The following is a 44,358-nucleotide window of genomic DNA, read 5'->3' as shown; positions in this document are numbered from 1 at the left end:
CCTGCCTGAAGATGAAAGCGAAACTTGTAGCGGTCGCCGCGGTAGGTGGACAACACATATTCCACCGGTTCGCCCTCACTGTCCACGGTGAGCCGCTGCATGCGCATCACAGCCGCGGGCGGCGTCAACTCGAGCAGCCGCACCTCGTCGACGTCCGCCACCGCCGCCTCCAGCACCTGCTCCGCCTCCGTCAGCGCCACGCCGTATTCCTGTCCCAGCACCATATAGAGCGACTCCACGGCGAAATCATGGGAGAGCAGCCCAGAAAACCGCGCGAAAGGAAGGTGCGCGGTCTCGATCGCCAGCGGCGTGTCGTTGGAGAGACGCAGCCGCGTCAGGCGGATCACTTCGCCCCCGGGCGTCATGCGGAGGGCGGCGGCCACCTCCGGCGTCGCCTCGACCACCTGCGCTTCGAGCACGCGGCTGCTCGGTTTGCCCCCGCGCGCAGTGACGTCCTGGCTGAAGCCGGTCAACCGGCGCAATTGCTGATCGATCTTTGGCTCGGCGACGAAGGTGCCTTTGCCCACGCGGGTGTAGAGCAGGCCGTCACGCACCAGCGCTTGCAGTGCCTGCCGTACGGTCATGCGGCTGACGCCGTATTGCTCGGACAGCTCTCGCTCTGAAGGCAGCCGTTGATGCGGCTCGAACTCGCCGGCGCGGATGGCGACGGTCAGGCGCTCTTTGATCTGCTGGTAGAGTGGGTCAGGCGCCTCGCGCTGCAGTTGCATAAAAATCGTATAGACTGGTATAGACCAAATAGCTGCGCAAAATGTTTATAACATATTCGGCGAAAATTTTCAAGCCCCCAATTTCGAGAATTTTTCAAGTTCAGGGGATTGCCACGGTGGAAGCGCCCGTATGCATTATCACTGGGGCATACGACTTATAATGAATGCGGATTAACGAAGACGTTCCGCCAGAAGGTGCAGATCCCCTTCATCCGGCAGCCCGACTTGCACGATCTCTCCGTCTACAACAATGGTCGGCACTGCCCTTACACCGTAGTGCGCCGCCAGTTTGCAACAGCTCCCATCACGGCATTCAGAAGAGCGGTGCACGATCAACGATAGGGACGGGAAGCGCTCTTGTAACAACGCAATTGTTCGGTCGCACAATCTGCAGTCGGCGCTGAAAACTTCCACCTTCATGTTTTTACCCCTTGATCAGACTATTCAAACTCGCGCTCCATCGCATCAAGCAGTGGGCATTCGCTGGTTGGGCCATCGTTGACGCATGCAGCCGCCAGCGCAGCCAAAGCGGCGCGGATGCGCCGTAGGTCGGCAATTTTGGCGTCGATCTCCGCCAGCTTCGCCTCCGCCTGGGCGCGCACCTGCTCACACGTCGCCGTCTCATCGATGCGCAACGCCAGCAGGCCGCCGATTTCGCGCAGCGTGAAGCCGAGCTGTTGCGCTCGTTTGATGAAACGCACGCGGCCGACGGTCTCAGGCGGATAGGCGCGATAGCCGCTCTCGCTGCGTCCCGGGTCGGCGAGCAACCCGCACCGTTCGTAGAAACGAATCGTCTCAATGTTGACGCCAGCCGCCTGGGCGACCTGGCCAATGCGAAGTTTGCTCAAGTCATCTCCTTTCGGTGCATGCATAAATCCATCATAAACCCTGCAGTTTAGTACAGAGTCAAGAGTCAAATTTTAAAACTTCCCATATCAGAGTTGTGCAATTGACGACATATTCCTGTATGGCCCGAAATTTCTTCTCACCTCAATTTCTTGTCCCCAAGTGACATCTCGCCCAGTGCAGGCGCACCCCCACGCCGACCAGGACCAGGATCGCCATCAGCGTGAAGAGCCAGGGCAGCGCACCCGGCCAGAGCAAAAATAGGCAGTAAAACAGGATGGTCTCAGCGCCGCCGATCACCGTCGCCGGCATGGCGACGGTGGTCAGTTCGCCTCGCATGCGGGCGCCCAGGGCGCGCTTTTCCAAAATAGCCGAAAGATACATCCAGGACGCAGCGTTGACGTAGAAGCTCGCCAGCAGCAGCGCCAGCGCCAGCGCATTGGTCGGGCTTTGATTGCACCAGTAGAGGCAGATCGGGATGGCGGCGTACACCACAAAATCGGACACGATGTCGAGATAGCCGCCGAAATCGCTTTGCCGCGCGTGGGCGCGCGCCACCATGCCATCCAGGCCGTCCAGAAAGCGATTCGCCAGCCATAGGCCGAGCGCCGCCCACTGCCACTGAAAGGCTGCAGCGCAGGCGGCGAGCAGCCCGACGAGGAGCGCCGCCATCGTGATGAGATTGGGCGAGACGCCATAAAAATGAACGGCCAGGGGTCTGAGCAAGTCATCTTTGTAGACGCGCAGCGTGTGATCCAACATGAAAACGTCCGACTCCTTTTCTGGGGGCTTGTGCTGGTAGGGCGTCGGTGCGCCCATCGGCGTGCGCTGGCGCCTTTCACGCAGCGCGAAACGCTTCCGCCCCTGCATCTCCGACGATCGCAGAACAGCGTACGCGGACACTGGGCGCAACGATGTAATATCCTGCACACAAGCCTGAAATCGGGCTGCGACAGGGCAGCCCTCGCCCCCCAACCCCCTCTCCCAAGACTGGGAGAGGGGGAGAAACGAGCGCCGCAGCAGCCCTGAATTCTCTGGATTCACCGTAGGTGCGGCTCGCAGCCGCACATCCCAGACACACCCAGAAGTCAGGGGACAAGGCCCTCACCCCCCATCCCCCCTCTCCCAAGGCTGGGAGAGGGGGAGAAGGGCGCGCTGTCGCTGCGCCTACGCGTTCTCAGGATAATTTGTTAAAGCCCGCGGAATTTGCGGAAAGATTGGATGAGACAATTTTCTTTTGGGTGAGGGATGCGCTACGGAAAGTAGACGTCGCGCATCACTTTCGCCACAGTCGGAGGGTGGAGCAGCATGTTGGCGTAGTTGGCGTTGGCCATCGGGCAGGCGCATTCTTTGCGCTTGATGCTGCCGCGCAACTGCGCCATCGCCTGGCTCCGCCAAAGGGGGGCGATGTCATAATTAGTCTCGCGCAAGTTGCCGACCGATTCGGCGCGAATGCAACAGCTCCACAGGTCGCCGTTGGGCGCAATGTGGGCGCTCGCCCAGCCTGCATAGCAGGGGATGACCTGGTCGCGTTCGCGCAGGACGCGCTTGGCAAGCTGGTAATATTGCGCGCGAAACGCCTGGGTGAAGCGGGCGATGCCTTTGGCCGGGGCCTGGCGCGCCTGCTGGCTGAGAAAATCGGCGATCTCGTCGTAGTCGTCCGGCAACGGCGTGATGCCCCACCCCACGGTGTCCAGTTCGACGCGCTCCTCGGCCACCTCGGTGATGTAGGAGTCCGGCTCTAGAAATTTCAACCCTTCCTGAATCTCGCGGAAACGATGGACGTTGAAGCGGCTGATCACGGTGTGCACGGTGAGCACCAGATTTTTGTGCTCTTTTTGCAGCTCCTTGAGGCGGAGCCAGGTCTGCATAGCGAGCTTCCAGTTGCCTTCCACCCCGCGGATGTCGTCGTGCTCCTCGCCGACGCCGTCCAGGCTGAGGTTGACGCCGATGCTGCTCTTCGGGCACTCGCGGCACATGCGCGCCACTTTCTCGGCGATGCGTTCGGTCAACATGCCGTTGGTGGGGATGGTGATCACCTCCGGCCGGCAGTGGCGATAGGCGCTAATCACCAGGTCGTCAAGGTCGGGGCGCAGAAATGGCTCGCCGCCGGTGAACGTCATGTAGAAAGGCGCTTTCCCCAGGCTGGCGAAGATTCTGTCCCACTCCTCCAACGAGAGATCGTCGTTGGGCTTGCGCCACACATCGCAGGTGCGACATTTGGAGTTGCAGCGAAACGAAACGCTGATCACGATCGAGAAGGGTTTGACCGACGGCCAGCCAAAGGTGCGAAAGGCCCAGTACAAGGGCAGCTTGGGAATCAATCCGAGCATAGAGAGCATCCTGTCGCAAACTTACATTGCGTCAGACGAATCAACAGCCCGCCCTTTGACTTCAGGGCGGGCTGTCGGATGAACACTTGTTTCTCGATGCAAGGCGTCAATCCGCCGCTGCAGCCGCCTTCTGCGCCGGCGCCTCTTGATCTTTCGAGCCGATGAAGAAGCGCTTGATCTGCGCAAAGGTGTTGGGCAGATTGGTCCAGTTTTCCTTGAACATCATTTTTTCCAGCACGCGCTCCGGGCGATAGAGGTAGAAGCGGCGGTATGCTTCGCGCCATTTTTTCACAACCAGGTCGGGATCGTAGCCTTCGTTCATCGTGAAGCGCGCCTTCTGCTCGTGAATGGCGAAGTCGCCCCAGTTGTCGGCGAAGACCTGGCCGCCCTCCTTGATCATGTCGTACATCACGGTGCCGGGGAAGGGCGCCGCCAGCATGAAGTTGGCCAGCTTCGGGTCCAGCTCCAGCGCAAGCTGGATCGTCTTCTCCATCGTCTCCTCGTTGTCGCCGGGCATGCCGAAGATGAAAAAGCCCATCGTCTGGAGGCCGGCGGCCTTGGCGTTGGCGAACGCCTCGCGCACCTGGTCGAGCGTCTGGCCTTTGCGGATGACGTTGCGCAGCATGTTCTCATCGCCGTTCTCGACGCCGAAGCCGACGCGCTTGCAGCCGGCCGCCTTCATAAGCTGGAAGAGCTCCAGATCGGTGTGGTTGACCTTCATGCCGTGCACCGTGACCCAGGGCACCGTGTTCAGCCCTTCCTCGATCAGGCGGCGGCAAAGCTCCTTAGCGCGCGGCAGCTTGAGGTTCCAGATGTCGTCGGTGACGCCGATCTCCGTGGCGCCCAGCCCTTTGACCAGCCACTTCCACTCCTGCACCACGCTTTCGACCGAGCGCGCCCGCCAGGTGTCGCCGGTCACCGGCTTGGAGCAGAAGGTGCACTTATACGGGCAGCCGCGGCTGGTGAGGATCGTGAAGCTGCGCGCATGCGGGTCCAGACCGTCGGTGAGCGGCTGCAGGTTGGTGTATTTGTCGATCTTGAAAAGATCGTGCGCAGGGAAGGGCAGCGCATCCAGGTCTGGAATCATTGGACTTTCCGGGCTGGCGACGATCTCCCCTTTGCGCTTGAAGTGAATGCCCGGAATGACGCCCGGCTCGCGGCCTGCATCCAACGCCTCGATCAGCTCCAGAAAGCTATATTCGGCCTCGCCTTTGAAGACATAATCGACATAGGCGTCGTGCGGCGGCTGCAACGACTCGAGCGGCATAATGGTGAGATGCGGGCCGCCCAATACGGTGATCAGGCCGCGCTTTTTGGCAAGCTGCGCCATGGCCCAGGCGTCGGGCATCAGCGGCGTGGTGGCGGTAATGCCGATTAATCGATACGGGCGCCCCTCGGCCTCGGCTTTGTCCAGGTAGTAGTCGACGCCCACATCTTCGATCGAGGCGTCGTAGATCATCACCTCATGGCCGGCCTCACGCAGGACGGCGGCCAGGTAGCCCAGCCCTAGCGGAATGTGTTTGCGCACGCTCCAGACTTTGGCTTCGGGACTTGCAAGAATGACGCGCATGGTTCAGATTGCCCCTTCCGCCTCGACGGCTCGCCGCAAAGCGGTCTTCTCCTTCTTCGGGATGAAAGTGTTCATGGCGATGCGCACGTTGCGCGGCAGGTTGAGCCAGAAGTCCTTGGTCTTGATGCGGCGCAGGATGGGCGAAGGCCGCAGATAGAATTGTCGATACGCCTTGCGATACATCTCTTCGACCAGCTCGGCGGTCATTTCGCCCATCTCGTAGCGCGCCTTCTGCTCGAAGAAAACGTAGTCCTCCCAGTCGTTGATCAGGAAGCGCCCCTGCCGTTTGACCATTTCGTAGACTTTGGTGCCGGGGTAGGGCGTCATCATCGAGAAGTTGGCGATGACCGGGTCAAGCTCGATGGCGAAGTCGATGGTGCGCTGCATGGTCTCGCGCGTTTCACCGGGGAGGCCGATGATCATGAAGGCGATCGTCTCCAGGCCGACCTCTTTGGCGTTTTTAAACGCCTGGCGAATCGTGTCGTGGTCGATCTTCTTGTCGATAGAGCGCAAAATCTCCGGGTCGCCGCTTTCGACGCCAAAGGCGGTGCGCTTCAGCCCTGCTTTCTTCAGGAGCGCCAGCAACTCCTTGCTGGCCAGGTTGGCACGGATGCCGTTGACGAAGATCCACGGAACATGGTTGAGTTTATGCTCGATCAACAGATGCGCCAGCTCTTCCAGCCGCTTAACGCGGATGTTGGCGCTGTCGTCGAGCACGCCGATCTCCTGCGCGCCGAGGTCTTCGACGAGGTGACGCCACTCCGCCAGCACATTTTCCGGGCTGCGGCTGCGCCATTTGATCGGCATGATGCTCTGGCTGCAGAAGGTGCAGCGATAGGGGCAGCCGCGGCTGGTGAGGATGCTGAAACTGCGCGCGCCGTCAACATGGTCGGTGGCGGGCTGCAGATTGGTGTAACGATCCATCTTGAAGAGGTGATAGGCCGGCCAGGGGAGGCTGTCCAGGTCGGCGATGGGCGTGCGATCCGGGTTGTTGTGGATGCGGCCGTCGCTCGTCTTGTAGGTGATGCCCAGGCAGTCGTTGAAAATTTCGTTTTCCGGATGCATGAAAGCCTGGGTGGAGTAATACGGCTGGTCTTTGAGATACGCCTCCAACCGGTTGGAGATGTCGATCCAGGTCTCTTCGCCCTCGCCGCGCACGACGATGTCCACGTAGGGCTTTTCGCAACTCTCCTCCGGCAACACGCTGACGTGCGGCCCGCCTAGCACGATCAGACAGTCGTGCACTTCCTTGATGGCGCGCGCCGTGCGCCAGGCTTGCTTGACCTGCGGCGTGTTGGCGGTGATGCCGACCAGGTCGGGCTTGAACTCCTGCACGAACTCGGAGACCGGCTTGCTCTCGACGTCGGCGTCGAAGATCACCACCTCGTCTCCGCGGCGTTCGCTCATGGCAGCCAGATAGGCCAGGCCCAGGTGCGGCGTCGTCCGCGTGTCGATCGGGAGTCGAAATCTTGGATTGATCAGTGCTACTCGCACGTTGTTCCTCCTTCAATCAGGATGGTTGTCTAACAAAGACGGTGCGCATTCTAACACGGCGACGGCGCAGCGTCCAAATTTTATGAAAGAGTTTAGAAAAATTATGCGTTCCGTGTTCGAGCGATGCTTTTTTGCATCACTGCTTCCCGATCGTACAGGTCGCGAATGCTGACGTCGGTGATGGCGTGGACGCCGGTGATCTCCGGAAAATGTTCCTTGAGGAGTCGCTGGATGCCCAGCTTCATCGTCAGCAGACTGATCGGGCAATCGATGCAAGCGCCCAGCATTTTAAGATGCGCCACGCCGTTTTCGTCCACTTTCAACACCTCGACGTCGCCGCCATCCATGTGAAGGTTTGGTCGATATTCGTCCAGAACCTGTTGAATGCGCTGTTCGAGCGATGTTTCTATAAATAAACTCATAACCGATCCTTCCGATGCTCCCATCCCTACAAGGCGGCTCTGGTTCTTGCAAGAAAATCCAACGTTTCAGCCTGTTCACAACCAGCCCTGTACACGGGATGAGAGTATGTCGCTAAACTGCTACTGGATATATTCATCCAACGGTCGCCGTCCGGCGAAGCCGGCGTTGAGTTCATGCCAGTAGCCGATCTCCTCTTCGCCGTACTGCCAGCAAAGAAAAATCTCACGGCCGTTGCGCAGGCCGACAAAGTCCACCAGGCCGGCGTCGATGTCTTTGATCACGGCGCCGAGCGCCATAATCCCCCGGACGCCCTCCTCCAGCCGCATGGCGTGCACCGCCAACTCGCCCAGCAGTTTGTTGCCGCCGTTCAACGCCGCCTGCTCGATTGCCGGCAATGCGTCGGGACGCAGGCGCAAAATTTCACGCCGGGCGGACTGCACCTGCTCCATCAATTTCTTCACTTGCGGCAGCGTCGCCTGCGCTTCTTCTAACGTGAAATAGCGCGCCTTCATTGGGAATGCCTGGATATGCGCTGCAAAGAGAGTCCTGCAGAACGGAGCTGCAACCAGGTTGGCAGAGTGCATTGTGCGTTCGCAGGACGCTCGCTTAAAAGAAAATGCGCAGCGGTGAAACGGAGAATCTCAATCCCAACCGCTGCGCATCTCCTGTCTGCGCATCAATGATGACCGCAGCTCTGCGGCATCTCTTCGCCGGTGTGGCTGCGCGCGGTGCGGAAGCTGCTGCCGCAGCCACAGGAGCTCACGGCCTGAGGGTTGTCGATGTGGAAGCCGCCGCCCATCAGGTTGTCGACGTAGTCGATGCACGACCCGTCGATATAGAAAAGGCTTGTCGGGTCGACGACGACGCGCAAGCCATGCTGCTCATAGATTTCATCGCCTTCGCGCGGCATGTCGAAGGTCATGCCGTACTGCATGCCGCCGCAGCCGCCGCCCTTGACGAAGACGCGCAGGGCATGCGATTCCTTCAAGCCCTTCTGTTCCATGATGCCGCCCAACTTTTCAGCAGCTGCTGGAGTCAATGTAACCATAGTTCCCCGTCTCCTTGAATCTACAAGATGCTCTTTTCTTTCGTGCTACGTGTGTTTCGTGCTGCGTGTTTCGTGGCAACTCCAGAATACGCATATGGAATACGCATACGGAATACGCAACACGCTTCATCACCCACCGATTTGATTCATCGCCCGATTTTGGGCGAATTTCCCTGCGGAGAGCTCATGCCCCCACGGTTTGTGATAGGCGCCATCGCGCATCAGCGCGCGCAGCTCCTCCCAGGATGCGCCTGCGCGCAACGGCGTCAATAAGTCTACTTCGTCCTCGCGCAGCAGACAGAGACGCAGCTTCCCATCCGCCGTCAACCGCACGCGGCCACACCCCTGGCAGAACGGCTCGGTCACGCTGCTGATGAAGCCCACCGTCCCTTTTGCGCCGCGGATGCGGAAGGGGCGGCTTGGATCGATAAAATCGTAGCCCACCTCCTCGAGCGGCCCGAAGTGCGCTTCGATGCGCTGCTTCATCTCGGCGTAGGTGACGACGTTTGTCTGCTGAAAGTCGCTCACTTCGCCGAACGGCATCATCTCGATAAAGCGCACTTCCCAGTCGTTTTCCACGGTCAACTGCGCCAGATCGATCATGTCTTGCCCGTCGTTAAAGTGACGCACGATCACGGCGTTGAGCTTGATCGGCGTCAGCCCCGCCGCCTCCGCCGCCTGGATTCCACGCCACACATCCTCCAAATGCCCCCAGCGCGTGATGCGATGAAATTTCTCTGGATCGAGCGTGTCGATGCTGATGTTGACCCGCTTCAGCCCTGCTTGCGCCAGCGGTCGCGCCAGCTTGTCGAGCAGGATGCCGTTGGTCGTCATCGCCAGGTCCTGGATGCCAGGCGTTGCAGCGATGGCGCGCACCAGCTCCACGATGCCGGGGCGGATGGTCGGCTCGCCGCCCGTCAGCCGAATTTTGGTGACACCCAGGCTCGCCGCAATTTTGACCAGATAGAGCAGCTCCTCGTCGCTCATCAGCTCATGGCGGGGCCGAAAATGCATGTCTTCCGGCATGCAGTAGACGCAGCGCAAATTGCAGGCGTCGGTCAGGCTGATGCGCAGATAGTTGATGCGCCGACCGTAGCTGTCGAAGGTCGGCTCGATCGCGAAGCCCTCCGGCAGCGGCGCGACCGTCACTTTGTCTCGGCGATTCGTGTAGAGGGTGACGTTGCCTATCACATGCTCCTCACATTCAACTTTCGCACCCGTCGGCAAAAGCGCGCTTTTGCATTATGCCGCCAGCAGGATTTCCTGGCAACGCGCAGTCGCGTCGGATCGCTTCGCTTCCCCCTCGGCTTCGATCTGATAGGCGCAACACTTGTCGTTGTTGACGACCGAAGCGGTGCGACTGCAAGGTGCGCCGACCAGTCGGTCGATCAGCCATTGATCCATCATGCACAGTTCCCGATGCTCGTCGGACATGCCTGCGTAGGGGCAGTTGTGTTTATAGAGCATGTACACCTCCCCCTCGCCGTCCGCCGGCTCCCAACGCGCCAGGTATCCTCGTTCATTGAGAAAAGCCGTGATGCGCTCCAACCGTTCAGGCATCGGGAGCGCTTCGAGGTCGGCGACATGCGCCTCCGCCGCCATCTCGTCGGCCAGCGACTCAAAGATGGCGTCGACCTGTTCAGGCGGCAATCTCTGCTTGAGCTGCCGCACCATCCCTGCGGCGAGAACGGCAAAATTCTTGGGGAAAAGCTCGATTGCGTCGTCGGTCAACTGATAAATCTGTTGGGGGCGTCCGACGCCGCCCGTGCGCTCCAGCCGCCCTACGCGAATCAGGTTGTCTCCCTGGAGAATGTCCAGATGGTGACGCACCGAAACCGGCGCCATATCGAGCCGCTCCGCCAGCTCGGCGACGGTGGCGCCGCCTGTCTCCTTCAAAATTTCAAGAATATGCCTGCGAACTGCGTGCACGATCTGGGCCTGTCTTTAACTTGCTTCCTACACGAACTTACGCACTGCAAACGTTCGGCGCAACGCAAAAGGGTTCCGCCAGAATACGCTTTTATCGGTCAGCCCTCTTATAGCACAAAACAGCCAGGGCGTCAATTTTTATAAAATTTATGATAAATATCTGCGTAAGGACGGTCAGCCGAAATTGCGCGGACCGATCGGCGTGCGTTCGTCGCCTGTGAGGCGTGCGGCCAGCCCGGCGCCCTTGTCCGTCAACAGAAAGGTGGCCGCCGGGAACTTCATGTTGCTCTCGATCAGACCGGCGCGCACCAGTGCGTCCACTACGCCGGCTTTGACTTCAACCACGCCGGTCTCGTCGAGACGATGCAGCAAATATTGCTTGACGCCATCGACCGTGCGATGCACTTTCAGCCGGTCGCCTCGCTGCATGGCGATGAGAACATCTCGCTGTTCTGTCGAAAGGCGCATCCTTCCTCCGCCATTGGATGCTCTTCCGCCTCACTTACGCCTCAATCTGATGGCCGGCCCCGCTCATCGGCTAGCCGAGTTCATGAACATATTGCTGCAGTTCACGCTGATTGATTTTGATGTATTGGTCAGGCAGGATTTCGTTCATCTCCTCTTCGGTTAGACGAATCCGCAAGATTTCCAGCGCATCTTCCGGCGACTGCCCGTAGGCCAGTTTCTTTTTGCCGTTTTTAAGTGAGAACAGATACATGTAATGCGGGTTGGAAAAGCTGCTCATATCAAAGCCTCCTCCTGTTTGCGTAATTTGTCGACTTGCGTTTCGTCGCCGCTCAGCCTTTTACGCCTTTACGAGCGTGCCCTGATAGAGTTCAGCCCCACGCGTGACGCCGTGAAGCCCTTTGTTGATCTCATCATCGTATTTGCCGGCGAGCAAGTCTCGGTAGAACTGATAGTCCACGCCCTTGACCTTCTCGTCGTCCGGGTAGCGATGGTAGTTGTCCTGCGACATCAGGCTTTTGCCCTCGGCGATCAGTTGGAAGCCCAGCGCTGAGCCGGGATAGGGAGCGTAGTAGGAGATCGACGGGAAGACGCGCTTCATACGCTTCAACATGCGCATGGTCTTGAAGGCGTCTTCGGGCGTTTCGCCGGGAATGCCCAACATGATGTTCGACCAGAATTTCGGCGGCTGCTCCCCCTTGGCCTCCAGCTCGTCGCCCAGCCGGTTGACCAGATCGATGGTGAAGTAATTGTCCTCTTCGGTGCATTCTTTGTTGAGCAGCCGTAAAATGCGGTCGCTGCCCGATTCAAAGCCGATCGAGATCGTGCGCCAGTTGGTCTCGCGCACCAACGCCTCGAAGAGGTCCGGCCACTGCCGCACGGTGTCGGCGCGGCCCGCCGCCCAGTAAGTCCACCGCTTGGTCTTGCGCGGGTATTTTTCAATCCACTCGCGCAGCCATTTCGGGTTTTGGAAGAACATCGAGTCGTGGATCACGACAGACCCGATGCCGTATTTACGATCCAGGTAATTCAGCTCGTCGATCACCTGATCGACCGGCTTGCGCCCCATGTTGGGGATGTAGGAATTTTCGTTGCAGAAAACGCACTGCCACGGGCAGACCCGACTGGTGAGGATGGTGGCGACCGGACCCGGCCCCCAGCCGCATTCCGGCTCGAGCGGCCAGCGCCACTTCCAGCGCCGCTTGATGCGCCAACCGACCGGCTTGGGCCACAGTTCACGATTAATCATCGGCCAGTCGGCCATGGATTTGGCCCCGACGCCGTGCACCAGCCGGGGATAGGCCGCCGGGTCTTTGACCAGATCGACGATTGTCAGCTCTCCAGGTCCTTGCACCACATGGTCAAACGCATTGATGGCGAGCATTTCATGAGGCGCAACCGTCGCATGCATGCCGCCGGCGATCACAATGCCGTTCGGATTGACCTGTTTGAAGATCTCGGCCGATTTCTTCCCGACCGGAAAGGTGTAGCTGCGCACATTCATCAGCAGCATCTCATAGCCTTGCATCTGTTTCGCAAGCTGCTTCCAGGCCGTCACCGCCCGCGTCGAGACCAGATCGGTGAGGATGCCATGGTTGTGCATGATCGTGCGCAACAGGCCGAGGCCGTGATCCTGCCACTGTTCATGCGGCCCACTGGGGTGGACAAGGTCGCCCAGATCGCCCAGGTCCACCCAGAGAATTTTAGGCTTGATGGATGATTTTTTGCCCCAAGGCCATGAAAATCTCACGATCGCTGCTCCTCAAATCATTCGCTTTTTGAGCGGCGCTGCACAGAGGTCTTTCACCCCACACTGTTGTGCGCCTCGAATCGTCGCGAGTATAGCACGCCGGTGGATCGGTGTCAATTATTATGAAAATCGTGAGAATTATTGACTCGGAGTCGATTGACGCTTTCAGCGCAGTCCCGGTACAATCCTTGCAGGGTTGCCACAGTTTTTTATCGTGATGCGCTCGCTGCTTTCATGCTTGCGATAGAGGGAGAGCATCGAAAGGCGAAGGGCACAGAACGAAAGGGGCGAACAGACGATGGACAGGCGACGGCTGCTGGCGGTTGCGCGCGGGGAAGCGCCCGCCGATCTCCTCTTGCGGCGGGCGCGCGTTGTGAATGTCTTCTCGGGCGCTGTCGAGGAGACGTCGATTGCGCTTGCCGGCGACCGGATCGCCGGTTTGGGGGTCGACTACCAGGCGCAAGAAGTGATCGATCTCGACCGCGCGTATGTGGCGCCCGGCCTGATCGACGCGCATGTCCACATCGAGAGCAGCCTCTGCATCCCGGCGCAGTTCGCCCGCGCGGTGTTGCCGCGCGGGGTAACCACCGTCGTGATTGACCCTCATGAGATCGCCAACGTGGCGGGCATGGCCGGGCTGCGCTTCATGGCGCAGAACAGCGCCGGCCTCCCCCTCAGCGTCGTAATTATGGCCTCCTCCTGCGTGCCGGCGACGCACATGGAGACCAACGGCGCCACACTCACGGCGACGGAGCTGGCGCAGCTGCTCGCCGAAGGCACGGTCCATGGCCTGGCCGAGGTGATGAATTTCCCCGGCGTCGTCTACGGCGATGCAGAAGTATTGGCGAAGATCGCCGCCTTCGAGGGCAGACCGCGCGATGGTCATGCGCCGGCGCTCACCGGCAAAATGCTCAACGCCTACGTGGCGGCCGGCGTCGGCAGCGAGCACGAATGCACCACCGTGGAGGAAGCGCAGGAAAAACTGGCGCGCGGCCTCTACATCCTGATCCGGGAGGCGACTAACGCCCATAACCTGCACGCGCTGCTCCCCCTCGTCACCGAAGCCAACAGCCGACGCATCTGCTTTTGCACCGACGATCGCATCCCCGGCGATCTCCTCGACCAGGGATCGATCGATTCTATGGTGCGCGAGGCGATTCGCTTTGGCGTAGCCCCGGTGACGGCGCTGCGCATGGCGACGCTCAATCCCGCCGAGTGGTTCGGCCTGCATGACCGCGGCGCCATTGCGCCTGGACGCCGCGCGGATTTGATCGTCTTCGATGACCTGACGGCGCCTCAGCCGCGCCTCGTCTTTGCAGGAGGGCGGCTCGTCGCCCAGGGCGGCGCTCTAAGCGTCCCCATCGGGTCGACCGAAACCATTCCCTCTGAGGTGAGCAGCACCGTCAACATTCGGTGGGAGGCCGTTGATCTGAGGGTGCCGACGACCGGCGGGCGGATGCGCGTGATCGGTTCGTTGCCCGGTCAACTGATCACCGAAGAACGCATCCTGCCCGCGCGCATCGTCGACGGCTACGCGGTGGCCGACCCAATCAACGACGTGCTCAAGATGGCGGTGATCGATCGGCACAAGGCGAGCGGAGCGATGGGGCTGGGCTTCATTCAAGGCATCGGTTTGCGCCGCGGGGCGATGGCGGGAACGGTGGCGCATGACCATCACAACCTGGTGGTGATCGGCGCCGACGATGACTCGATGATGACGGCGGCGCGCGCCGTGGCGGACATGGGCGGGGGCCTGGCGGTCGTGGATGGCGACCGGGTGCTCGCTGCGCTGCCGCTGCCGGTCGCCGGCCTGATGAGCGACCGACCCATCGAGGAGGTGCGCAGCCGCTACGATGCACTCATTGCGGCCGCCCAGGCGCTCGGTTCGCCGCTGCACGATCCCTTCATGGCGATGAGCTTCATGGCGCTCGAGGTGATTCCCAAGCTCAAGCTCACCGACCAGGGGCTGGTGGACGTGGAGCGATTCGAGATTGTGCCGCTATTTATCGATTCGTCGTCTTCAGCGTAAAATCAATCGCACGGGTTAATTTTTCAAAGCGGGAAAAAATTTTTAAGAGGGCTAACAATGTTTTACTCACTGACACCTGCTCCGCCTGATCCGATTTTAGGACTCACCGAAGCATTCAAAAAAGATCCCAATCCCAACAAAATCAATCTCGGCGTCGGCGTCTACAAGGACGCTCAGGGACGCACGCCTGTATTGGCCTCGGTCAAGCGCGCCGAAGAGCGACTTCTTGCAGCAGAGCAGACCAAAAACTACCTGCCCATCGAAGGAGACCCTGCCTTTGGCGACGCCACCCAGGCGCTGCTCTTCGGTAAGGATCATGGGGTCGTGCGCGACAGGCGCGCGGTCACGGTGCAGGCGCCGGGGGGGACCGGCGCGCTGCGCGTGGCGGCGGATTTTATCGCCTCCACGCTGGAAGCTAAAACGGTTTGGCTGAGCGACCCAACCTGGCCTAACCATCCGAACGTCTTTCAGGCGGCGAAGCTCAAAACGGCGACCTATCCTTACTTCGACAAGCCCACCAATGGCGTCGATTTTGACGGAATGATGGCGGCGCTGCATCAGATTCCGGTCGGCGACGTCGTCGTGTTGCATGGGTGCTGCCACAATCCAACCGGCGTGGATCTCACCCCGGCGCAGTGGGAAGTGGTCGCCGAAGAGTTGGCGCGGCGCAATTTGCTGCCGCTCGTCGATTTCGCCTACCAGGGGTTTGCCGACGGCTTGCAGGAGGACGCGCGCGGCCTGCATATTTTGGCGCGCCACTGTCCGGATCTGTTGATCGCCAGCTCCTATTCTAAAAATTTCGGGCTGTACAATGAGCGCGTCGGCGCGTTGACGTTGGTGGCGGGCTCGCCTGCGGCGGCGGAGACGGCGCTGAGCCACATCAAGCGCGTGGTGCGCGCCAACTATTCCAACCCGCCTGCGCATGGCGCGGCGATCGTCGCCACCGTGTTGAATGACGGAGAGCTGAAGCGCCTCTGGGAGGACGAAGTGCGCCAGATGCGCGACCGCATCAACACCATGCGTCACCTTTTCGTCGAGACGCTTCAAGAAAAAGGCGTCACGCAAGATTTTTCGTTCATCGCCCGGCAGCGCGGCATGTTTTCTTTCTCCGGCCTGACGCCGGAACAGGTGAAAGCCCTGCGCGAACGCTATTCGATCTACGCCGTCAGCTCCGGTCGCATCAGCGTGGCCGGCATGACGGAGGAAAATATGGACTATCTCTGCAGCGCGATCGCCGCAGTCCTGAATTCGCCCTCCTGAATCGCCGGTGGCTGAGCGCTTTGTCGTTGACGACCTGCCTGCGCCCCAACGTCTCGACCGCGTCCTGCGCGCCCGCTATCCCCAGAGTGGGCGCCAGGCTATTCAACGTTTGATCGGACAACGCCAGGTGGAGGTCAATGGGCGCACAGTGTGGCTGGCCTCCTGGCTCGTCTCCAACGGCGATGTCATCACCGTCCACCGCGCGCCCGCTACGCTGCCCTCCCATCCCCAGCAGTTCGATCCTGCCTGGCTCATCGCCGACGAAGGCGACCTGTTGGCGGTGAACAAACCGGCCGGGCTGCTCTGCGAGCCGCGGCGCGGTCTGGATCGGCCGTCTCTGTTGCAACTGGCTACAGCGCATTTCGGGCCGCTCACGCTCTTTCACCGCCTGGATCGCGACACTTCTGGCGTGGTGCTGTTGACGCGCGGGGGCGAGATCAACGCCTTGCTCGCCCGCGCTTTCCAGGAAGGGTTGGTGCACAAGGAATACATCGCCGTAGTGGCTGCGCCCAACCGTCTGGCGCAGCGCGGCGTGATCGATGTGCATCTGCGCCCCAGCCGGCGTCGCCGCGATCAAATGGAGGCGACGGAGCGAGGCGGACAGCGCGCGGTCACCCGCTACGAAGTGCTCGCCGCCGGCGACAATCGCATGTGGGTGCGTCTCTTCCCGGAGACGGGGCGCATGCACCAGTTGCGCGTGCATCTGGCCTATTTCGGCGCGCAGATCCTGGGCGATCGCCTCTACGGTTCGGCGCACTCTGCGCCTCGGCTGATGCTCCACGCCCGCTCCATCACCCTGCCTGCGCAGATTTTCGGCGTCGAGCGTCGATTCGTTGCGCCGACGCCGCCGGACTTCACGCTGAACCAACCGCCCAGCTCATAATGCATATTTTGTCGCTTGCGTCCGTCGTCGAGCGCCCTATGCTGGGGAGAGCGATGCATCCTTCTCCGCTCCTCATCGATCTGGGAGATTTCGATGGCTTTGCTTTACGGCTCCCTGGCCTACATGGCCGGCATCCTGATCGGTCGGGCAATCTTCGACTGGCTGGGAGTGCGCTGCCCGCTGCCGGAATGGCTCTGGCTCGCTCCGTTTGGACTCTTGCCGCTTGTCCTGTTCCTGCAGCGACGCAACGAGGCAAAGATGGGCGCCGGCATGCGCTGGCCGACGAGCGCCGGTTTCGAGCCGCCTCGCCCCTCCGCAGCGCCGGGGCTGCTTTGGGCGCTGGCGCTGTGCGCTGCGGCCGGCGCGCTGCGCTATGCGGGCCATCCCTTCACCCCTTGCTGGACGCCCACCGATCTGGCCTATTACAACCTTCCCGCCGACAGAGCGTTCGAGCGCAGCGCGCCCAAGATGACGCTCTTTGGCTTTGTGGACAGTTACCCGCTGGTCGCCGACGTCAAACAGCGGCTGGTGATCCACGTGCACGCGCTCGAGATCGACGGCGTCCAGCGCGCTGTAGCGGGAAAAGTGCGGCTCAGCACCGGCATTCGCGAGCGCTATCGCTATGGCCAGCCGGTGCGCGTCACCGGTCGGCTGACGACGCCGCCGGACTTCGACTCGTTCAGCTTTCGAGAATATCTGGCGCGTAAAGGCATTCACAGCGTGCTCTACGGAGCGGTCATCGAACCGATGGATGCGCCGCCCCAGGGCAATCCGCTGCTTGCTGCGCTCTACGCCGTGCGGGCGCGCGGGGAGCGCTTTCTGAACCGGGCGCTGCCCGAGCCGTACGCCGCCCTGGCCAACGGCATGTTGCTCGGCATCGAATCGGGCATTCCTGACGAGCTGTACGATCAATTCAACGCCACCGGCAGCTCGCACGTCATCGTCATCTCCGGCTCGAACGTGGCCCTGATTGCGGGCGTGATCATGGCGCTGATGGTGCGCATCGTCGGAGGCGGACGGGCGGTCTGGTTTACGGTGGCGGGCATCGCCTGCTATGCGCTGCTGGTGGGCGGGGATGCGGCGGTGATGCGCGCAGGCGTGATGGGCAGCCTGGCGGTGGTTGCAGCGGGCATGAACCGTCGCAGCACGGCCCTGGTCAGCCTGGGCGCGGCCTGTGCGCTGATGACGCTGCTTAACCCACTGGCGCTGTGGGACGTGGGTCTGCAATTGAGCAGCGCGGCCACGGCCGGCCTCATCCTCGTGGCGCCCGACCTGATCGCCGGCTTTCGCAAAACGCTTTCGGCGCTCCATCTGAGCGCCTTTGCCCGTGGGCCGGTCGGCTCCTTCTTCGAGGAGAGCCTGATGGTGACGATGGCCGCCAACCTGACCACGATGCCGCTGGTCGTCTACTATTTTGGCAGGCTGAGCATCGTGAGCCTGCTCACCAACCTGTTGATCTTGCCCGCCCAGCCGCCGATCATGCTGGCGGGCAGCGCCGGCGCAGCGGCCGGCATCGCAGGGCTAGAGTTGATTGGCCGCCTCCTCCTGACGTTGCCCTGGCTCTGTCTGGCGTGGACGGTTCACATCGTCCAGTGGACGGCCGCACTGCCGGGCGCCAGCCTGGAGATTGCCGGTTACAATACGGCCGCGCTGCTCGCCACCTATCTGGCCCTCGTCGCCGCCAAAACCCAGCCGCGCTGGCGAGGCATGTTGACTTTGCTTGACCGATGGAGCGCCGCCGTCCGATGGAGTCGACTCGTCAGCCCGACTGCAGCGATAGGGCTGGCCATGACGACCGTGCTGTCATGGTCCGCGGTCGCTTCGCTGCCGGACGGGCGATTGCATCTCTGGTTTCTTGATGTAGGCCAGGGGGACGGCATTTTCATCCAGACGCCGTCGGGACGCCAGGTTTTGGTCGACGGCGGAGCCAGCCCGGAGACGCTCTTCGCCGAATTGGGCGCAGTGATGCCCTTTTGGGATCGCACGATCGACCTGTTGGTGCTAACCCATCCTGACGGCGACCACATGGCGGCGCAGACGGAAGCGCCAGCCCGTTACCAGGTGGACTTTGCAATATACACGACTCACGCTGCGCAGCATCCCGACGCCGTGCTCTGGCGAGAACGCATGACCATCAACGCCGTGACGGTGCTGGAGCAGGCGACGGGAAGTTGGCTGGATTTGGGTGACGGCGTGGCGCTATGGGTCTTATGGCCGCCAGCGGAGGGCGTCCAGGCGAAGGATGTCGACAACGAACATTCCCTGGTGTTGAAACTGGTGTACGGCGACTTCAGCGCGTTGTTGACCGGCGACGCAGGCCTTGCCAGCGAAGAGGCGATGACGGCGCAAGGCAGTCCACTGCAGGCGACGCTGCTCAAGGTGGGCCATCACGGCAGCCGCACCAGCACCGGGTCTGATTTTGTTCAAAGAGTGGCGGCTCAGGTCGCCGTGATCCAGGTGGGCGCCGACAACGACTACGGCCATCCTCACCCGGAAGTGTTAAAAGCGCTGGAGGGCCGCACAGTGTTGCGCACCGACCGGCAGGGACGCATCCACGCGCGGAGCGATGGGCGCCGGATGTGGATTGAAACAGAGCGCTGAACGCCTCTCAAGCTCGAGACGGTCGGGTCAGCGCGGCCGGGCCGCCAGTGTGAGCGGAATCTCCAGCGTCCGTCCCTGGCGCTCGACGGTGAGCGTGATCGTATCGCCCGGGCTTGTATATCGCGCCAGGTAGACCAGCAGGTCGTCGAACGTGCTGAGAGGGCGGCCGTCGACCGCCACAATAAAATCTCCACCGGTTCCGGATGGACATACGCCGGGAAACGCGGTTCGGATGGCTCTATCGGCGCCGCGCAGGCCAGCGCGGGCTGCGGGCGTGCCCCGCATGACTTCGTTGACAAGCACCCCACGACGATCTTTGTCAAGCCCTTGTTCATCGCCACAGATCGGACTGAACGTCATGCCGCTGATGCCCATATAGCTGTGATCGTAATATCCTTTTTCGATGAGGCTAGGCACCACGCGTTCTACGATGGCAACCGGGATGGCAAAGCCGACGCCGCTGTTGGCGCGCACTTCGGAGCGGATCTGTGCGTTGACGCCGATCACCTCCCCACGCTCATTGAAGAGCGGCCCCCCCGAGTTGCCCGGATTGATGGCGGCGTCGGTCTGAATGGAATCCGGGATGCTGTAACTGCCGCGGGTCGAGGGAATGGTGCGCCCCAAGGCGCTGACGATGCCGCTGGTCAGCGTGCCCTGCAGCCCAAAGGGGTTGCCGATGGCGGCGACGCGCATGCCTACAAAAACCTCATCCATGTTTCCTAGCTTTACAGGGGCGAGTTCATACCCTTCCGGGTCGATCTTGATGACGGCTAAATCGCTGTCAGGGTCGCGACCGACGACTTCACCGATGGCTACGGCGCCGTCATAAAAGGTGACCTGAAAGCGTCTGCCCTCCTCGACCACATGGGCATTGGTGACAATATGCCCTTGCACGTCCCAGACAAAGCCGGAGCCGTTGACCAGCGGCAGCAGGCTGCCTTGATCGGGCTGGGCTTGAGGAAGCAGCGAACCGCTGCTTAACGCAGGATGCTCCATCCACACCGTGATATTGACGACGGAGCGATTGTTTTGCTCATAGAGATTGCGTAGAACTGCGCTTTCATAATCGATGCCTTCAGGCGGCGGCTGCACGATCACCAATGGCTGAGGCGTCGCCTGGAAAGCGACCGGCATCGCCGAGGGCGGCGTGCGCACTTGCGTCGACTGCACAGGAGCAGGGCGCAATATGGTCATGTACCCCAAGGCGACAACGCCACAGAGCGCGACCGACAGCCAGAAAACCGCCAGAATGACAAAGAAAAGAGGAAGCCTGGATTGTCGCGTGGGCGGCGTCAGGTCGTACATGTTCAGATCCATTTCAAATACGCCTCTACAATCGTTGTGCACACCACTGTACAGCGATCCGCTTGAATCATACGGTGAATTGGCTCACGATCCAAACTGAATTTTTCAAGCCTCCATCCGGCGGTGAATGCGTGCAGGGATCGCCGATGATGCACCCAGATTTCGAGACCGATGTGATTTCAACCGGTGCTGTGGTACAATCATCATGGCGGCGTTGAGGTCGCTTTTTTATGCAAGCGCCCATCCGCAAAAGAAGAACGATCGAGCATGAACCGACGTCAACTGGCCTTTGTCATTATTCTCAACGCAATCATCAGCCTGACGATCGCGGTGGCGGTCGTCTGGGTGGTTGAACAGCGTCGCCTGGACGTCGAGCCGTTAGTTGCATTGGAAACATCGAACGCGGCGCCGCTCCCCATCCCCACGTTCACGCCGACGCCCGCCGCCGAAAGCCCACCGGCGGAGGCCCCGACGCCGACGCCAACGCCGGAGGCCATCGGCGAGGATGAGGTCTACATTGTTCAGGCGGGCGACATCCTGTCGGCGATCGCCGCGCGCTATGGCGTCAGCATGCAGGCGATTATGGACGCCAACAACCTCACCAATCCAGATTTCGTCTTTGTCGGGCAACGATTGGTGATTCCGCGCGGCGGTTCTTCCGCCCCGCCGACCGCGACCAACACACCCTTTTCGGCGTCCACGGGGGGGACGGGGCTGCGGATCGCGTCGTTTGTCGGCGCCGGCGCGCTCGCCAGCGAGGGCGTGCAAATTGCCAACGACAGCGATCTGGTCGTCAATCTTCAGGGGTGGCGGCTCGAAAAAGAGAACGGCCCTGTCTATCAATTTGGCGGCGTCTCCCTGTTCCCCGGCGCCGGCGTCACGCTGTATACGGGGACGGGCGTAGACACAAGCGTCTCGCTCTACTGGAATCAGGCGGCGCCGCTTTGGGAGCGCGGCGCCGTGGCTCGTTTGGTCAATCCACAGGGACAGGAAATATCCAGACTCACAGTTCCGTGACCTTCTATCCATCTACGAATCGCAGAGGAACAACAGACCTATGAGCAACGGAAAGTCGAGTCGCAGTCCGCGGCGTGGACGGCGACGGTTCTTTCGTCCGGCAAAGGAAAACGCAACGCCATCTACAACGATCTCCCCAACCCCGATCTCCCAATCGCCACTTGGCTCAGAGGCGCCAGCGCGGCGCCGCAAGGCGCGACGCAAGGCGCGGTCGCGCCAGCGAATAACGGAGGAGGTGCGCGCTCCGTCCAGCGCGGAGACGGAGATCGAATACGTTCCACCTCTTTCGGTCTTTATCTACACCCACACTGCACATCCGGAGATGCGCGACAGCTATGAGTTCCGCCCGGAACATTTTTCCAAGAGCGGGCGCCGGATTGAGGATTTCCACATCGATATTTCCTCCTTGTTTGTGGAAGGCGGCGTGAGCGCCGACAACAACGCCCCGCTGCTCAAAGGGTTGCCAAAGCCGAAGTTTAACTGGACGGATTGGGAAGAGGAAGAGTGAGCGTCGCTTATGAATGCACCGCAAACAAATGCGCCGATCGTGACGATTCGTTCGCTCGCCGATCACGTCGGCGAGACGGTGACGATACAGGGATGGTGCTACGCCAAAACCGGCAAGGGGAAACTGGTATTTTTGCAGGTGCGGGATGGCACAGGCATCTGCCAGGCCGTCGTCTTTCGCGGCAATGTTGAAGAGGCGGATTTCGAGACGGCCAAATCCATCACCCAGGAAAGCAGCCTGATCGTCAGCGGAACGGTCAAGGCGGACCCACGCGCGCCGGGTGTGCCGGGCGGATATGAGCTGGACGTGCAGCGCGTGCAGTTGGTCAGCCTCGCCGAGCCGTACCCGATTCAACCGAAAGAGCACGGCGTTGAATTCCTGATGCAGCATCGTCATCTCTGGCTGCGCTCTTCCCGCCAATGGGCGGCGATGCGCGTGCGCGCCGTCATCGTGCGCGCAATTCGCAACTGGCTGGACGACCACGGCTTCCTGAACGTAGACACCCCCATCATCACGCCTGCGGCAGCCGAAGGCACCACCACGCTCTTCCAAATCGACTATCACGGCGAACCCGCCTACCTGGCGCAGACCGGTCAGCTTTACAACGAGGCCAACATCTTTGCGTTCGGCAAGGTCTACTGCTTTGGCCCCACCTTCCGCGCCGAAAAGAGCAAGACGCGTCGCCATCTGCAGGAGTTCTGGATGGTGGAGCCGGAGATCGCCTTCTGCAACCTCGAACAACTGATGGAGATCGAGGAGCAATTCGTCAGCTTCATCGTGCAGCGCTGTCTGGCGGAGTGTGAACCGGAGCTGAAAGTGCTTGAGCGCGACACCACAGCGCTGCAGCGCGTGGTTCCACCTTTTCCGCGCATCACCTACGATCAGGCGGTGGAGATGGTCAACGCCGCCGCCGCCCGCGGGGAGCTTGTGCCCGGCTATCCGGACCCTGTGCCTCCGCTCGAATGGGGCGACGATTTCGGCAGCCCGCATGAAACCTACATCGCCGCCCAGTTCGACAAGCCGGTCTTTGTGCACCACTATCCGACGCAGGTGAAGGCCTTTTACATGGAGCCAGAGCCGGATCGTCCAGAAGTTTGTCGCAGCGTCGACCTGCTGGCGCCCGAAGGTTACGGCGAGATCACGGGCGGCAGCGAACGCATCAGCGACCCGGACAAATTGATCGCCGCCATTCGACGCCACAACCTGCCGTTGGCACCGTATGAGTGGTATATCGACCTACGCCGGTACGGCTCCGTCGTCCACAGCGGCTTTGGTCTGGGCGTGGAGCGCACCGTCGCCTGGGTCTGCGGACTGGATCACGTGCGCGAGACGATCGCCTTCCCGCGCACGCTGACGACGATGCGCCCCTGAAGCGATCAGGGCGTTTGTGCACTGAGCTATGGTCTTCTTCGCCACGTTGGCCTTCGCCTTTCTGCTCACCCTGCTTCTGACGCCGTTGGCAGGCTGGGTGGGGCGGCGTTGGGGGCTGGTCGATGCGCCGGGAGGGCGCCGCAGGCACCGCGGCGTCGTCCCACGCACAGGGGGGCTGGCGCTTTTCGGCGGCTTTTTTATCACCGTGCTGCTGATCACCTTCCTCCCCGAAACATCGACGGCGGTCGCAGATTGGTTTCCGGCGCGCAACGATCCGAACGAAGAGCGTCGCCTGGCGGCGCTGTTGATCGGCTCCCTCTACTGTGCTCTCTTCGGACTGATCGACGACCGTTTCAACCTCAGCGCCGGACCTCAATATCTCATTCAATTCGGCGCCGCCGTGATTGCGTTCGCCGGCCTCATTTTCATCAAGCACGTCAACAACCCCTTCGCCGAAGGATTCCTCTGGGGGCCGGACGGCTTCCCCTGGTGGCTGGTCTTCCTGCTCACCACCTTCTGGTTCATGGGAATGATGAACACGATCAACTTTCTGGACGGCGCCAGCGGGCTGGTGGCGGGCGTCACCGCCGTTCTATCGACGGTGCTGGCGCTTCACATGATCTTCAAGGCGCAGCCGCCCCAGCTGAGCGTCGCCCTGTTGCCTACGGCGCTGCTCGGCGTCACGTTGGGGTTTCTGCCCTTCAACTTTGCGCGGCGCATTTTCATGGGAAGCAGCGGCAGCTACTTCTTAGGCTTCGCCGTCGCTGCGCTTGGCATCATCGGCGGCGCGCGGCTGGCCACCGTGATGATGGTCGTCGGCCTGCCGGCGTTGGAGGTGGGCTGGCTGATGTATTCGCGTTGGCGCCGCGGCCTATCGCCGGGGCAAGGGGGCCGCGATCACCTGCATTTTCGGCTGCTGGATATGGGCGTCGACGAACGCGTCCTGGTGGTGAGTTACTGGCTCTTCTGCGCTGTGTTGGGAGTTTTCACCCTGACGATCGACGACCGCCTCTTTAAACTGGGCGCCTTGCTGTTCGGCGCAGTGGCGGGCATTGCACTCTTCGTCTGGGCCAGCCGACAGGCGCCAGAGACGTCCGCATAGTTGCAAGCTCACCGACGCCGCAATTCGCTGCAACTTCACGGTCGGCCTTTCGTATTGTTGTTCCGAGGCGTGAAATACAACCTTTCAGGCGACCTGATGAACCTTACGATTCGGGAGGCTGTGCATCTTCCAGGAAGCTTCGAGCCTCCTGGAGGATGAAAACGCAGTCATCGAGCATGCAACAGGGGGAAGACCTATGGATTTTATCAAAGCGCTCACTTTTATCACAGAGGATCCGCGTTGGAAAGAGAAAGTTGTGATCGGCGCTGCGCTGGCGCTCTTTGCTCCGCTGATTGTGCCAGCGCTCATCCTGCTTGGCTACGCGTTGCGCCTGACGCAAAACATGCGCGATGGCAAACGGCCGCCTCTGCCGGAGTGGGATGACTGGAGCGGCGACCTGGTGCGCGGCTTCAAGCTGGCCATCGTCTACCTGATCTGGGGCTTGCCGGCGGCGCTGGCGGCGATTCCGCTCTTCTTCGGCGCGATCCTGGCGGACTCGGACAGCTTCGTGCGCACCTTCGGCGTCATGATCCTGGTCGGGACGACGTGTCTGACTTTTCTGTACGGCATTTTCGTCACGCTGATGACGCCCGGCTTTGTGCTCTGGTTTGCGCGCGACGAACAGATTCAGAGCGGCCTGCAGCTGAGCGAAATTTTCGCCTGGACGCGCCAGCACTTGATCGAGGTTGCGCTCTTCCTGATCGCAGTGTTGATCGCCAACTTTGTATTCTTTATGGCGGCCAACGTCGTCGGCACGCTCCTCTGCCTGGTGGGACTGGTGATCACCATTCCGCTGGCCACCTTTGTGGCGTATCTCTATCAGTTCAATCTGTTAGGCCAGATCGCCTACAAGGACAAAACCGGCGAGATGTACTATCCGCCCTTTGCGCCGCCGGCCCCGACGACGGAAAGCGCAGGCAACGATCCATCCATCTGAACGCACCGACTGCGGGTGTAGCAGGTTGTTCACCTTCCCGAAAGATTTGAGCTTTCGGGAAGGTGGACGGCGCAATTGATTGGCGCTGGCGGCGCAACCGGGGACATGGCGCCTTCCTGACAGTTTTTGACAAAATCGTCCGGCAATCATTGCACTCCGCTTTCGTCAAACCGAACTCCTCAATCGACCCCCTGATGAAACGCGAGCGGCATATAAGCGCGCACCTGGATCGTGTCTTCGAGATCGAGGATCACCGTTGCGCTCAATCCGCTGTCCGGCTCAAAAGGCTGCACCTGCCCCACGTTATTCGTGGCAATCGCAAAGAACTCATAGAGGCCGTTGCCCTGAGCAGGCGTGAAGTTGGCCGAGGTCTGCGAACCCGGGAAGGTGCTCCAGGTCATCCATGCGCCGGGAGCGCCGCCGAAGGGAGCGTAGCGATAGCGCAGCTCATATGACGTGATGGTCGTGCCCGGCGCAAAGAAGCCTTGCCAGTTGACGGTGATGACATTCGTCACCGGCGAAGTCGACTGGATGAGCGCCGGGTTGAAGGGCAGCACCCTGGCCACGGGATGGTCGAACACAACCGTCGTGGCCTGCGCCGTCGGACTCCACGGCTGCACGTTGCCGACGTTGTCCACCGCCTGCACGCGGAAATCGAACTTATCGCGAAATTGCGCGCCGGTGATCTGGAAGGATACAGCGGTGGACTCAGAGAGCACTTGAACCCAGGCGCCGTTGTTGACCCGAACCTGCAGATTATAATAGGCGATCCCCGACAGATTGTCCGTCCCGCTCCAGGTCACCGTGAAGGCGGGGAAGATCGTGTACTGCGGCAGCGGGTTCACCGCCGCGACCGGCGGTTCAGAATCGATGATGGTGCTGACGGGCTGACTCCACGGGCCGACGTTGCCTGCGTTATCCGCCGCCTGCACGCGAAATTCGACGGTGGCGCCGTTGGGTGCATCGCGACGGAAGCCGAAATTGTCGGTCTCGGTCTGGTTGCGCCAGTTCACCCAGCTGCCGCCGTTGATGCGATACTGGACGTTGTACCACGCCACGCCGCTGGCCGGGCACCCCGGCTGGGCGGGGTCGAAGGCGGACCAGAAGACGCGAAATTCGGCTGGCGAGAAGGTGGGCAACGCATTGACTGTCGCGATCGGCGGCTGCGTATCGCAGTTGGCGGTGAAAGTGACCTCCAGATACGGAGACAATTGGGGCGGCGAATTGGGGCCAACGCCCCAAAACTGGCGCCAACGCCCCGGCGTCGGCGTCTCGTCGCCGGTGATGATAAGGCCTCGATTCGGCTCGCCGGAGGCCCATGTCCGCACCGCAGCCGTGGCCGGCCCGGTGACCCACCCCAGCGCCGGTGGAACCGAACCCAGAGGGAATTCTGCGCCGCCGAGGAAGTTGGCGTTGTTCCAGGTGACGCTGCCTGCAGCCCAGGGCTGTTGCATCAGCTGGGCGCGAAAGCTCATTCCCTGACCGTCGCCGGGCGGCTCGATGCGGGTTTGATTGATAAAGAAGGCGGCGCTCTGAATCTGCGACTGCGGAGGCAGGCCGGCGAGGTTGAACTCCAGCAACATGCGCATCGCCTGGCGGCCGGTCTGGTTGTCCCACCCCAGTTGCATCGTCGATTCGTTGAGAAAGTTGCTGTTCGGGAAGCCGGACGCAATATAGACGCCCTGCGACGCCGGCAGCTGCACGGTGGCGTTGACGATGGCGCCTTCCACCGTGTAGTCCATCACGGCGAACTGTGTGCGGTCGGGCAGGTCGGCCAGCGCAGCAGCGCCGACCTCACCCGGTGCGAAGCCGTCTTGCCCTACGACCGCCGGGCGAGTCTTCGGCGCCTTTTCCAGAATCTCGATCAGGCTTGGCTGGAGAGCCGTCGATGGCGGCGCTTCTTCTGACGACGTTTGCGCATGGAGCGGCTGCGGGGCCGCAAGCGAACATGAGAAGGCAAGCGCAACGAGGAGCCGGAGAGTGTGTGCGGCTGCTCGTCGCGACACAATCAAATGGAGCTGCATCAGGGTTCACCTTTCCGCAAAAAAGAAGGCAAGCAGCCTCACCGGCCGGCCGCCCGAAAACTCACCGCCAGAGCGCCGTCGGCGTCGCGCAGCTCGAGCACATCTCCCCGGATCGACCACGTGGCGACCGTCTCCAGCGCCGCTAGATAGTTAGCCTCCTGCTCCATCACCCCCTCAGGCTCGCTGCAGAATTTCCGCGTAGAAAGGATCGGCGCCAGCGCAATGGCGTCGCCGTCAAGGGTGTAGCTGGTGCGATAGTTGTTGCACCCCGCCGAACCGAACAACGTCCCCTCCTCGTCGAACGTGGCCGTGATCTCGGCGCCTTCCACCAAACTCACAACCGCCTGCCGGCCGTTGTTGACCATGGTCGCCAGCCAGACGACGCCGGTCAATGAAGCCTGCGGCTGAGGAACGAGGGTCAAAACGACTGCGCCGGAAGCATCCAACAGCGCAACGCCCTCCTCTTTCGGGGCATAGGCGGCTGCCTTGCCCAGCGCCGCCAGAATCCCTTGCTCTTGCGCCATGATGGCGTCCTCGCACATCATCATGGTGCTGCCGATCTGCGCAATCGTCAACTTTTGACCGACAAGCGTATAGCTGGCGAAGAAATTGTTGCAGCCGGTGTTGCCGCCGACGCGGCCATTCTCGAAGGTGATGGTGGCTTCTGCGACGGTTTCGCCGAGCGCGCCGTCAGCGTTCAGATATTCGATGACCTGCCAGATCACGCCTTCCAGCATGGGCGCCCCTCCTTCTGTGGCCTCTCCGACATTTTCGTCCGCAGGTGCAACAGGCTCCTCCGCCGCGGGCGTCGCTGCATTTTGAGGGGTGGATGGCTCCGCCGACGGCGCCGTCACCGGCTGACAGGCGCCGAAGAACAGCGCTGCAATCGTCAACCACCCCACCAGCGACATCGCTCTAAAAACGCTCGTTTTTTGCATAGGGTTTTCTCCGTTTCTCTGAGCTGGTTTGCAACAACAAAAATCGATCATCGGCGATGAAAGCGTTGACTTCGGTCAGGGCTACTTTCATCGCTCAGGGGCTGCGAAAAGGAGAGTCAACTTCCGCAAAGAAATCGTTGTAGGTCTTCACAGAATGGGTGGCGCGCCACTCGGCGGCGGCGGCTTCCGCTGCGTCCATTTCCGCCTGAGTCAACCGGTCGGCAAAGACGAATCGTTGCGCAGCGATTTCAGGGTCGGCTTCTTCGAGCAAGGCGTAGCGAAAGAAACCGGTTTTGTAGTCCCCCTCCATGAAGGCGGCGCGGAAGGCGCCTTCGATGATTGCCTCGCGATGCCCCTGGGCAATGGCGTCTTCGAGGCAAGCGACGGCCTCGTCAAGAAATGCGTCGCCATAGCGTTCGGCGTGCATGCGGGCAAAGATGTAGAAATCCACCTGGGCGTTGGCGTAGCCGGCCGCGCAGGCTTTGCGATACCAGAAGACCGCCTGCTCCAGGTCGCCGTACAGAATGCCGAGCGCCTCCGTCGGACGATAGACATTGGCGAGCTGGCGCATCGCCTCCACGTCGCCCGCTTCGGCGGCGGCGAGCAGTTCCGCTCCGGGTGGATCGCTCAATGTAGGGCGCGGCGAGACCGCTGCGCGCACCAGCTCCACGTCGGCGACGAAGAGCGCGCCGCTCTCGCTCTGGTCGAAGACGAGCGCCACCTCGGCGATGTCGGCCAGGTTGACGCCCTCGAAGGCGCTGAGAGGCACGCGCACCGGCGTCAGCGGCAGCCGACCGGTGAAAATCTCGCCGAAGACGTCATCCGGTTGGATCTCGCCGGCCGGATAGCGCAACGCCGGTTCATCAGCGCGCATGGGAACGCGTGCAGTGGCGCCGCTGCGATCCGTCACCTGCACCGAGAAAGACTGAGGCGCGCCGGACGGATTTTCCTCCCACAGCGGATCGACCGCAACGCGTACGCTGAAGGCATCGAAAAACAGCAAATTGCCGAGGCCAATCGGCAGTTCGAAGCGCAACGCGCCGCCAGGCCTGTCCCAGCGGATGAGGGCGTGCGCCGGTTGGCCCGGGACGGTCACCTCGGCGCGGTGGCAATCCGCCAGCTCCGGCGCAGTGAACGGCGTGTAGTAGCGCGCCGGACAGAAGAGCGTCGCAATGCCTTCGGCGCGCACGGCGCCGCCGACCGGGCTGACGGCGAAATCGTCCTCGCCGAGCGGGGTCAACAATCGCAAGCGGTGGCGCGGATCCGCCAACAACGCGGCCTGCGCCGCCAACCCATACAGTTCTGCGCTGGCGGGCGTCGCTGCATCGATCCCCATGCGCACCATCGCCGCCCGCACCTGCGCCGGATCGTGGCTGAAGATCGTCGTGAGAAAGTCGACGGCGTAGTTGACAAGAAACGCCCGCTGCGCCTCTGCATCCAGAAGAGGCGCACAGTCGGGCCGTTCGCTCTGGTCGGCGAAGTCGGAGCCCAAGATTGTGTTGAAGTGATTGTGGTTGGCGCGCTCCAGCCAGACCGAGGCGGCCCAGGCAGTCTGCTCGGGCGCATTGCGCGCAAACTCAAAGAAGGCATTGCCGGCCTGATCGACGACGTCGCCGTCGCAGGCGGCGTTAAGGAGCGCCATCGGCGCCGGCGCACCACCTTCCGGGTCGACCAGAACTGCCGCCGGTGCGATCAGCAGCACCCCAGCCGTCGGACCGTAGAAGCGTTGCATGTCCACCCGAAGCTGCTCGCGCGCAAGGGCAACGGCTGCCTCCGCCCCGCGCGAGTGACCGAAGAGCGCCAGCCGCCTCCCATCGGCGCGGCCTGCCAGTTCGACGCCAAAGCGATTCTCACCACCTTCCGCAGCCTTCGCCAGCGCGTTCATGTGCAAGAGCACCAGTTGACGTAGCCGCTCCAACGGATACGGTTCGCCGAAACCGAAGGTGTTTTCAGCGTTGATGTTGATGGAGAGGGCCACGTACCCATGCGCCGCCAGCGCACGCACCAGATAGCCAAAGCCGCGATAGTTGGGCTGCTCCACTTCTGGATCGCACGGCCAGCGATCGACGCCCGCCTCATCCACCGGGCAACCGGGGTGCGCGCCATGCAGAATCAGCACGACCGGATACGGGCCGCCTTCGGCAGGCGCGGCGATCAGGCCGTTGAGCCGCACCGGCATTTTATGAAAACGGTGGTCTTCAGGAAACTGATCCTGGATCAAGGTCGTCTCGCCCAAGTTGTATTCAACGGCCGGAGGAAGAGGGGCGCCCGCAAGCCTTTCATCGTCGGTCGAGGAAGCAACCGGCGGTTGGACGGGGGTGCAGGCCGCCAGCGTCAGCACGGCGATGACCGTTAAGAGGGGGCGGCAAAGGTGCATCTGACGCATGGGAATGCTCCTGTATCGAGCGTCGAGAAGACTCAGATAGGGTCCTTTTGAGTGGGAAAGGGGCCTGTCAGCGATTCACGTAGCGACCGCGCACGGAGCGAATCCGATCCTGCGCCAGCGCGCCGATCAAAAAGACGATCACAAAGACGGCGAAGGCCGGGCCGGTGAAAGGCACATAGGCGGAGGCGTAGTCTGCACCGACCTCGACGGCGGCGGGAAACATACGCGTCAGGCCGAGGACGATGGCGTATGCGCCGGCCAGCGACGTCGCCAGGATGATCGACCAATCGCCGAGACGGTCGCCGAAGTAGCCGACGACGCCTAAGCCTGCCGCAATCAAAATCACGCTAAGAAACTCCGGCGTCTTGACAGGTAGCAACGACAACAACAGCAGCATGAGCACAGCGCCAAGCAGGGCGCCGGCCGTGTGCAGCACGATGCGCACCAGTGCATAGCCGAGACCTGCCAAAACGCCGCCCACCACTAAGCTGATCAGAATGCGAATCACATCTTCCTGACCGGAGAACAACCAGGAGGCCAGGCTAAAACCGAGGACGAAGAACCCCACCGCCAGGGAAAACCGGAACAACAACCCGCCATAGACCAGCAAGAAGACGCCGCTTGCAATCAACACGATTCCCATCCAGAACATAGTTTTCCTCCTTGATAAACTGATCGCTGATGCCATAGTCGGTGAACTTACCCATCAGCGCGCCCGTCAGCGCGCCGATCGCCAACCCAAAGAAGGGTATAAAGAAGATCAGCCCAAAGAGCATGCCCTAAAAGGCGCCGCTGAGCGCGCCGGCTGCAGCCGTGCTGAACATTTGACGGGTCTTGGGCTTTTTCTTGCCAACCGGCCAGGTGACAATCGCCGCATCCAGGATCGTGAGGAGCTGCTGCTTCTGCATCTCTTCCAGGCTGCCCAACGCCTGGGCGGCGCCGTCCGGCGTGCCAAATTTGAACACAGTGAGTGTCGCCATAGAGAACCTCCTTAGGAAATTAAAATTGAGAAAAATTTATAATGATTGGATAGCCCGGCCCCAGGGGAACCAAGCATAAACCACAACACAAAAAAGGATCAGCCAGACGCCGAGCACGATCAGGGTGTACGGCAGCATTAGGAAACGCTCTAACATATAAAGAATATGCGACAGGACAGTCTCGACGGCGTCACTCTTCTATCCTTCCGATTCCTCCTCTTTGCTCCACAGCTGCACCAGTTTGATGCACACCTCCGTTGCGCGCCCCATGTCCTGCACGCTGACATATTCGAGCGGGCCATGGATGTTCTGCATGCCGGTGAAGATGTTAGGCGTGGGCACGCCCATCTCGGTCAGCCGCGAGCCGTCGGTGCCGCCTCGAATCGGAATGGAGAAGGGTTCGACGCCCACCTGCCGGCACGCCTCGCGCGCTAGCTCGACCGGGCGCATGTCGTTCTCCAGCCAGTAACGCATGTTGCGATACTGCGGGGTGATTGTGCAGGTGATGCGAGCGCGCGGCTCGGTGGCCTGGATCGTCTCACAGACCTGCTGGAGCAGTCGTCCATGCGCATCCAACCGATCCATCTCGAAGTCGCGCAGGATAAAATGCAGCTCCGCTTCAGCCGCTGCGCCGCTCATCTGATAGACATGGATGAACCCTTCCCGCCCCTCCGTCGTCTCCGGCGTCAGCCTCACGTGAGGCAGGGTGTCGATGATCTTGGCGGCCAGGTGCAGCGCGTTGACCAGCTTGCCTTTGGCCTGCCCGGGATGGATCGAGACGCCCTGAATGCGCACGGTCGCTTTGTCCGCCGAGAAGGTCTCGTAGACGATCTCGCCCAGGTCGCCGCCGTCGAGCGTATAGGCGAACTTGGCGGCCAGGTCGGCGGGCAAGTTGGGATGCACACCGCGACCGATCTCTTCATCCGGCGTGAAGGCGAGGCGCAGCTTGCCGTGGGGAATCTCGGGATGCGCCAGCAGATGCCGCGCCATCGTCATGAGGATGGCGACGCCGGCCTTGTCGTCGGCGCCGAGCAATGTGGTTCCACTGGCGGTCACGATGTCCTCGCCGACTTTTTTCGCCAGATAAGGCGACTGCTTCGGCGATAACACCTGCGACGGGTCGTCGGGCAACACGATCTCGCCGCCGTCGTAATTGCGATGCACGATCGGCTTGACGCCGCTGGCGTTGAAGGCGGGCGCAGTGTCCACGTGCGCCAGAAAGCCGATCACCGGCGCGCGGGTTTCGACGGTCGCCGGGAGGGTGGCAAGCACGGCGCCGTAGTCGGTCAACGTCACCTCCTGCGCGCCGATCTCCTTAAGTTCCTCGACGAGCAGGTTGAGCAGGTCAAGCTGCCTGGCCGTGCTCGGCGAGGTGGTCGACTGCTCATCCGCCTGCGTGTCGATCTTGCAATAGCGAATCAGCCGTTCTTCGAGTTCTCGATCGAATTGTGTATGCGTCATAGCGTATTCTCCAGCCTCGCAGGTGCGGCTCTCAGCCGCGCGCCCTCCCCCCTGGCCCCCTCTCCCAATGCTGGGAGAGGGGGAGCAACGAGCGTCGTCGCTGTGGCTTTCAAATGCACCCCGTTTAACCGTAGGTGCGGCTCTCAGCCGCACATTCTTACCTTCATCCATGCACTGGCGGTTGCGAACCGCCGCTACGATCGTCCCGGTGTTTTGCCTTCATCCATGCACCGGCGGTTGCGAACCGCCGCTACGATCGTCCCGGCGTCTGCGGTTGGAACCTGTTGTCCGATCACCGGAGTCATCTTCCAGAAGGTCGAGGCTTTCTGGAAGATGATCGGCAGAAAGTCTCCTTCTCCAGCGCAGCGAAGAATTCCGCTTCCTGCTCCATCACGCCCGCCGGCGGCGAAAAGAGGTTGAACGGCCGCCCAAAGCAGCAAGACGGCCGCGCCCCAAACGATGCGGGATGGAATTGTTTTCAAGATTGTCTCCCCTTTTTGTTCAATATTCAACTGTTATGTGTTCAATTATTGTAATGGGAATGTACAAAGTTGAAGCGCTGGCTTTTGATTGTACCTTGCACAAACAAATCCGCAAAAATGCATTTGCGCCTGCATCGCTTGCACTGTCGATGGAGGAGCGTGCCCGTCCTCTAAAGCAAGGCGCATTGCATACAGTGCGCTCAATGCGCCGAGCACATCTTTTTTGCATACAGAAGCGCATGGCTTTGAAAGGTGTGCATCGACGTCGATGGCTCTTCGCAGTCATATGCGTCCGACCATTGTTGCGCCTCTGCAAGCCGACCGACTCGCAATACGCAGACTGAGCGAGTCCGTCTCTTGCAGGGCGACGTAGGCACAAGCGCTCTATGGTCGTCGAATCCGGCCCTAGCGTCAGCGTTGCCACCGGCCAGACGATATGGTAAAATCGCATACAGAGTAACTTTTCTTGGCGCCACGAAAGAGACTCTCATATTGTTTTGCGCATATCGTTTGGCTCTGTTCAACCACAGCCTTCACCACACCACTGAAAGGCCACATTCGATGCGCCATTGCTGGATGTGCGTTGCGCTGTTCACCATGATCGTCGTCTTGACTCTTTTCGGGGCCGCGCCATTGCATGCGGCTCCCCTCGCCCGTCCCGGCGCAAGTCCTGCCCTCCAGCCAGGTTGCATCCAGCTGGTCAACAACGGCGATTTTGAGTCGCCGAACCTGGCCGGTTGGTCCACGCAGGGCTACGCCTGGCCCGATTCGCAGGTCAAGTTTTCTGGAAACTTTTCTGCGCATATCGGTCTGTCGACCACACTGCCCAATCAAAATGTGAGCAGCACACTGCGCCAGACGATCAACCTGCCGTCGGATCACACCATCACGCTCTCGTTTCGGTGGTTCCCTCAGTTTGATCTCAATATCAGCGACGCCGACATCCAGTTCGTCAATATTCAGACCGCAGACGGCGCGCTGGTTCCGGTGATTTCACCCATCAAACAAAATCTTACATCCTGGCAGCTCCAAGATTTTCCACTGACCAGCTTTGCAGGGCAGCAGATCGCGCTGATCTTTGGCGTCAACAATGACGGCGTGGGCAGCAGAAGTTGGATGAACATCGACGACGTCTCCATCATCGCCTGTCCGACCACGCCGACGCCCACTGCAACGCCGACGGTCACGGTGACGCCGACGCCCACCTTCACTGCAACGCCGCTTCCCGCCGGCTGCGTGACCGACGGCATCCTCAACGGCGGCTTTGAGGAGGACGCCTTCTGGATCTTCGGGGACGCGCCTGTGCGTCCCGCCTTCGTCAGCTCGCCGGTGCGCACGGGCCTGCGCGCGGTGCGCCTCGGCATCGACCCCGCCGCCGTTCCCGTCAGCCCAACGCAAGAAAGCTTTTCTTCGATCCGGCAACCGTTCCAGATCTCGCCGCTGGCCAGCACGGCTTCGCTGAGCTGGTGGCATTTCGATCGCACCGAGGAAGGCCCGCTGGAAAATGCGCCGCGCGGAGTGCTGATCGACCGCCAGGAGGTCATTCTGCTCAATCTCGACAATTCCACCGAAGCGATTCTTTACAGCAAGCGGCTCAACAACGCCTCCTGGCAGCAGACGACCGTCGATCTCACGGCTTTCCGCGGCAAACCGCTGGTGCTCTATTTCAACGTCCTCAACGACGGCAACAACCTGCGCACCTGGCAATACATCGACGACGTGGTGTTGACCATCTGTTATGCACCGACGGCGACGGCGACCCCCACTTCGCCGCCGACGCCGACCCCACTCCCCACCGATACGCCCACCCCCACCATCACACCGACGGATACGCCGTCGTCGGCCATGTCCGGCGCCGGCGTCGAACTCCCCGGCGCAAACGGCGGCATCGAGAGCGGCGAGCCCACCATCCTGCCGGTGGAAGAGGCAGGCCCCCAGGCGGCAATGCTGCGGACGGCGCAGACGCGCTCCGAACCTAGCTGGCTCGATCGCTCTCTGCGAGAAGGATTGACGCCGATTGCGATTATGACCGGCGTCCTGGCCATCATTGCACTGGCGGTGGGCGTTGCAATTTACAGGCAGCGCTCAGGCGCCTCTTCGTAGCCCTCATCTAAAAGTTGAAATTGTCACCTCAGGAGAGTCGATTCATGAAGGTCACTTCTTTGAATGAATATCAACGCGCCTCACGCCACACATGGAGCCTGATCCACACCGATCATCCGATCGTCTATCCCACGCTGGGGCTGGTCAACGAAGCGGGTGAAGTGGCGGGCAAAGTCAAGAAACTCTTTCGCGACAAGGGGGGCGTGATCTCGCCGGAGGATCGCGAGGCGCTCAAGCAGGAACTGGGCGATGTGCTCTGGTATCTGGCGCAGATCGCCACCGAGCTGGACCTCGCTCTCGAGGAGGTGGCCAGCGCCAATTTGACCAAACTCTACGATCGGTTGGAACGAGGAAAAATCCGCGGGGACGGCGATACGCGCTGACTCAGCGCCTCTGGTCAGGGTGGCGAAAACAAGAGACAAGGTGATCGTTGACCAGGCCGCACGCCTGCATGAAGGCGTAGCAGATGGTGGGCCCGACGAAAGTGAAGCCGCGGCGCCTGAGGTCTTTGCTCATGGCGACCGATTCCGGCGTTTGCGCCGGCAGCTCCTGCAACGTGCGCCGGCGATTGACCAGCGGCGCGCCGCCGACGAAGCTCCAGATATAGGCGTCGAAGGAGCCAAATTCCGCCTGCACTTCTAAAAAGGCGCGAGCGTTGCGGATGAACGCCTCCACCTTGAGGCGATTGCGCACGATGCCCGGGTCTGCGAGCAGCGACGCCACCCTAGTCTCGTCATATTCGGCGACCTTCGCCGGATCGAAGCCATCGAAAGCGACGCGGTAATGCGCCCGCTTGCGCAAGATCGTCAACCAGGAAAGCCCCGCCTGGGCGCCCTCCAGACAAAGCATCTCAAAAAGTTTGCGATCGTCATGGACGGGAACGCCCCACTCCTCGTCATGATAGGCAAGATAAAGCGGATCGCCTTCCGCCCACCCACAACGCCCTAGCTCTCCCACTCTCCCACTCTCCCACTCTCCCGCTCTCAAGCTCTCCCGCTCTCCCGCTCTCCTGCTCTCCTGCTCTCCCACTCTCCCGCTCTCCTGCTCTCCCACTCTCCCACTCTCCCGCTCACGCGCTGGCGTCGAAATGCGCAGGTTCGGTCAGCACCGGCTCCACCTCCGGCCCTCGCGCGCCGGCGACCAGCCGACCGGTGACGACCTGCGGATCGTGTTGGAAGACCAGCAGCGCGTCCTTCTCCAGCGCCTCATGGCGCAGCCGGCGCTTGGTCTCGATGCTGATCATCGGCATGATGTCGAAGGACGGCACCCATGCCAGCCGCGAGAGATGCACCGCCCAGCTCGCTGCATCGCCCAGGAAGAGCAGGCTTTCGCCCTGGCTTTCGACCCACACCACCTGGATCGCCTGCGTGTGGCCTGGGGCGATGTCCGTGCGCACGCCGGTGGCGAGCCGCTGCGGGCCATCGACGATTTCGAGCTGTTTGCAATCGAGCAGCGGACGAAAGTTGTCGGCGATGTAGGTGGCGGCGGTGCGTTCGTTGGGAAAGCTGGCGTCGGCCAACTCGATGCGGTTGCCGATGTAACGGGCGCGCGGGAAGGTGGGCACAGCGACCTGCTCCGCAGCGTCGTCCGCCCAGCGCGTGGCGCCGCCGATGTGATCGCCGTGAAAATGAGTGAAAACCACGATGTCGATGTCCTCCGGCTTATAGCCCACGCGCGCGATCTCGCCGACCAGCCGCAGGTTGCGTTCGCTCAGCCCCATGCGCTCTCGCACCTTGGGCGGCAGCTTGTCGCCGTTGCCTACGTCCACCAGAATCAGTCCGGCGTCGGATTCGATCAACAGGGAGCGGGAGTCGCACGGCACCAGGTTGGTGGGCGTCGGCTCGATCACGCGCTCCCACATCAGCCGCGGCACCAGTCCAAAAAAGCCGCCGCCATCGACGTAATGCAGCCCGTCGCTCAAAATGTGACAGCGAATTGCGCCGATCTGCAAGGTGTAGGCCATAGCTCTCTCCTGCTCGTTTTGCGGCGCCCTCCCAACTTGACTTGAAAAGGACGCTGCGGGTGTTGCGTGTTCCGTGGTGCGTACGGTTGCAGTATGTCATGAGGGTCTGCGCCTCGACAAATCGACGGGTGAATCGACGCCGAAAGTCGCCGATTCGAACAGCATCCTCTGCCAGGGCCTGGCAGACTTGGATTTATCATTTTGCTGCTTGACGAATTTTTCTGTATCGTGTATTATAATTTCACATTATGAAACAAGTGTAGTTTATCGTCTGTGGATACGCGATCTATGTTTCCCGTAAAAGAGGCGGAGCTGCACGCAACCGAATTCTATCCTGGCACACAGGCCGTAGCGCGCGCCATTGCGCTGCTCAAGGCTTTCAGCGATGCGCAACCGGAGTGGACTCTGAACGACCTGGCGCGGGCGACCGGCCTGAATAAGACGACAGCCTTTCGCCTGCTCTCTGCGCTGGAGGCCGAACATCTGGTAATGCGCAACCCGCTCTCGGGCGCATATCGGTTGGGCGTGGAGCTGATTGCCATGGGCGGCGTGGCGATGCGCTCGAACCCGCTGCGCACGGTGAGCAGGCCGACGTTGGTCACCCTGGCCGAGCAGTCCGGCGAGGCGGCGACGCTGGAAGTGCTGATGGACAATCACGTGCTCGTGCTCGACGAGGTCGCTGGCGGCAACCCGATGGGCATGACGCAGGATGTCGGCAGTCGGCTGCCGGTGCACGCCACGGCGACGGGCAAGGTGTTGCTGGCGTTTAGCCCAGAAGAACAGAGTGCAAAGCTGCTGGCCGCGCCGTTGCAGCCGCTCACCGAGCGGACGGTGACCGAGCCCGAGCAATTGCGTCGCGAGCTGGCGCGCATTCGGCAGGAGGGCGTCGCCATTACGCAGGGGGAGCTGGAGCCGGGGTTCGTCGCCGTGGCGGCGCCGGTGCTCGATCGGGAGCGGCAGGCGGTGGCGGCGATCAGCGTGGGCGGTCCAAGCCTGCGCCTCACCGCCGAGCGGCTGCCTCAGATGGCGGCCATGGTGCAGATGGCGGCCCGCCAGATCTCTCGTCAACTTGGCTACTGGCCAGGATAAAGGCTCTTCGCATGATTTAAAACAGGAGGCGCTATGTTGAGGACCAATCCGACTCGAACCATTTCTCGACTCCATACACCCGGCCCGAAGGCGCGAGCCATCCTGGAGCGAGATCGCGCCGTCGTTTCCCGCGCCTATGGCCGCGTGGCGGACTTTGTGATGTCGCACGGCGTCGGCTCACAGGTGTGGGATGTGGACGGCAACCGCTATCTCGACTTCATGTCGGGCATCGCCGTCAACTCGACCGGTCACAGCCACCCCCATGTGGTGCGCGCCATTCAGGAGCAGGCGGAAAAGTTTCTGCATATCTCTTCGGACTACTACCATGAAAGTTGGGTGCGGCTGAGCGAGCGTCTCGACGAAATTGCGCCCTTCGCAGAGCCGGCGAGCGTCTTTTTAGGCAACTCCGGCACCGAGGCGGTCGAAGGCGCCATCAAGCTGGCGCGCTATCACACCGGACGGCCATATTTCCTCGGCTTCATCGGCGGCTTTCATGGCCGCACGCTGGGCTCGCTCGGCTTCACCGCCAGCAAGATCACACAGCGCCGCGGCTTCCTCCCTCAGCGCGAGGTGATTCACGTCCCCTACCCCTATGAATATCGCCCGCTGCTGGCGATGCAGCCCGGGGAAGCGGACTACGGCGAGACCGTCGTCAACTACATCGAGCGGGTGATCTTCAAGAACCTGGTCTCGCCGGACGAGGTGGCCGCCGTGCTCGTCGAGCCGATCCAGGGCGAGGGCGGCTACGTCGTGCCGCCGGCGTCTTTCTTCCCGCGGCTGCGCAAGCTGTGCGACCGCCATGGCATCCTGCTGATCGTGGACGAAGTGCAGACCGGCATGGGGCGCACCGGCAAATGGTGGGCGATCGAGCACTGGGGCGTCGAGCCGGACATCGTCTGCACGGCCAAAGGCATTGCGTCGGGCGTGCCGTTGGGCGGCTTCATCGCCCGTCAGAGCGTCGCCACCTGGCCGACCGGCGCGCACGGCAACACCTACGGCGGCAACCCGCTGGCGATGGTGGCGGCCCTGGCGACGATGGAGGTGCTGGAGAACGGCGGCATCCAGAACGCCGCCGAGCAGGGCGCCTATATGCTTTCCCGGCTGCACGAAATGGCGGCGCGTCACCCCAGCATCGGCGACGTGCGCGGCAAAGGGCTGATGATCGGCGTTGAGTTCGTTCAGGACAAAGCGACGCGCGCTCCCAACGCGCGCCTGCGCGATCGGATCATCGAGCTGGCCTTCGAGCACGGCCTGCTCATCATGGGCTGCGGCGTCAGCACGATGCGCATCATCCCACCGCTCGTCATCACCCGCCCGGAGGTGGACGAGGGTCTGGAAATCTTCGAGCACGCGTTGACGCTGGCCGAAGAAGAGCTGATGTGACATTGGAGGCAAACGCGAAGGCGCAAAGACGCCAAGCAGGATTAGGGGTTGCGCATCAGGTGAGAAGTTTTCTCATGGAACACGACCTTCCGGGAAGCTTGATGGAATCCAACAAATGCTTTTGGCGACCTGGAGGCGCAGCTCGCAGCTGCGCTTCCTCAAATCACCCTTTCTGCTCATCGAGAACGTGCGACCGGGAGCCGCAATTGCCTTGTTGCAAGCTTTGCACCGGCGCGCAGCGCCCCGGATGAGCGCCGAAAACATGCGGCCAGGAGCCACACCCACTCTATTGCGAGGGAAAGTCTTTGTGCGCCTTTGCACTCCCTCATGGCTCTTTCATGGGTCCAAGAAGGGTGCGAAGGAGCGCGCATGAACCGTCCGGGGCGCCGCCAATGCTCGCCTACTCAATCACAATCTCATCAAACGCAATGTCCTCCGGCTGCGGGTAGCGCATGTTCAACCCTTCCAACGTGCGTATAATCACATGTGAAATGACCAGATTGCGATACCATTTGCGGTCGGAGGGCACGATGTACCACGGCGCGTACTCGGTGCTGGTTTTGCTGAGCACCGCCTCATAGGCGGCCATGTACTCGTCCCATCGCTTGCGTTCGGCCAAGTCGCCCGTCGAAAACTTCCAACGTTTCTCCGGCGTGTCGAGCCGCTCCTGCAGCCGTTGGCGTTGCTCCTCCTTGCTGATATGCAGGAAAAATTTGAGGATCGTCGTCCCCTCGTCGACGAGCAGCTTCTCGAAGGCGTTAATGTGCTCATACCGACGCCCCCACACCTCCGGCGGAACCAGACCATGCACGCGCACGACTAACACATCTTCGTAGTGGCTACGGTTGAAAATCACAATCTCCCCGTTGCCCGGCGTCTGCTTGTGAATGCGCCACAGAAAATCGTGCGCCAGCTCCACCGCCGTCGGAACTTTGAAAGAAGCCACCTTGACGCCCTGCGGATTGACGCCGTCAAATACATGGCGAATCACGCCATCTTTGCCGGAGGTGTCCATGCCTTGCAGGACGATCAGCACCTTATGCTTGCCCTCCGCATAGAGCAACTCTTGCAGCGTCTCCAGCCGTCTGTTGAGCTCTTCCAGGTCGCGCTTTCCCTGTTTCTTATCCCCTTCATACAGGCTCTTGTCATCCGGCGGCCATTGCGAAAGATGAACTGTGCTGCCCGGCTGCACGCGATAGTGATCGACGTTCATGACAGAAAACTCCTCTTGTGTTTGCTGAGGATGAACACAGATTGGCGCCTGCATTGTAACACGTTTAATTTTCCTCTCCGATTGCGCTAAATTTGCACGTTCAGCAAAGCCATTGTATAGTTTTGCCTCAGTTTTAATGTGTTTCACATAGATTTTCATAGGTTTCGATCGCAAACCTATGTAGAATTTTCTTGCAAGTCACCATCCAAAGAAGGTCGTCATGAGCGCGTTCGCGTCGTATCCTCCCCCTCGCCTGATCTTCTGGGAGACAACTGCAGGCTGCAACCTGGCCTGCATCCACTGTCGACGCATCACGGTAGCCGATCAACTGTTGCCCCAAGACCTTTCGACCGCCGAAGCGTTCGACCTGGTCGATCAGATCGCTGCCTTCGCCCGACCGATCTTTGTCCTATCCGGCGGCGAGCCGCTCTTCCGGCCCGACATCTTCGCCATCGCCCGCCGCGCCGCCGACGCCGGCCTGCTTGTGGCGCTCGCCACCAACGGCACGCTGATCGACGCCGCCGTCGCGCGCCAGATCAAGGAAAGCGGCGTGCGTCGCGTCAGCATCAGCTTCGACGGCGCCGACGCCGCCACCCATGACCTGTTCCGCGGGGCAGGCGCTTTTGAAAAGGCGCTGGCGGGCATGCGATCCCTGCGCGAGATCGGCGTGCCTGTGCAGATCAACACCACCGTGGCGCGACATAACATTCATCAGATGGATCAGATGCTGGCTCTGGCCAAGACGGAAGGCGTCCAGGCGCTCCATCTCTTTTTGCTTGTGCCCGTCGGCTGCGGCGTCGAGATCGCCCCTGAGCAGCAGATTTCCGGCGCCGAGTACGAGCAGGTGCTGCACTGGATGTACGACGCAGAAATGGCCGGCGACATCGAGCTGAAAGCGACCTGCGCGCCGCACTATTTCCGCATCGTGCGCCAGCGACAGGCGGAGGAGCGCCGACAAGGCATCGTGCGCCGGCGACCGGACAGCCATCATCGCCAGCAACGCGCCGGCGGGTCTCACGCCGGCGGCCATCCGGGCGACGCGCAGCGCGCCATGAACGCCATGACCAAAGGCTGCCTGGCCGGAACCGGCGTCTGCTTCGTCAGCCATCGCGGGGAAGTGTTCCCCTGCGGCTATCTGCCGGTCGAAGCAGGCAACATCCGCCGGCAACCGTTGCAAGAAATTTGGGAGCAATCGACGCTTTTCGCCGACCTGCGCGACGCCACTCTGCTGCGCGGCAAGTGCGGCCTCTGTGAGTTCAAAAACATCTGCGGCGGCTGCCGCGCCCGCGCCTACGGCATGACGCACGAATATTTGGACGAAGAGCCTTTTTGCACGTATGAACCGCAAACAACCAAGCCACTCTCTTCCAGCAAGCTTGTGGAAATGTAATCCATGCCCTATAACCTGGAGGCGCAGCTCGGAGCTGCGCTTCCTCAAAAGAGCCAAAACCTGACGGTCCACCGTCAGCGTCCGGCTGGAAGCCGAGCCTACGACAAACCTTTGTAGAGTTACAAAGTAAGTAGAGTTACAAAGTAAAGTCGCCAGTTGGAGAGCACATTATAAAGGAGAGCAGGTTAAAAACGATGACGCACCCATTTGCAACCGATGAACGACTTGACATCAGCGAGCAGGCGCGCACCGCCGACGGACAGATCATCCGCCTCAACCGTCGTCTCTTTATGCAGCTGCACGCCTTCGGCGGCTGCACCGATCCCGACTTGCTGATCGACTCGCTGCGTCGGCAGCCCTTCGGCAGCGTGCTCTATCTGGACGTCAACGATCCCCAAGGCGTGGCGCTGCTCACCTTCAGCGAAGACGCCGACTTTTTTGTGGACGAGCTGCGCAGCTATCTGAATCGTCCGCCTTTCGTTGCGCTGCAGCCGAAGCCAGAATACACCATGTTCGGCCGCACCTACGCCATCGGCAACGAGGAGGACCTGGAGCGTGCGCTGATCACCCGCCCGCGACAGAAAGTCTGCGACCCGAAATGGCCCTGGGCCATCTGGTACCCCCTGCGTCGCGCCGGCTCCTTCGAGCAACTTTCGCCGCAGGAGCAGCGCACCATCCTGATGGAGCACGGCGGCGTCGGCCACGCCTATGGCCGCGCCGGCTACGGCACCGACATCCGCCTGGCCTGCTTTGGTCTGGATAAAAACGACAACGACTTCGTCGTCGCCCTGGTCGGGCCGGAGCTCTATCCGCTTTCCTCCATCGTGCAGCGCATGCGCAAGACCAAGCAGACCTCGCAGCATCTGGCGCGGCTTGGTCCGTTCTTCGTCGGCAAGGCCATCTGGCAATTTGAAGGAGCGCACGCATGAAGACCGCCGTCCTGCTGCTGGCCTACGGCGGCCCCAACTCCCTGGCGGACATTCCCGCCTATCTGCTCGACATTCGCGGCGGCCGCGAGACGCCGCAGTCGTTGATCGACGAGATCTCCCATCGCTATGAGGCCATCGGCGGCTCATCGCCGCTCCTGCGCATCACGCAAAGCGCGGCGGCGAAGCTCCAGGAGCGCATCGGCCTGCCTGTCTACGTCGGCATGCGTCACTGGTCGCCGTGGATCAAGGATGTCGTGGCGCAGATGGCCGCAGACGGCGTCCGGCAAGCGGTCGTCATCTGCATGGCACCTCACTACAGCAGCCTCAGCATCGGCGCGTATCGTCGCCGGCTCGACGAGGCGCTGGCGCAGCTCGAGCGGCCATTTGAAGTTCACTTCGTTGAAAGCTGGCACACGCA

The 44,358-nt window shown here is 61.4% G+C and carries 41 protein-coding genes and 1 pseudogene; 16 read left to right on the top strand and 26 right to left on the bottom strand.

Annotation, left to right across the window (positions count from 1 at the left end; translation table 11 throughout):
* The 15 genes from phnF to Q0367_RS07510 form a co-directional block, all read right to left on the bottom strand.
* Positions 1 to 728: phosphonate metabolism transcriptional regulator PhnF (gene phnF / locus Q0367_RS07580; RefSeq protein WP_298981402.1), on the bottom strand; the 728-nt coding region annotated here is incomplete at its 3' end.
* 171 nt (positions 729 to 899) lie between these two features.
* A complete protein-coding gene (locus Q0367_RS07575; RefSeq protein ID WP_298981401.1) occupies positions 900 to 1,148 on the bottom strand; it encodes a thioredoxin family protein in 249 nt (82 codons plus the stop codon).
* A gap of 20 nt (positions 1,149 to 1,168) precedes the next feature.
* Positions 1,169 to 1,576: a MerR family DNA-binding protein gene (locus Q0367_RS07570; RefSeq protein WP_298981400.1), complete on the bottom strand. Its 408-nt coding sequence runs from the start codon at positions 1,574 to 1,576 to the stop codon at positions 1,169 to 1,171.
* Positions 1,577 to 1,718: 142 nt separating this feature from the next.
* Positions 1,719 to 2,336 (bottom strand): CDP-alcohol phosphatidyltransferase family protein, encoded by a 618-nt coding sequence (locus Q0367_RS07565; RefSeq protein ID WP_298981399.1) that lies wholly within the window; start codon positions 2,334 to 2,336, stop codon positions 1,719 to 1,721.
* Between the two features lie 491 nt (positions 2,337 to 2,827).
* The gene (locus Q0367_RS07560; protein ID WP_298981398.1) at positions 2,828 to 3,907 is read right to left on the bottom strand and encodes a radical SAM protein; all 1,080 of its coding nucleotides are present in this window, start codon (positions 3,905 to 3,907) and stop codon (positions 2,828 to 2,830) included.
* Positions 3,908 to 4,013: 106 nt separating this feature from the next.
* Positions 4,014 to 5,477: a B12-binding domain-containing radical SAM protein gene (locus Q0367_RS07555; RefSeq protein WP_297636796.1), complete on the bottom strand. Its 1,464-nt coding sequence runs from the start codon at positions 5,475 to 5,477 to the stop codon at positions 4,014 to 4,016.
* Between the two features lie 3 nt (positions 5,478 to 5,480).
* Positions 5,481 to 6,971: a B12-binding domain-containing radical SAM protein gene (locus Q0367_RS07550; RefSeq protein WP_297636793.1), complete on the bottom strand. Its 1,491-nt coding sequence runs from the start codon at positions 6,969 to 6,971 to the stop codon at positions 5,481 to 5,483.
* A gap of 101 nt (positions 6,972 to 7,072) precedes the next feature.
* A complete protein-coding gene (locus Q0367_RS07545) occupies positions 7,073 to 7,393 on the bottom strand; it encodes a NifU family protein (RefSeq protein ID WP_297636790.1) in 321 nt (106 codons plus the stop codon).
* Positions 7,394 to 7,513: 120 nt separating this feature from the next.
* The gene (locus Q0367_RS07540; RefSeq protein ID WP_298981397.1) at positions 7,514 to 7,906 is read right to left on the bottom strand and encodes a DUF2203 domain-containing protein; all 393 of its coding nucleotides are present in this window, start codon (positions 7,904 to 7,906) and stop codon (positions 7,514 to 7,516) included.
* A 164-nt stretch (positions 7,907 to 8,070) separates the two neighbouring features.
* On the bottom strand, positions 8,071 to 8,442 hold the full coding sequence (locus Q0367_RS07535) for an iron-sulfur cluster assembly accessory protein (RefSeq protein WP_297636784.1): 372 nt from the start codon (positions 8,440 to 8,442) through the stop codon (positions 8,071 to 8,073).
* A gap of 129 nt (positions 8,443 to 8,571) precedes the next feature.
* Entirely contained in the window at positions 8,572 to 9,633 is a 1,062-nt protein-coding gene (gene moaA / locus Q0367_RS07530; RefSeq protein ID WP_297636780.1) for a GTP 3',8-cyclase MoaA, read from the bottom strand.
* A gap of 51 nt (positions 9,634 to 9,684) precedes the next feature.
* On the bottom strand, positions 9,685 to 10,371 hold the full coding sequence (locus Q0367_RS07525) for a metalloregulator ArsR/SmtB family transcription factor (RefSeq protein ID WP_297636777.1): 687 nt from the start codon (positions 10,369 to 10,371) through the stop codon (positions 9,685 to 9,687).
* A gap of 174 nt (positions 10,372 to 10,545) precedes the next feature.
* A complete protein-coding gene (locus tag Q0367_RS07520) occupies positions 10,546 to 10,839 on the bottom strand; it encodes a hypothetical protein (protein ID WP_297636774.1) in 294 nt (97 codons plus the stop codon).
* A gap of 70 nt (positions 10,840 to 10,909) precedes the next feature.
* Positions 10,910 to 11,116 (bottom strand): hypothetical protein, encoded by a 207-nt coding sequence (locus tag Q0367_RS07515; protein WP_297636771.1) that lies wholly within the window; start codon positions 11,114 to 11,116, stop codon positions 10,910 to 10,912.
* A gap of 60 nt (positions 11,117 to 11,176) precedes the next feature.
* Positions 11,177 to 12,586: a radical SAM protein gene (locus Q0367_RS07510; RefSeq protein WP_297636768.1), complete on the bottom strand. Its 1,410-nt coding sequence runs from the start codon at positions 12,584 to 12,586 to the stop codon at positions 11,177 to 11,179.
* Between the two features lie 298 nt (positions 12,587 to 12,884).
* Here Q0367_RS07510 and ade point away from each other — a divergent pair, with 298 nt between their 5' ends.
* From ade to Q0367_RS07490, 4 genes are all read left to right on the top strand, one after another.
* A complete protein-coding gene (gene ade / locus Q0367_RS07505; protein WP_297636765.1) occupies positions 12,885 to 14,615 on the top strand; it encodes an adenine deaminase in 1,731 nt (576 codons plus the stop codon).
* Between the two features lie 57 nt (positions 14,616 to 14,672).
* Positions 14,673 to 15,875 carry an amino acid aminotransferase gene (locus tag Q0367_RS07500; RefSeq protein WP_298981394.1) on the top strand — a complete coding sequence of 401 codons (1,203 nt, stop codon included), beginning with the start codon at positions 14,673 to 14,675 and terminating at the stop codon, positions 15,873 to 15,875.
* Positions 15,876 to 15,882: 7 nt separating this feature from the next.
* On the top strand, positions 15,883 to 16,758 hold the full coding sequence (locus Q0367_RS07495; RefSeq protein WP_298981392.1) for an RluA family pseudouridine synthase: 876 nt from the start codon (positions 15,883 to 15,885) through the stop codon (positions 16,756 to 16,758).
* A 93-nt stretch (positions 16,759 to 16,851) separates the two neighbouring features.
* Positions 16,852 to 19,359, top strand: a complete 2,508-nt coding sequence (locus tag Q0367_RS07490; protein ID WP_298981391.1) for a DNA internalization-related competence protein ComEC/Rec2 — start codon at positions 16,852 to 16,854, stop codon at positions 19,357 to 19,359.
* Between the two features lie 27 nt (positions 19,360 to 19,386).
* Here Q0367_RS07490 and Q0367_RS07485 read toward each other — a convergent pair whose 3' ends face one another.
* On the bottom strand, positions 19,387 to 20,676 hold the full coding sequence (locus tag Q0367_RS07485; protein WP_297641278.1) for a S1C family serine protease: 1,290 nt from the start codon (positions 20,674 to 20,676) through the stop codon (positions 19,387 to 19,389).
* Positions 20,677 to 20,931: 255 nt separating this feature from the next.
* Between Q0367_RS07485 and Q0367_RS07480 the strand changes: the two genes are divergently transcribed.
* The 5 genes from Q0367_RS07480 to Q0367_RS07460 all read left to right on the top strand — a co-directional run bounded on the left by Q0367_RS07480 (position 20,932) and on the right by Q0367_RS07460 (position 25,599).
* On the top strand, positions 20,932 to 21,681 hold the full coding sequence (locus Q0367_RS07480; RefSeq protein ID WP_298981389.1) for a LysM peptidoglycan-binding domain-containing protein: 750 nt from the start codon (positions 20,932 to 20,934) through the stop codon (positions 21,679 to 21,681).
* 235 nt (positions 21,682 to 21,916) lie between these two features.
* Entirely contained in the window at positions 21,917 to 22,189 is a 273-nt protein-coding gene (locus tag Q0367_RS07475; RefSeq protein ID WP_297636747.1) for a hypothetical protein, read from the top strand.
* 9 nt (positions 22,190 to 22,198) lie between these two features.
* On the top strand, positions 22,199 to 23,560 hold the full coding sequence (asnS, locus tag Q0367_RS07470) for an asparagine--tRNA ligase (protein WP_297636745.1): 1,362 nt from the start codon (positions 22,199 to 22,201) through the stop codon (positions 23,558 to 23,560).
* Between the two features lie 28 nt (positions 23,561 to 23,588).
* Positions 23,589 to 24,662 carry an MraY family glycosyltransferase gene (locus Q0367_RS07465; protein WP_297636743.1) on the top strand — a complete coding sequence of 358 codons (1,074 nt, stop codon included), beginning with the start codon at positions 23,589 to 23,591 and terminating at the stop codon, positions 24,660 to 24,662.
* 196 nt (positions 24,663 to 24,858) lie between these two features.
* A complete protein-coding gene (locus Q0367_RS07460; protein ID WP_297636741.1) occupies positions 24,859 to 25,599 on the top strand; it encodes a DUF4013 domain-containing protein in 741 nt (246 codons plus the stop codon).
* Between the two features lie 179 nt (positions 25,600 to 25,778).
* On the opposite strand, the gene Q0367_RS07455 is transcribed toward Q0367_RS07460, so the two are convergent.
* From Q0367_RS07455 to Q0367_RS07425, 7 genes and pseudogenes are all read right to left on the bottom strand, one after another.
* Positions 25,779 to 27,623 (bottom strand): DNRLRE domain-containing protein, encoded by a 1,845-nt coding sequence (locus Q0367_RS07455; protein WP_297641276.1) that lies wholly within the window; start codon positions 27,621 to 27,623, stop codon positions 25,779 to 25,781.
* Positions 27,624 to 27,661: 38 nt separating this feature from the next.
* Positions 27,662 to 28,561 (bottom strand): META domain-containing protein, encoded by a 900-nt coding sequence (locus tag Q0367_RS07450; protein ID WP_297641274.1) that lies wholly within the window; start codon positions 28,559 to 28,561, stop codon positions 27,662 to 27,664.
* Positions 28,562 to 28,655: 94 nt separating this feature from the next.
* On the bottom strand, positions 28,656 to 30,947 hold the full coding sequence (locus tag Q0367_RS07445; protein ID WP_298981386.1) for a hypothetical protein: 2,292 nt from the start codon (positions 30,945 to 30,947) through the stop codon (positions 28,656 to 28,658).
* 67 nt (positions 30,948 to 31,014) lie between these two features.
* A complete protein-coding gene (locus Q0367_RS07440; protein ID WP_298981385.1) occupies positions 31,015 to 31,599 on the bottom strand; it encodes a hypothetical protein in 585 nt (194 codons plus the stop codon).
* A gap of 7 nt (positions 31,600 to 31,606) precedes the next feature.
* Positions 31,607 to 31,927: pseudogene (locus Q0367_RS21050) on the bottom strand (DUF1269 domain-containing protein); the annotation flags it as partial.
* 198 nt (positions 31,928 to 32,125) lie between these two features.
* Entirely contained in the window at positions 32,126 to 33,388 is a 1,263-nt protein-coding gene (gene pepT / locus Q0367_RS07430) for a peptidase T (RefSeq protein WP_298981383.1), read from the bottom strand.
* A 194-nt stretch (positions 33,389 to 33,582) separates the two neighbouring features.
* Entirely contained in the window at positions 33,583 to 33,870 is a 288-nt protein-coding gene (locus tag Q0367_RS07425; RefSeq protein ID WP_297636732.1) for a hypothetical protein, read from the bottom strand.
* A 576-nt stretch (positions 33,871 to 34,446) separates the two neighbouring features.
* Here Q0367_RS07425 and Q0367_RS07420 point away from each other — a divergent pair.
* Both Q0367_RS07420 and Q0367_RS07415 read left to right on the top strand, forming a co-directional pair.
* The gene (locus Q0367_RS07420) at positions 34,447 to 35,973 is read left to right on the top strand and encodes a hypothetical protein (protein WP_297636729.1); all 1,527 of its coding nucleotides are present in this window, start codon (positions 34,447 to 34,449) and stop codon (positions 35,971 to 35,973) included.
* A 44-nt stretch (positions 35,974 to 36,017) separates the two neighbouring features.
* Positions 36,018 to 36,356: a nucleoside triphosphate pyrophosphohydrolase family protein gene (locus Q0367_RS07415; RefSeq protein ID WP_297636726.1), complete on the top strand. Its 339-nt coding sequence runs from the start codon at positions 36,018 to 36,020 to the stop codon at positions 36,354 to 36,356.
* Position 36,357: 1 nt separating this feature from the next.
* Here the strand turns inward: Q0367_RS07415 and Q0367_RS07410 are convergent, their stop codons facing one another.
* Both Q0367_RS07410 and Q0367_RS07405 read right to left on the bottom strand, forming a co-directional pair.
* A complete protein-coding gene (locus Q0367_RS07410) occupies positions 36,358 to 36,930 on the bottom strand; it encodes a DNA-3-methyladenine glycosylase I (RefSeq protein WP_297636723.1) in 573 nt (190 codons plus the stop codon).
* Between the two features lie 112 nt (positions 36,931 to 37,042).
* Positions 37,043 to 37,936 carry an MBL fold metallo-hydrolase gene (locus tag Q0367_RS07405; protein ID WP_297636717.1) on the bottom strand — a complete coding sequence of 298 codons (894 nt, stop codon included), beginning with the start codon at positions 37,934 to 37,936 and terminating at the stop codon, positions 37,043 to 37,045.
* Positions 37,937 to 38,224: 288 nt separating this feature from the next.
* Here Q0367_RS07405 and Q0367_RS07400 point away from each other — a divergent pair, with 288 nt between their 5' ends.
* Positions 38,225 to 39,025 (top strand): IclR family transcriptional regulator, encoded by an 801-nt coding sequence (locus Q0367_RS07400; protein WP_297636715.1) that lies wholly within the window; start codon positions 38,225 to 38,227, stop codon positions 39,023 to 39,025.
* Positions 39,026 to 39,058: 33 nt separating this feature from the next.
* The gene (locus Q0367_RS07395; protein ID WP_297636712.1) at positions 39,059 to 40,408 is read left to right on the top strand and encodes an acetyl ornithine aminotransferase family protein; all 1,350 of its coding nucleotides are present in this window, start codon (positions 39,059 to 39,061) and stop codon (positions 40,406 to 40,408) included.
* Between the two features lie 400 nt (positions 40,409 to 40,808).
* On the opposite strand, the gene Q0367_RS07390 is transcribed toward Q0367_RS07395, so the two are convergent.
* Entirely contained in the window at positions 40,809 to 41,621 is an 813-nt protein-coding gene (locus Q0367_RS07390; protein WP_297636709.1) for a polyphosphate kinase 2 family protein, read from the bottom strand.
* A gap of 220 nt (positions 41,622 to 41,841) precedes the next feature.
* Between Q0367_RS07390 and Q0367_RS07385 the strand changes: the two genes are divergently transcribed.
* The 3 genes from Q0367_RS07385 to Q0367_RS07375 all read left to right on the top strand — a co-directional run.
* Positions 41,842 to 43,011: a radical SAM/SPASM domain-containing protein gene (locus Q0367_RS07385; protein ID WP_297636705.1), complete on the top strand. Its 1,170-nt coding sequence runs from the start codon at positions 41,842 to 41,844 to the stop codon at positions 43,009 to 43,011.
* A 194-nt stretch (positions 43,012 to 43,205) separates the two neighbouring features.
* Entirely contained in the window at positions 43,206 to 43,940 is a 735-nt protein-coding gene (locus tag Q0367_RS07380) for a chlorite dismutase family protein (RefSeq protein WP_298981378.1), read from the top strand.
* Positions 43,937 to 44,358: ferrochelatase (locus tag Q0367_RS07375; RefSeq protein WP_298981376.1), on the top strand; the 422-nt coding region annotated here is incomplete at its 3' end. The genes Q0367_RS07380 and Q0367_RS07375, both read left to right, overlap by 4 nt.

Source organism: uncultured Caldilinea sp., from assembly GCF_937128415.1.
Lineage (GTDB): Bacteria > Chloroflexota > Anaerolineae > Caldilineales > Caldilineaceae > Caldilinea.
The sequence above is the reverse complement of the archived record's forward strand: the minus strand, read 5'-3'. Positions and strand labels throughout refer to the sequence as shown.

Bases quoted from the DNA above. Each gene is read 5' to 3' on its own strand.
- Q0367_RS07450 (WP_297641274.1), bottom strand. From the start codon at position 28,561: ATGCAAAAAACGAGCGTTTTTAGAGCGATGTCGCTGGTGGGGTGGTTG.
- Q0367_RS07395 (WP_297636712.1), top strand. From the start codon at position 39,059: ATGTTGAGGACCAATCCGACTCGAACCATTTCTCGACTCCATACACCC.
- ade (WP_297636765.1), top strand. From the start codon at position 12,885: ATGGACAGGCGACGGCTGCTGGCGGTTGCGCGCGGGGAAGCGCCCGCC.
- Q0367_RS07465 (WP_297636743.1), top strand. From the start codon at position 23,589: ATGGTCTTCTTCGCCACGTTGGCCTTCGCCTTTCTGCTCACCCTGCTT.
- Q0367_RS07400 (WP_297636715.1), top strand. From the start codon at position 38,225: ATGTTTCCCGTAAAAGAGGCGGAGCTGCACGCAACCGAATTCTATCCT.
- Q0367_RS07480 (WP_298981389.1), top strand. From the start codon at position 20,932: ATGAACCGACGTCAACTGGCCTTTGTCATTATTCTCAACGCAATCATC.
- Q0367_RS07415 (WP_297636726.1), top strand. From the start codon at position 36,018: ATGAAGGTCACTTCTTTGAATGAATATCAACGCGCCTCACGCCACACA.
- Q0367_RS07485 (WP_297641278.1), bottom strand. From the start codon at position 20,676: ATGGATCTGAACATGTACGACCTGACGCCGCCCACGCGACAATCCAGG.
- Q0367_RS07440 (WP_298981385.1), bottom strand. From the start codon at position 31,599: ATGTTCTGGATGGGAATCGTGTTGATTGCAAGCGGCGTCTTCTTGCTG.
- Q0367_RS07575 (WP_298981401.1), bottom strand. From the start codon at position 1,148: ATGAAGGTGGAAGTTTTCAGCGCCGACTGCAGATTGTGCGACCGAACA.
- Q0367_RS07490 (WP_298981391.1), top strand. From the start codon at position 16,852: ATGGCTTTGCTTTACGGCTCCCTGGCCTACATGGCCGGCATCCTGATC.
- Q0367_RS07500 (WP_298981394.1), top strand. From the start codon at position 14,673: ATGTTTTACTCACTGACACCTGCTCCGCCTGATCCGATTTTAGGACTC.
- Q0367_RS07405 (WP_297636717.1), bottom strand. From the start codon at position 37,936: ATGGCCTACACCTTGCAGATCGGCGCAATTCGCTGTCACATTTTGAGC.
- Q0367_RS07380 (WP_298981378.1), top strand. From the start codon at position 43,206: ATGACGCACCCATTTGCAACCGATGAACGACTTGACATCAGCGAGCAG.
- Q0367_RS07445 (WP_298981386.1), bottom strand. From the start codon at position 30,947: ATGCGTCAGATGCACCTTTGCCGCCCCCTCTTAACGGTCATCGCCGTG.
- Q0367_RS07390 (WP_297636709.1), bottom strand. From the start codon at position 41,621: ATGAACGTCGATCACTATCGCGTGCAGCCGGGCAGCACAGTTCATCTT.
- Q0367_RS07385 (WP_297636705.1), top strand. From the start codon at position 41,842: ATGAGCGCGTTCGCGTCGTATCCTCCCCCTCGCCTGATCTTCTGGGAG.
- pepT (WP_298981383.1), bottom strand. From the start codon at position 33,388: ATGACGCATACACAATTCGATCGAGAACTCGAAGAACGGCTGATTCGC.
- Q0367_RS07420 (WP_297636729.1), top strand. From the start codon at position 34,447: ATGTGCGTTGCGCTGTTCACCATGATCGTCGTCTTGACTCTTTTCGGG.
- Q0367_RS07545 (WP_297636790.1), bottom strand. From the start codon at position 7,393: ATGAGTTTATTTATAGAAACATCGCTCGAACAGCGCATTCAACAGGTT.
- asnS (WP_297636745.1), top strand. From the start codon at position 22,199: ATGAATGCACCGCAAACAAATGCGCCGATCGTGACGATTCGTTCGCTC.
- Q0367_RS07535 (WP_297636784.1), bottom strand. From the start codon at position 8,442: ATGGTTACATTGACTCCAGCAGCTGCTGAAAAGTTGGGCGGCATCATG.
- Q0367_RS07460 (WP_297636741.1), top strand. From the start codon at position 24,859: ATGGATTTTATCAAAGCGCTCACTTTTATCACAGAGGATCCGCGTTGG.
- Q0367_RS07560 (WP_298981398.1), bottom strand. From the start codon at position 3,907: ATGCTCGGATTGATTCCCAAGCTGCCCTTGTACTGGGCCTTTCGCACC.
- Q0367_RS07540 (WP_298981397.1), bottom strand. From the start codon at position 7,906: ATGAAGGCGCGCTATTTCACGTTAGAAGAAGCGCAGGCGACGCTGCCG.
- Q0367_RS07515 (WP_297636771.1), bottom strand. From the start codon at position 11,116: ATGAGCAGCTTTTCCAACCCGCATTACATGTATCTGTTCTCACTTAAA.
- Q0367_RS07555 (WP_297636796.1), bottom strand. From the start codon at position 5,477: ATGCGCGTCATTCTTGCAAGTCCCGAAGCCAAAGTCTGGAGCGTGCGC.
- Q0367_RS07455 (WP_297641276.1), bottom strand. From the start codon at position 27,623: ATGCAGCTCCATTTGATTGTGTCGCGACGAGCAGCCGCACACACTCTC.
- Q0367_RS07520 (WP_297636774.1), bottom strand. From the start codon at position 10,839: ATGCGCCTTTCGACAGAACAGCGAGATGTTCTCATCGCCATGCAGCGA.
- Q0367_RS07565 (WP_298981399.1), bottom strand. From the start codon at position 2,336: ATGTTGGATCACACGCTGCGCGTCTACAAAGATGACTTGCTCAGACCC.